Annotated in this window: 42 protein-coding genes and 1 riboswitch; of the genes, 40 read left to right on the top strand and 2 right to left on the bottom strand. The window is 43.4% G+C overall.

The window, feature by feature from the left end:
* Positions 1 to 288: 288 nt before the first annotated feature.
* The 10 genes from AB4Z17_RS06085 to AB4Z17_RS06130 all read left to right on the top strand — a co-directional run bounded on the left by AB4Z17_RS06085 (position 289) and on the right by AB4Z17_RS06130 (position 21627).
* The gene (locus tag AB4Z17_RS06085; RefSeq protein WP_441958764.1) at positions 289 to 4446 is read left to right on the top strand and encodes an S-layer homology domain-containing protein; all 4158 of its coding nucleotides are present in this window, start codon (positions 289 to 291) and stop codon (positions 4444 to 4446) included.
* Between the two features lie 516 nt (positions 4447 to 4962).
* Entirely contained in the window at positions 4963 to 7557 is a 2595-nt protein-coding gene (locus tag AB4Z17_RS06090; protein ID WP_441958766.1) for an S-layer homology domain-containing protein, read from the top strand.
* Positions 7558 to 7763: 206 nt separating this feature from the next.
* Complete coding sequence (locus tag AB4Z17_RS06095; protein WP_441958768.1) at positions 7764 to 9860, top strand: hypothetical protein; 2097 nt, start codon at positions 7764 to 7766, stop codon at positions 9858 to 9860.
* 79 nt (positions 9861 to 9939) lie between these two features.
* On the top strand, positions 9940 to 10431 hold the full coding sequence (locus AB4Z17_RS06100; protein ID WP_339205374.1) for a hypothetical protein: 492 nt from the start codon (positions 9940 to 9942) through the stop codon (positions 10429 to 10431).
* A gap of 112 nt (positions 10432 to 10543) precedes the next feature.
* Positions 10544 to 10819, top strand: a complete 276-nt coding sequence (locus tag AB4Z17_RS06105) for a small, acid-soluble spore protein, alpha/beta type (RefSeq protein WP_441958770.1) — start codon at positions 10544 to 10546, stop codon at positions 10817 to 10819.
* 158 nt (positions 10820 to 10977) lie between these two features.
* The gene (gene metK, locus AB4Z17_RS06110) at positions 10978 to 12192 is read left to right on the top strand and encodes a methionine adenosyltransferase (RefSeq protein WP_430056938.1); all 1215 of its coding nucleotides are present in this window, start codon (positions 10978 to 10980) and stop codon (positions 12190 to 12192) included.
* A gap of 182 nt (positions 12193 to 12374) precedes the next feature.
* Complete coding sequence (locus tag AB4Z17_RS06115) at positions 12375 to 16757, top strand: Ig-like domain-containing protein (protein WP_441958772.1); 4383 nt, start codon at positions 12375 to 12377, stop codon at positions 16755 to 16757.
* A 191-nt stretch (positions 16758 to 16948) separates the two neighbouring features.
* Positions 16949 to 19654, top strand: coding sequence for a stalk domain-containing protein (locus tag AB4Z17_RS06120; RefSeq protein ID WP_441958773.1), 2706 nt, complete (start codon positions 16949 to 16951; stop codon positions 19652 to 19654).
* A gap of 76 nt (positions 19655 to 19730) precedes the next feature.
* Positions 19731 to 20891, top strand: coding sequence for a sensor histidine kinase (locus AB4Z17_RS06125; protein ID WP_441958775.1), 1161 nt, complete (start codon positions 19731 to 19733; stop codon positions 20889 to 20891).
* 7 nt (positions 20892 to 20898) lie between these two features.
* Positions 20899 to 21627, top strand: a complete 729-nt coding sequence (locus tag AB4Z17_RS06130; RefSeq protein ID WP_076266609.1) for a response regulator — start codon at positions 20899 to 20901, stop codon at positions 21625 to 21627.
* Between the two features lie 165 nt (positions 21628 to 21792).
* On the opposite strand, the gene AB4Z17_RS06135 is transcribed toward AB4Z17_RS06130, so the two are convergent.
* Complete coding sequence (locus AB4Z17_RS06135; RefSeq protein ID WP_441958777.1) at positions 21793 to 23418, bottom strand: SpaA isopeptide-forming pilin-related protein; 1626 nt, start codon at positions 23416 to 23418, stop codon at positions 21793 to 21795.
* A 31-nt stretch (positions 23419 to 23449) separates the two neighbouring features.
* Positions 23450 to 23533, bottom strand: a riboswitch (cyclic di-GMP riboswitch).
* Between the two features lie 245 nt (positions 23534 to 23778).
* Between AB4Z17_RS06135 and AB4Z17_RS06140 the strand changes: the two genes are divergently transcribed.
* The 29 genes from AB4Z17_RS06140 to argH all read left to right on the top strand — a co-directional run bounded on the left by AB4Z17_RS06140 (position 23779) and on the right by argH (position 54350).
* Complete coding sequence (locus AB4Z17_RS06140) at positions 23779 to 24240, top strand: hypothetical protein (RefSeq protein WP_441958779.1); 462 nt, start codon at positions 23779 to 23781, stop codon at positions 24238 to 24240.
* A 194-nt stretch (positions 24241 to 24434) separates the two neighbouring features.
* Positions 24435 to 26678: a DEAD/DEAH box helicase gene (locus tag AB4Z17_RS06145; protein ID WP_441958780.1), complete on the top strand. Its 2244-nt coding sequence runs from the start codon at positions 24435 to 24437 to the stop codon at positions 26676 to 26678.
* On the top strand, positions 26675 to 27559 hold the full coding sequence (locus AB4Z17_RS06150; RefSeq protein ID WP_441910214.1) for a ComF family protein: 885 nt from the start codon (positions 26675 to 26677) through the stop codon (positions 27557 to 27559). Before AB4Z17_RS06145 ends, AB4Z17_RS06150 begins: the two co-directional genes overlap by 4 nt.
* 114 nt (positions 27560 to 27673) lie before the next feature.
* Positions 27674 to 28090 (top strand): TIGR03826 family flagellar region protein, encoded by a 417-nt coding sequence (locus AB4Z17_RS06155; RefSeq protein WP_441910215.1) that lies wholly within the window; start codon positions 27674 to 27676, stop codon positions 28088 to 28090.
* Positions 28091 to 28198: 108 nt separating this feature from the next.
* Entirely contained in the window at positions 28199 to 28465 is a 267-nt protein-coding gene (gene flgM, locus AB4Z17_RS06160; RefSeq protein WP_339205363.1) for a flagellar biosynthesis anti-sigma factor FlgM, read from the top strand.
* Between the two features lie 8 nt (positions 28466 to 28473).
* Positions 28474 to 28977 (top strand): flagellar protein FlgN, encoded by a 504-nt coding sequence (locus AB4Z17_RS06165; RefSeq protein ID WP_076266198.1) that lies wholly within the window; start codon positions 28474 to 28476, stop codon positions 28975 to 28977.
* Between the two features lie 19 nt (positions 28978 to 28996).
* Positions 28997 to 30556: a flagellar hook-associated protein FlgK gene (flgK, locus tag AB4Z17_RS06170; RefSeq protein ID WP_441910216.1), complete on the top strand. Its 1560-nt coding sequence runs from the start codon at positions 28997 to 28999 to the stop codon at positions 30554 to 30556.
* Positions 30557 to 30580: 24 nt separating this feature from the next.
* Positions 30581 to 31552 carry a flagellar hook-associated protein FlgL gene (gene flgL, locus AB4Z17_RS06175; protein ID WP_441910217.1) on the top strand — a complete coding sequence of 324 codons (972 nt, stop codon included), beginning with the start codon at positions 30581 to 30583 and terminating at the stop codon, positions 31550 to 31552.
* A gap of 12 nt (positions 31553 to 31564) precedes the next feature.
* Positions 31565 to 32131, top strand: a complete 567-nt coding sequence (locus tag AB4Z17_RS06180) for a DUF6470 family protein (protein WP_441958782.1) — start codon at positions 31565 to 31567, stop codon at positions 32129 to 32131.
* A gap of 100 nt (positions 32132 to 32231) precedes the next feature.
* Positions 32232 to 32624: a flagellar assembly protein FliW gene (locus AB4Z17_RS06185; RefSeq protein ID WP_441910219.1), complete on the top strand. Its 393-nt coding sequence runs from the start codon at positions 32232 to 32234 to the stop codon at positions 32622 to 32624.
* Positions 32625 to 32639: 15 nt separating this feature from the next.
* Positions 32640 to 32864, top strand: a complete 225-nt coding sequence (csrA, locus tag AB4Z17_RS06190; RefSeq protein ID WP_430056973.1) for a carbon storage regulator CsrA — start codon at positions 32640 to 32642, stop codon at positions 32862 to 32864.
* Between the two features lie 139 nt (positions 32865 to 33003).
* Positions 33004 to 34365 (top strand): flagellin N-terminal helical domain-containing protein, encoded by a 1362-nt coding sequence (locus AB4Z17_RS06195; protein ID WP_441958784.1) that lies wholly within the window; start codon positions 33004 to 33006, stop codon positions 34363 to 34365.
* A 92-nt stretch (positions 34366 to 34457) separates the two neighbouring features.
* Positions 34458 to 36578, top strand: a complete 2121-nt coding sequence (locus AB4Z17_RS06200; RefSeq protein WP_441958786.1) for a glycosyltransferase family 2 protein — start codon at positions 34458 to 34460, stop codon at positions 36576 to 36578.
* Positions 36579 to 36843: 265 nt separating this feature from the next.
* Complete coding sequence (gene fliD / locus AB4Z17_RS06205; protein WP_441958788.1) at positions 36844 to 38367, top strand: flagellar filament capping protein FliD; 1524 nt, start codon at positions 36844 to 36846, stop codon at positions 38365 to 38367.
* A gap of 63 nt (positions 38368 to 38430) precedes the next feature.
* Positions 38431 to 38799 carry a hypothetical protein gene (locus AB4Z17_RS06210; RefSeq protein WP_441958790.1) on the top strand — a complete coding sequence of 123 codons (369 nt, stop codon included), beginning with the start codon at positions 38431 to 38433 and terminating at the stop codon, positions 38797 to 38799.
* Positions 38800 to 38990: 191 nt separating this feature from the next.
* Positions 38991 to 39365 (top strand): flagellar protein FlaG, encoded by a 375-nt coding sequence (locus tag AB4Z17_RS06215; protein WP_441910224.1) that lies wholly within the window; start codon positions 38991 to 38993, stop codon positions 39363 to 39365.
* A 72-nt stretch (positions 39366 to 39437) separates the two neighbouring features.
* Positions 39438 to 39863 carry a flagellar export chaperone FliS gene (fliS, locus tag AB4Z17_RS06220; protein ID WP_430056987.1) on the top strand — a complete coding sequence of 142 codons (426 nt, stop codon included), beginning with the start codon at positions 39438 to 39440 and terminating at the stop codon, positions 39861 to 39863.
* A 240-nt stretch (positions 39864 to 40103) separates the two neighbouring features.
* Positions 40104 to 40301 carry a cold-shock protein gene (locus AB4Z17_RS06225; RefSeq protein WP_028608231.1) on the top strand — a complete coding sequence of 66 codons (198 nt, stop codon included), beginning with the start codon at positions 40104 to 40106 and terminating at the stop codon, positions 40299 to 40301.
* 240 nt (positions 40302 to 40541) lie between these two features.
* Positions 40542 to 41087: a ribosome hibernation-promoting factor, HPF/YfiA family gene (gene hpf / locus AB4Z17_RS06230; RefSeq protein WP_441874782.1), complete on the top strand. Its 546-nt coding sequence runs from the start codon at positions 40542 to 40544 to the stop codon at positions 41085 to 41087.
* Between the two features lie 140 nt (positions 41088 to 41227).
* On the top strand, positions 41228 to 43735 hold the full coding sequence (secA, locus tag AB4Z17_RS06235) for a preprotein translocase subunit SecA (protein ID WP_441958792.1): 2508 nt from the start codon (positions 41228 to 41230) through the stop codon (positions 43733 to 43735).
* 67 nt (positions 43736 to 43802) lie between these two features.
* Positions 43803 to 44910, top strand: a protein-coding gene (prfB, locus tag AB4Z17_RS06240; protein ID WP_144376680.1) for a peptide chain release factor 2 whose coding sequence is annotated in 2 segments (ribosomal slippage) — positions 43803 to 43874 and positions 43876 to 44910 — 1107 coding nt in all. Because the reading frame shifts where the segments join, the coding sequence is not laid out codon by codon here.
* 105 nt (positions 44911 to 45015) lie between these two features.
* Complete coding sequence (locus AB4Z17_RS06245; RefSeq protein WP_076266175.1) at positions 45016 to 45900, top strand: YitT family protein; 885 nt, start codon at positions 45016 to 45018, stop codon at positions 45898 to 45900.
* Positions 45901 to 46219: 319 nt separating this feature from the next.
* Entirely contained in the window at positions 46220 to 47269 is a 1050-nt protein-coding gene (gene argC, locus AB4Z17_RS06250; RefSeq protein WP_441958794.1) for an N-acetyl-gamma-glutamyl-phosphate reductase, read from the top strand.
* A gap of 69 nt (positions 47270 to 47338) precedes the next feature.
* Positions 47339 to 48577 (top strand): bifunctional ornithine acetyltransferase/N-acetylglutamate synthase, encoded by a 1239-nt coding sequence (gene argJ, locus AB4Z17_RS06255; protein WP_441910228.1) that lies wholly within the window; start codon positions 47339 to 47341, stop codon positions 48575 to 48577.
* A gap of 51 nt (positions 48578 to 48628) precedes the next feature.
* On the top strand, positions 48629 to 49414 hold the full coding sequence (gene argB, locus AB4Z17_RS06260; protein WP_441958804.1) for an acetylglutamate kinase: 786 nt from the start codon (positions 48629 to 48631) through the stop codon (positions 49412 to 49414).
* Positions 49415 to 49419: 5 nt separating this feature from the next.
* Positions 49420 to 50628 carry an acetylornithine transaminase gene (locus tag AB4Z17_RS06265; protein ID WP_441958796.1) on the top strand — a complete coding sequence of 403 codons (1209 nt, stop codon included), beginning with the start codon at positions 49420 to 49422 and terminating at the stop codon, positions 50626 to 50628.
* Between the two features lie 39 nt (positions 50629 to 50667).
* A complete protein-coding gene (gene argF, locus AB4Z17_RS06270) occupies positions 50668 to 51627 on the top strand; it encodes an ornithine carbamoyltransferase (protein WP_339205333.1) in 960 nt (319 codons plus the stop codon).
* Positions 51628 to 51678: 51 nt separating this feature from the next.
* A complete protein-coding gene (locus AB4Z17_RS06275; RefSeq protein WP_441958798.1) occupies positions 51679 to 52908 on the top strand; it encodes an argininosuccinate synthase in 1230 nt (409 codons plus the stop codon).
* A 26-nt stretch (positions 52909 to 52934) separates the two neighbouring features.
* Positions 52935 to 54350: an argininosuccinate lyase gene (gene argH / locus AB4Z17_RS06280; RefSeq protein ID WP_339205331.1), complete on the top strand. Its 1416-nt coding sequence runs from the start codon at positions 52935 to 52937 to the stop codon at positions 54348 to 54350.
* Between the two features lie 130 nt (positions 54351 to 54480).
* Here argH and AB4Z17_RS06285 read toward each other — a convergent pair whose 3' ends face one another.
* The gene (locus AB4Z17_RS06285; protein WP_441958800.1) at positions 54481 to 55935 is read right to left on the bottom strand and encodes a VanW family protein; all 1455 of its coding nucleotides are present in this window, start codon (positions 55933 to 55935) and stop codon (positions 54481 to 54483) included.
* Positions 55936 to 56235: 300 nt separating this feature from the next.
* Here AB4Z17_RS06285 and AB4Z17_RS06290 point away from each other — a divergent pair.
* On the top strand, positions 56236 to 56743 hold a 508-nt coding region (locus tag AB4Z17_RS06290; protein WP_441958802.1), incomplete at its 3' end, for a cell division ATP-binding protein FtsE.

A 56743-nucleotide genomic window follows, 5' to 3' on the forward strand; every position in this document is an offset into this window, starting at 1 on the left:
GCTGGATGCTGAATCCCGTTCCAAATAAATAAGAGCTCTGAATCCTTTAACGGAATCAGGGCTCTTTTTTTGTTGAAAATCGGCCAAATAGCTAAAAAATTGGGAGCCAAAAGCCGATAACAACTGTACAGAACTTTTCTGCGGTCAGATCTCCTAACTGCAATTGCATCAAAGCTGACTAAAGAGGAAAAGGGAGGAAGATTTATTCAAAGGTAAGCCGCATAGTCGTCAGGCCATTTCTCATTCAAATACCCATGCTCGCCATATACATAAAGGAGGAACATTGTTTTGAAAAGATTACTATCATTAGCGCTAACGCTGGCACTGTTGATTACATTGTTGCCGCCGTTCGGAGCTTCACAAACGGTAACAGCTGCAACAGGAAGCTTCAGCTTTCCGACGGAAAAGGAATTATCTACGGAAGCAAGGGTGACAACCGATCCGCGTTTTACATTGAATGGATCAATCACTGGAGTAGATCCTACTTCGGTTTCCTACAGTATTGTTCAAGTTATTAATAACAAAGGCACTGCTGACCCTACAGATGACGATCTTGGCTCCAAACGTGAGAACATAACGAGCAATATTTACATTAGCGGATTTAATATTCAGGTATATAACGTAGAATTATTTCCTGGCTTGAACCGCATTACGTTCAGAGGTATTCAAGGCGGCGGCGAAGTAACAAGCTCGATCTATATTGAGTATCACAACGGGCCTGTATTTTACGATTTAGTTGCCCAATTAGACGGTAACAAATTTGCAATTGAAGAAGTTGGAACAACGGTTGTGCATTCAACGACTTCCGCTGGCAGACAATCCGCTGATATCAGTATTACTGGTTTCGCTCCAAATGCGCAGCAGGTAACGGTGGATGTGAACGGGAGCAGCAAAACCTATTCGGTTAACAGCTCCAACAACTATCAGTTTGCCGCTTCTCCAATTACGGTGAACAAAGGAAAAAACTTGGTTACTATTAAAGTGAAAAACGCGAATCAGACGGTTGAGACAACACGCGAGATCGCTTTCTATAACGGTCAAGTGACCTTTTTAGATGTGAATCTTAATGGTAAAAATGGTGCGGTTGATACGGCGGAGCCTTTAGAGTACAACCCAAATCTACTAGTAACGGATTTGAATTCAGCAAGTGTCACAGGTAGAATTATCGTGCCTAACTTTTTAAAGGACGATAACGGTGACGGTAAGCTTGATCCTCATCCAGATCCAACGAAGAGCATACCTATCGAATATACGATTACGCAAAATGGAGACAGTTCTTTTAAATTGACACAACCAGCAGGTGCTACTGCTACACCAGCACCATTAGGTACTTATAYGGGTCAGGAAGCATTCTTTATTTATAATTTCACTCGACCAATCGGTACGGATCATACGGGTAAGCTGGATTATAATAAGGTCTATAATATTCAATTAACAGCAAAAAACGCAAAAACAGAGTCGCTTGGCCAAAATGGCAGTGAAGGTACAGGGTTAATGAGTTTCTCGCTTCGAAACGGAGCGGCTCAGTTCATCGATAATATTAATTATTTAAATGGTTATAAAACAGGTACAGGTGAATCACTCACAGGTACTCCGCTTGAAGGAGCCAATATCTATAGTGTTCCTTTCGCGATGGAAGTATTGGTTGGTAATGCTGACGTAACGAAGACTGCTGATCTAGTTTCAGTTACAGGAATCAAAAATGTTTCCAATGCGGCTGCACCAAGCAGCTATAAATTCGACGATGTAAGCAATATCAAAAATGTATCGAGTGATTTGATCAATAAATTTGTAAATATTAATGGAAAAGTATATAAGCGTGAAATTCTTGTGTTTCACAAACTCCCGTTTGAAGGTACTCAAACGGTAACGCTTAATGTTGGCGGCGTTAACGGTGTTGGTGGTGTGACGAAAGATGTTAAGTTTACAATGCTCTTCGGACCTTATGTAAGCTATACAAGTGTTTTTGATAACATGACTGTATATGATGACACGAACAAGCTGCAATCTGAACGGATTACAGCGGCTATTTCAGGCGCTTTGAGTGACTTTAAAGGTATAATGAACAATATTAATAATACTTCTGAGGTTCGTTACACTTTTAAAGCAAATGAAGCTCAAACAGTATTTTTCTATGTGAATAACACGCCGATTCAGCTGCAGCAGCAAGCGGGCAAGCCTGTAACTAATTTTGAAATTGTTCCAGGCCAGAGGACAAATGCATTCAATGCGTTGTTTAGCGGCGAGAATGAGATTAAATTCGTATTCCAAGGAAGCAAGAACTCTTACGAGAAAAAGATCAAATTGTATTTGATTCCAACAAACCTGCCGGTTATACCAGTAGAAGGAACAAGTATCTATCCTTACAGCAGCAAATATACGGAACCAGTTCCGAATGATCCAAACTTCGTGAAGCGCGGCGCAATTTTCACGACTAACGAAGCGAACATGAATATTTTTGGTACATTCGATTTTATCGATCTTATAGCCACTGGCAGCACGAACACGGATATTTTGGCTAATATTCAAGCTAATATTAAATTGATGAAAGATAGTACAGAACTTACAGATCCAGATAAATACATTTTGAAGATTGAGAGCAGCTCACTTAAAACGCCAATTCGTTGGAATTTGAGCAATGAGTTAGTCATTATGAAGGGCGCAACAGTTCTAGGTAAAGTTAATGAGAGTACTACCAATAATATTGCTAACCTAGCTGTACGTTATGATATAGACACCAAGACGTTCTCGTTTGTATTAAACTCGCAGGCTCTAAATCCTGACGGCAGTTCGAGTGTGTATACTTTCACTGCATACAACAATGGAGAGACTGGTCCTAAAGCTTCTTATCGACTTGAAGTGGATCCAACCTCGCTTCCTTATACGATTTTGCGTCCGATTTTGCCAAACAAAGCGATCGTGAACCAAAATTTCATTGAGGTTATTATTGATGCTCCAGGTGCAAGCACGGTGACCATCAACAAGCAAGTTGCTGAGAAAATTGATTATGATTCGGACAATAATCCAGCAACTATTGAAGAGCTTTATAAAAACACCTATCGTGTCTATGTAAATAAGCTAAAAGTCGGTAAAAACAAAATTGACTTTATTATTTCAAGTGCAAATGATAAGGTGCAAAGCAGCATTGAGATAACGTATGCTCCAACGAATATTCCGGGCGCTCAATTCATGGAGCCAATGGATAGCAGTCACAAAATTTTTGATGGAGCGCTTTCGTTAAAATTCGAAAAAGGTACAACGTTGATCCGTACAGATTTTAACGTGCCTGCAAATCTAAAGAACCAAGTATTTAGTGGTCATAATTTATTGTTTGCAATTGCCAATCCTGAGGATGGGGTTGTTGATCGCCGTGAATTAGAAGCGTGGCCGCCGAATTTTAATATTATTATGGAAAGCTTCGGGACAAGATTCAGATTGTCTTACCCGACAAGGTTTACAAAGGCAAGCCCTGTTTACTGGATTGATGCAGGTTTGGCAGATGATCCTGCTACGGGTGCATACGATCCTTTGAAAATGGGTGTAGACCCTTATCAATTCCCGAACGCTAAAGGCACGGGCGGAACAAAGATTCCTACTTATGATGATCGCCCTGACAATCGCGAGTTGGTAACATCTAAGACGGGAACCTTGACCCTAGGATTTGATCCGAACATGAAGGACAGCATTGGAACGATTATCACCGTTTATCGTTACGATGTTAAAGCAAAGTATTGGGAAAATATTGGCGGTAAAGTAGATGTGAAGAAAAACACAATTACGGTTCCGTTCAGTAAATTTGGTTATTATGTAGTTGGTAAAATGGTTTATTCCTATACAGATATGACGTCTCATCCGTATGCTAGAAACTTCCTTGAAGCGATTTACGCCAAAGGAATTATGAATGCAGCAGGTTTTGATGATTTTGGTTCCAATATTTATATTTCTCGGGGTGAATTTGCAAGAATGATGGTTAAGGCGCTAGATATTCCGCTAAACTATGAGCTTAGCAAGCCGCATTTTGATGATGTACCGGCTATCGTTAATCCAGATGCATTATGGGATTATAGATATGTAGAGACAGCAGCGAGAGAAGGTATCATACGAGGCACGGGTCCACGTACGTTCCAGCCGAGCGCTGCTCTGACTAGGGAAGAGGCATCTGTTATTATTGCAAGAGCACTGGACATGAAACTAGCTACTGATTCCTCGAAGATCGATAAAGATCTTGAGAAAACATTTAAAGATGCTGGCAACGTCAATTTCTATGCGAAAAGTTCTGTGCTTGCTATTGCAAAGAAAAAATATATTCTCGGATCTCCTGTAGATCCAAGCAATCCAAAAGGTGGTTCAGTGTTTGAACCGCGTTCGAATTTGTTGCGCTCTGATGCTGCGATTATCGTAGCTCGAATTTTGGCGGATTTAGGTAAGCTTCCTAAGATCGGTTAAAAGTATAAGTTAGAAAAATCTGGTCGCAGGATTTTTTCTGCGGCCAGTTTTTTTACGGCATTAAAGCATTTGCCTCGAGAGAGAAACTTTATCCATGGAAAATGTTTAGCATCGACGAGCTCTATGAAAACAAGCTATACTAACAAAGCAGGGAGTAGATTACAGTTAGATGTACATAATTAAGAAAAAACGAAAAAAGAAAAAACTTTTAAAGTTTTTTTAAGAACATCGCAACTTTTCATTGTCACGTGCGTTTAAATACATGACGTTGTAACAAACACATGATTTGATGCGCGAGACCTACTCATGCTGGAAACAAATTGGAATGAATTCTCAACTTCCTCTTTACGGTACGACCTGCCCATTGTATAATGTTAAAGTGGTGCCGTGACTCTAGCAATGTTCTCGCATTTTTTACAAGTTTCTACGACATGATTTTACAAATGGGTTTATCATGATTGTAGACATCATTTATATCAAATCTGTGCTCAACTCTGGAAAGGGGGTGAATCGGCTATGAGGGAAAAGAGCAATTCACTATTTAAACAAAACTCTCAACAACCGCACGTATTTAGAGGAGGAGAAATAAAGGTTATGAAGAAAAAAATAGCAGCATTTGTGCTAGCTACAGCGCTAGTACTACCAATTTCCGTTCCAGCTTTTGCTGCAACACCATCTGATGTTGTTGGCAAACCGGTACAATCAGCAGTTGAAGAACTAACTGCACTAGGAATCATTGCAGGTTATGAAGATGGTACATTCAAACCAGACAACACAATTACTCGCGCTGAACTTGCGAAAGTAATCGTTATCGGTTCCGGTAACGAAGGTGCAGCTAAATTGATGCAAAATGTTAAACCTACGTTCAAAGATGTTAAAGCGAACGTTTGGTACACAGGCTACATCAACGCAGCTGCAACTAAAGGTTTCATCTTGGGTGACGCTGGTACTAAGAACTTCCGTCCAAGTGATGCAGTTAAGTTTGAAGAAGTTGTTGCCGTATTGGTTCGTTCCCTTGGTTACCAAGAGAAAAAACTATCAGGCGTATGGCCTTATAACTACCTTTTGAAAGCAGAAGACATTGGCTTGTTCAACAACGTTGATCTTAACGTTGGCGCTAAAGCAGTTCGTGGCGTTGTAGCACAAATGACTTCTAACACTCTTAACGCTAAACTAGTTTCGTACAATGTTGATGGTAACGAAGTACTTTCGAACAGCGCATTGATTTCGAAACTTGGTAACACATCTTCAGCTGAGCTTCTTGCAGCTTCTGTTGTTGACGGCAAAGTTAAACTTCGCTGGACTCAGAAAAACACTGCAGGCAACGACGAGTTGAAAACTGATACTATCGCTACAGCTTCTAACTTTATCGTTACTGGCGGTAAATCACTAGTTGATTTGCTTGGTCACAACGTAACAGTTGTTAAAAACAAAGACGGTAAAATTGTTGCAATCACTGATGCACAAGACACTGCTGCTACTTTGACTGGTACTTTGGAAGCTGACCAAGTTGCTGGTTCCGTAAAAATCAAAGTAGGTTCAGATGTTAAAACGAAAGCTACTGTTGCTAGCACAGTTTACTTCGTAAACGGTCAAGAAACAGCACTTTCAACTGCAAGCACAGGCGACACTGTAACATTGTACTTGGTTAACGATCAAGTTCGTGTTGCAACTGCTGAAAAATGGTCAATCAAAGATGCTCTTGTAACTTCGGTTGAAGAGAAAACTGCTTACCGTGATGCTCGTGTTAACACGAACCAAACTAGCGCATTCATCAATGATTCCACATCTGTAACTATTGACGGTAAAGTAGCTAAAGTTACTGACCTGAAAAAAGACGATGTAATCAGCGTTGTTTCCAAATCCGGTAACGTTGCTATCAAAGTTGTTGTAGTTCGCAACACGGCTACAGGCAAACTTGAATTTGTAGGTTCTTCAAATGGTACTGCTAAATACACTGTTGCTGGTAAAGTGTATGAAAAAACAGCTAATGCTGTAAATGGTGATATTGCTACATTGATCGCTACAAACGTTGGTAAAGAGTTTACTCTTCTACTTAATGCAGATGGCAAAATCGTTAAAGCGACTGCTCCAGAAGCAGCGGTTAACAAACCATTCGTAGTGGTTCTTGAAGCTAAACCAGCTCAACAACTTGAGAATGAAGAATTTATCCAAAAAACAAAAGTAACTTACTTCGACGTGAAAGCTAACAAAAACGAAGTGAAGTACACTGATTTTGCTCTTCTTGCAAAATTCCAAGCAGTTCAGGATCAATTGGTTGAGTTGGTATTCAATGATTCCAAGCTTACTGACGTTACTGCTAAAACAAATGTAAAAGATGCTGGTTACAATGTATCTAAAGTGTCTGCTACTGAAATCGTACTTGATACTCCTAGTGCTGCGAATCCAACAAAATACATCATCAATGCAAACACTGTTGTAATCGATGCTACTAAGCTTGGTGCAACTGATCTTGCTGATCGTAAATTGGTTGTTGGCACACTTGCACAAGTTACAAGAGCTGATAAAGTTTATGTAAATGCTAGCGGTGCAACTGCTAACTACATCATTTTGAAAACTGATACAGATGCAAATGCAGAAGCAGGTCCAGCAATCTACGGCTTGTTCGTATCAGCTGACAAACAATCTTCTGCTACTACTTCTACGTACACTGTTACATTGAACGTAAATAATCAAAATGTTACAACTGAAGTAATTGGCGCAGCGTTCAATAACCTGAATGACAATAACATTAATGGCGCTCTTAAAAACAAAATCGTTAAATTGGTTGATCTTGAAAACACAAGCAAACTATATGACACTGCAACTGTTGTAGGAACTGCACTTGAAACAATTACTATTGCTAACAGCCAAAATGACAACACATTTGGAAGCGACAATGGTAACTACATCCTTACTCCTAACACTGTTGTATACGTAATATCTACAGATGGTACTGTCTACACAGGTACCTACACAGATGTTAAGGATCAAAAGGGTACAATTGGCAGCTCGACATCAACAGCTTCTAGCGTGACTGTTGCTACTACTGGTAGCAAATATGACGGAGATTTCAATGAAGCTGCTGTAATCGTAATTAAAAGAAAATAGTAATCATGTTCGCATGATGAAAGAAGGCTGAGAGCTCGTCTCTCAGCCTTTTTTTTGTTCATACATCGTTCATATTAAAAGGTTATATTTTAATTAGGTATATTCATTTTACTTACGAAAGGAGAATATGAAGGAATTTATATTTAAGCGAAACTTATTGGTAAATGTTTGCGTCTAGATATGTATACCAAAAGATACGGAGTGAAATGAAAATGCAGAAGAGTTTTAAAAGAATGTCTATGATACTATCGTTCTTTCTTGCATTAGTGGTACTGGCAAGCGCAGTACCTGTATCAAAGCCAGTTGAGGCAGCAACGGCTTCCAATGTTTTTAAGAAGGTAAGTATTACAAAGTCATCATATATTCAATTAACAGATGCGAATTTAATTCCAAGTGCAACCGGTGCAACTGCTAGCTTTACTTTTACCATTTATAATGGCGACAGCAGCGCAATTAACTTGGTCGATTATTGGGCCCGATTAAAGACAACGGGAGGAACAAAATATACGTTGACTTTACTTGAAGCCGACAAAAAAAAGAAGGCTTTGCCCAAAACAACAACAACTTTAACTTACTATAGTGAAGTTGGATCAAAAGTTACATTGGATCAACTCGTTGTAAATATTATAAAATTTGATTTTAGCGTTTCTRGATATGAAAAAACGATTGGGCAGTATACTTTTCCAAAAGGATACTCTAACTTTGTTAAAGCGGGTGGCTATCAGGGTGTGCTAGTTAATAACTCTTTAGTCAACTTGCGCATTGATCAAATTAATATAACAAAGTCTGCAAAAAACTATAATGTTAATTTGACTTATGTAGCAAGAAATACAGGGAAATTCGGTGTACCATTACCGCAATATAACTATTATGCCCAAACGCCTAAAGGCTTATATAAGCTGGCTTTAAGAAATAAAACAGATGAAACACTGACATTAGAACCATCCGTACTTAATGCAGTTCAGTTGACGGGATCCATCCCTTTGTCTGTTGCGACAACTGGCTGGAAACTTATTGTTACTAATAATGTTGGCGTTGAAACTAATAAAGTTGAAATACCAGTTGTCGTGTTTGATATTCCATTCAAAGTAACTACAACAACGTCTACTTCGACCAAAACAACATTTACGAATGATGATGGTACATATGAAGTAGAATTAAATGCCGTACAGAGATTTCCTTGGAACAATGATGACAATGTCATTGCTGATTTAATTGTGAGAAACAATGGATCTGTGTATTTACCATTACCTGAATTATCAGGTTTGCTCCTTGTTGATGACAATATTAAGCTGAATGGCAAAGCGATTAAGAAAGTCGGCGACATTGGACTAGCCCCAGGCGCATCGACAACGATTAGTTATGTTGGATCGATTCCCTACAACTATTCATGGAAGAAGTTTAAACTGAAACTATCACAGAAAACGGGAGAAACGGTTACGGAAATTGGAGAGCTTACAAAATCAACGATCGTACCCGTTATGCAAGTAGATTTAGGTTCTGTATTTGTTCAGCAAAATAATGGGGCTCCGTATAATGCTCTTGTTACTGATGTTAAAACATATAGTGGAGACAAAGCGGATATGTTCGCCGTATTCGTTGAGTTGACAAATAAACAAAAAAGAATTGGATCGCTTCCGTTGCTAGCAGGATACTTTAAAACAACAGATGGCAATCTTTATGAGGCCAAATTCACGAAAGCAACAAACACGATTAAATCAGAAAGTAAAGATCAGCTCATCGTATGGACAGAATTACCGCAAAATGTAGATCGCTCAGGTATTCAACTTTTGATGGGTGAAGCATTTGACGATAATGGTTTATTGCAAGGTACTGCAACCGCAAAAGGATTCTTGAGAGCTGCACAATTTACTTTGCCAGAAGAGAAGTCAACTAGTAGCAGCTTTACGGGGTTGAAGGTTGGACCGTATACCGTGGATTTGAATTTCTTTAATGTATGGATGAACGGTACGAGAATGGATATCAAGGTTGGAGGTAATGTTCAAAAGGATGTTAATTTTGATGGATACACACAATCACAATTGGTATTTGAAATTGAGCATGAGGAAACAAAACAAGTTCTTATTTCACAAGTGATAGATCTTGAAGGAAAAGCTGAAAAAAGCGTGAAGTGGAAAGTTGGAGCGAATTACAGTGATCCTGATAAAGAAATGGGAGACACATTGCTTTGGGAGAACTATCAATTGAATATCTATGAGACTTTTAACGGCAATAGAAAAAAATTAGCAACAATGCCTATTTCATTCTCATCATCAATTAACTGGCTAGACGGAAAGCACTAAACTTATAAAAAAACTGGTTTCTCCTACTTAAATCTAGTATCTTTATAGGAGATGAGAGATAGAGAGGAGACTTCCAAAAGTGAAGAAAAAGGTAATACGCGGTTTAGTTGCAGTTGTTTTAGTAGGAGCAGGTGTGTGGGTCGGCGTAAACTTTGCATCACCGCTTGAAGCGGAATCAAATGCGCTGACTCCGGGCTCTGTAGAAGACCCTGTTGTCACTAAAAGCTATGTGGATGAACAACTCGCCAAGCTAAGCGGAGGCACTCCTGGAGGCGGTACGACGACGCCTGTCGCGGACACCGCGCTAGAAGTTGTCACAGTGCCAGCTGGCAAGACGCTAATGGCTGGCCAAGGCACAGAGGTCATTGTACGTGTAGGCAAGGCAATTGCTTACAGCTCTGACGCAAGCGGTATAGCTGACCTAACTGGCGGTACGGATTTAACTAAAGGGAAAGCTGTTCCAACCAACCATTTATTGCTTTTCCCACGTGAGGGCCGCGGCATATTGCCAGATCCTAATCAAAAGAACGGCTTGACGGTATTGGTTAAAGGGAAATACAGCTTGCAATAATATGGATGGATGTTCAACATTTTACCCGAAATGACAATAGATTATACGCTTCAAAGAAGATGAAAGGATGCACAATACAATTGTGTTCCTATATTCTTTGGAGGTGCCATTTATGAGTCGTTCGAATAAAGTAGTAGTACCAACAAGTAAAGCAGCATTAAATCAACTGAAATATGAAATTGCTGCAGAATTTGGTTTAACCTCAGGCGGTTATGCAAGCGAAGGAGCGGACACTGAGTTTGCTGGCGAACTAGGGGCATCCTCTGGAACCGGAGGCCACAGCGTACACTGGTCAGCATTATCTACGAGGCAAGCTGGTTCAGTGGGCGGAGAGATTACCAAAAGGCTGATAGCTCAAGCAGAATCAGTGCTTGGCGGTTATCAATAATTATTGGAAATTCCGGCGTCCATTGACACAAAGCGACATTTTCGGTATCATACTGTTTTAGAAGAGTTGTAAAACAACCTTTTCCTACGGGAAAAGGTTCATTTTTTGTGTAGAATGTCCGCACTTATTAATATTAAGGTTGTAGGAGGTTGATACGGATGTCGGTTAAAGGACGCCATTTGTTTACATCAGAATCAGTTACTGAAGGCCATCCGGATAAGATTTGTGATCAAATATCCGATGCTGTCTTAGATGCATTTCTAGAAGCAGATCCATACGCGCGTGTTGCTTGTGAGGTTTCTGTAGCGACAGGCCTTGTACTTGTTATTGGTGAAATTAGCAGCCGTGCTGATTTTATTGATATTTCTTCAATTGCACGCCGTACGATTAAAGAAATCGGTTATACTCGTGCCAAATACGGCTTTGACTCCAGCACATGTGCAGTATTGACTTCGCTCAATGAGCAGTCCGCTGACATTGCGCAAGGCGTTAACGCTGCGCTTGAAACTCGTGATGGTAAAGATATGAAGCAAGAAAACGAAGATATCGGTGCAGGCGACCAAGGTCTAATGTTTGGTTTTGCTACAAACGAAACACCTGAGCTTATGCCGCTTCCAATTGCGCTATCTCACCGTATCGCTCGCCGCTTGTCGGAAGTACGTAAAAACGAGACGCTTGCTTACCTTCGTCCAGATGGTAAAACGCAAGTTACAATTGAATATGCAGATGGTAAACCCGTTCGCGTAGATACTATTGTCGTTTCTACACAACATGCGGAAGAAATCACGCTTGAGCAAATCCAAAAAGATATTCTTGAGCATGTTATTAAGCCGGTGGTTCCAGTGGAATGGCTTGATGCTGATACAAAATACTTCATTAACCCAACTGGCCGCTTCGTAATTGGCGGACCTCAAGGTGACGCTGGTCTAACTGGCCGTAAAATTATCGTTGACACGTATGGCGGCTACGCTCGTCATGGCGGCGGCGCATTCTCCGGCAAGGATCCTACAAAAGTTGACCGGTCAGCAGCTTATGCTGCCCGTTATGTAGCTAAGAACATCGTAGCTGCAGGACTTGCAGACAAATGCGAAATCCAACTGGCTTACGCAATTGGTGTTGCTCAACCGGTATCAATTAACGTAGATACGTATGGAACAGGCAAAATTGGTGAAGATAAACTTGTTGATATCATCACTAGCAACTTTGACCTTCGTCCTGCAGGCATTATCAAAATGCTTGATCTACGTCGCCCAATTTACAGACAAACAGCTGCATACGGTCACTTCGGCCGTACAGACGTTGATCTTCCTTGGGAACGCGTTGACAAAGCGGAGAAGCTTAAAGCAGACGCTGGCGTTCAAAGCGGAGTTTAAGATTCGATATACAATATAAGAGCCTTTATAGGCTGAAAAAGCTGTCCACAAAGTAGTATGACTACTTCATGGACGGCTTTTTTGTTATTCATTCGGTACAAAAAAGTAGTTTAACCTAAATTTTTCATGCTTAGAAACCGACAAATAAGGTACGAGTGTAATTTTTTGAGGAGTGAATTGAAATGAATCGAACGAGCAAGCTATCTTCGTTTATCGCTGTTATGCTGTTGCTCCAATTAAGCTTGGCAGGCTGGTCATCGGCTCCGCAGCAAGCGGCGGCAGCGGCTTCCGGTCCCGTCGTACTTAGTTTGAGCCCAGCCGACGATCTAATTAACGTATCGATCTCCGCTGATTTAAAGATGACCTTTGATGAAAATGTAAGCAAAGGCTCTAGTTCAACGTCTATTAATATTTATGACTATGCAACAAGCAATTTGGTAGAGAGTATACCTCTATCGTCTAATCGAATTACTATTGATTCATCACAACGTGTMGTGACAATAGATCCGTCTAATCATTTTGCTTTAAACACGAATTATTACATATTGGTAGATGCCGGTGCTTTTGTTAATCAATCCAATGGTGTTGGTTATGCCGGTATAAAAAGTGCCAGCAGCTGGAATTTTCGTACCGTTGCTGAAGTTGATGTAACCAGGCCTTCTCATACGGGCTTGGCGCCAACTGTCGCTCCAATTGCGGTGACTACACCGATTACCATTTCATTTAATGAGCCTGTTTATGTTGCAAGTGGCAACATTCAAATTAGCTCGGTTGAGGACAGCCGTACTATTGCTGTTACATCCAATGCGGTAAGAGGCAGCGGGACGAACCTAATCGTCATTCAACCTCCTGCAGCGCTGCAGCCTAATACAACATACACCGTTACAATTCCAGATACTGCATTTCAAGATGCGGCGGGGAACCTATATTACGGCACATCATGGGTTTTTACAACGGATGCAGCACCGGTGAACGTAGCTGCACCATTTGTTCCGGCAGATAATGCTACTTCCGTACCAGTAAACTCAGAGCTGTTTATCACTTTTGATAAAGCTATACAAGCACGTGCGGACAAATATATTGAAATACGCAGAATTAGCAATAATACTACTTTTGAGCGTTTTAGTGCTCTTTCTTCGAGAATTACAGTAACCAAAAATCAAGTAAAAATAACGCCAAGCTCTAACTTTGAACCGAATACAGCTTATTATGTATTAATTGATGCTGGAGCCTTTACCCAGACAGATCCGAATGGATCTCAATGGTATCACGGTATTGCTGGAGCATCCGTTTGGAATTTTAGTACAGACCCAGGCTATGAAACCACTCCGCCTCTTGCAACAGAATTATTGCCGGTAGCGAATGGATCCATCACCAGCTTAAATTCTGTACTCAAAATTAATTTTAATGAACCGGTCTTCCCAAGCAGCGGAGTCATTGAAATAAGAGAGTCTGCAACAGGATCATTATTTCGTTCCATTCCTATTACTTCGGAACGCGTGACTGGCGGCGGTACCTATCAAATAACGATAGACCCCAATAAAGCGATAAACGGAGAGTCTGAGAAGGCTTTCGTAAACAATACGAAATACTATATAACGATTGGCAATCGCGCTATTCGTGATGCAGCAGGTAATCATTTTGCCGGAATATCCTCATCGACGTATTGGTCTTTTACGGTTTCTCAAGACACGGTAAGACCAACGCTTTCTTTATTGAACCCGCTTAACAATGCGGTTTCAGTAGGGCTAAATCAAGCCTTTACAGCGACGTTTAGCGAACCGATAAAAAAAGGGGCAACGGGTTCGATCCTATTTAACCCAATTGGGGACAAATCACTGCAGCCGATCCCAGCAAACTATTATGTAGATGGCAACAATAATAATATGTTAGTCATAGCGCCAACACAGCCTTTTACTGCAAAAACTTCTTATTATGTAACGATTGATGCGAGTGCAGTAACCGATTTGGCTGGCAATAGTTTTGCTGGAATATTAAATGAATATCAATGGACTTTTCAATCATTTGGTTCTGATACGACAGCTCCTACATTAAGCAAGCTCGAGTGGAGCGGATCAACGATTACAATGACCTATAATGAAGATCTGAATGTGCACGCGGTACCTTCTACAGGAAGTTTTTATGCGACAGTTAATGGGGCGCCTCGTTCTGTTGTCGGTGTTCAAGTTCGCGGAGAAACAGTCATTCTAACGTTAGCTAGCCCTATTGTAGCGGGACAAGTGGTGAAGCTCTCTTATTCCAAAGCAGCAGTTAGCCCAATTCAAGATACTTCAGGAAATGAAGCAATAAGTATTGCAAATCAGGACGTATCAGGTGCTAAGGATGTTTCTGCACCAACCATTGTAAGCGGGAATGCTTCGGGTACAGCGATTACTTTATCTTTTAACAAGGATATAGCGACTGTGAACAGCTACGCCTATTTGCAATTTACAGTTAACGCAGGCGGAGTGAATTACAGTACAACCTCGATCTCAAGCACAGGCGGCAATATTTTGTTAACGATTAATGGCTCGATACAAAATTACCAGAACGTCTATGTGACCTATGCTCCGGGCACGTATCCCATCCGTGATACGGTAGGCAATTATTTGGCAGCGTTTAATAACTACAGCCTCTATAGTACGCCAGACACAGGTACGCCTAATCTTCAGTCCATTAGCGTGAGCAGTAATATCGTTACGCTGAGCTATAATAAAAGTTTAAATCCACAAAGCGTTCCATCAGTGGGGCAATTTTATGTTTTGGTAGATAATATTGCACGCTCTGTTATTCAGGTTCGGATTTCTGGAAGTTCAGTTTTATTGACTCTTTCATCAGCTGTAACAGGGAGCCAGATTACGGCAGTTTCCTATTTGGCATCCGTAACGTTAATAACAGATCTTGCCGGCAATGCAGCACCTTCGTTTAACAATGTAACCACAGGTGGTGGAGGCAGCGGAGGGCAAAATGGCAACATTTATGGCGTCATTGCAAAAGGCTCTACGCTTACGATTAATTTTGCAGAATCATTAAATCCAAGCTACGTGCCGTCTACCGTTCAGTTTGCTGTTAACGCAAGTAATTCTGTTAAATCGATATCAAGGGTAGATGTTAGCGGATCGTCCGTTATACTAACGTTAACCTCTCCTTTTGCCATAGGAGAGACGGTTTCAGTAACTTACTATTCAACTGCGTCAGGACTTCGAACAAACAGCGGTTCAACGATCAATAGCTTTACGAACATAAACGCTGCGAACCAAACGACGATACTTGATGGGTTATCAGGTGACTTTGAAACGTCTGATGGCGGCGGCATCGGCTTGAAAACAACGGCAGCAACGACAATGTTCGACGTATCGCCTGCTGGTGTTCAAGCCAACCGATATACCTTATCGAATGAAAAGCTCCTTACAGCTTTCCAGACGGCACGCTCTGCTGGCTTAACAAGTCCGCGTGTAGCCTTTAAAGTGCCAGCATCAGAGAGAGCTGCTATTGTAGCTGTTCCAATCAATGCGCTTGACGCTGCGTATCGCTTGAATTCGAACTCGATATTTGCTGTTCAATATGGAGATGTTACGTATGAGCTGCAATTAAATGCAGCAGATTATATGAAAATCAATACGTTACTAAACGGTAATAGCGCGACTGGTCAATTAATCATTCGGATTGACCAAGGGTTATCAACGCTAACTGGTAGTATCAGTACAAAAATTAATAGCTCAAATACGAGCTTGCTTGCAGGTCCTTATCATTTTGATATTAATGCTGTGAGTGGGTCGATTCAAAAGCCATTCAATGATTTTAACGGTTATGTTTCAAGAACAATCCAGACGTATCAAAATGCAGATTTTAAAAACACTGCCGTAGTATGGTTCGATCCAACAACCGGAGGGCTCTCCTATGTTCCGACCGAGCTTACGACAAGCGGCGGGAAGACGACAGCAACTTTTAAAAGAAAAGGAAACAGCGCTTATGCGCTTGTTAGCAATTCATCCAGCTTCTCCGATCTATCGAAGCATTGGGCAGCTTCTGCTATCCATATCATGTCGCGCAAATTTATCGTGGAAGGGCGCTCGGCAACGAAGTTTGAACCAGAGAAGGCAATTACACGCGGTGAGTTTGCGACCTATATCGCTAAAGGGCTTGGCCTCAGCAGCGACAGGAGTGCAGCAGCTAAGTTCAAGGATGTAAATGCAAACACAGCGATGGGGGCGTATATTGGAGCCGCCTCAGCGGCTGGTATCGTCGCTGGCAATACGGACGGCACCTTCAAGCCAAACAACCCGATTACACGTCAGGAAATGGCCGTTATGATGATTAGAGCAGCGAAGGTGGCTGGTCTAACGGTGCAGCTGCCAGAATCGGCCGCATCTTATCTCAAGAAGTATACGGATCGAGGCAAGGTTGGCGCTTGGGCGCAGACAGACATGGCGAAATCAGTGTACATTGGTGTGATTAGCGGTAAAACAGCAACAACATTGAGCCCGCAAACCAATGCAACTCGCGCAGAAGGAACGGTTATGCTTCTTCGTTTACTGCAGAAGGTGAAATTCCTTTCGTCATAATAAATGAACCAAAGCAGAGCAGCTCGCCCAAACGGCGAGCTGCTCTTTTTATGTCATTCATTTCCACGATGTACATAGCTGATATCTATCACCCTATAGAAAGCGATAGCAGTCTTCTATCATGCGTAACTTTTCTACTACTCTTGTAGTCTATAACTAATAGATTAATGGATGGGAGAGTTGTAAATCTAATGAGTAAGTTTCAAAAAATCATAGATCGGCAGTCAGAAGGCTTAGGAAAACGGGTTATAATTGTCGTATTAGGTGGAGCACTGCTAGTACAGCCTTTAGCTTCAATCTTGCCTAGCAGCTGGCAGACGGCAGTCATTCAATCAGCAGAGGCTGCTGCCGACCCTACGCTTAAGCTGTCGCAGCAATCATTTATAACAGCAGGCGCTAAGCGCCTTGACTATGTATTCCAAACGACGCGCGGCAGCTCCAAGGTGCAAACCGATGTGCATGTCATTGAAATCGATCTTACAAATCCCTACGTATCCATAAATGCGATGAGTGGAAAAAATAATAGCATAGGTCAATTAAATACAATACTTAATATGACAAAAGAAAACGGAGCCGTAGCTGGCATTAATGCAGACGTATTCGTAATGGGCAATGAGGGCGCCCCGCTTGGCGGGCAAATCGCAAGCGGCATGTTTATGTCGAGTCCTGCGAAGCTGAAGGGGATGTATGCATTCTCGGTTTCTAAGGACCGCAAACCTATGATTGACAACTATAGCTTCAATGGCCAGGTAACGGCAGCAGACGGCTCTACCTTCCCGCTGGAAGGGCTTAACCAATCTGCTTATATTCCGGAGACAACGGGCTCTAATTATAGCCATGTCAATATGATGTATATTTATACAAGTGCTTGGGGCGGTACAGAACGCCCGAAAAACTCAGGCTCCACGCCTACCGAAGTATTAGTTCGCAATGGCGTAATTGAGGAGATTTCAATCGATAAAGCAATCGCAGGTCAAGCACCTGCTGATGGATACATACTCCGGTCGCATGGCCTTGCTGCTAATTATGTGAAGGAGCATTTACAGGTTGGGCAAACGATCAATGCGGATTATGCGCTCGTTTCGCAAACGACGGGAGCGAAGGTTGATCCGAACTCTTTTGAAATGATGGCTGGCGGTCATACATTGTTAGTCAATGCGGGTGCAGTAGCTCCATTCTCACGCGATATTACAGGCGTAAGCGGCTCTTCCTATACATCTCGTTCAGCGGTTGGCTATTCACAGGATGGCACTAAAGTATATCTCATCACGAGTGAGCGCAGCGGCGGGAATACGGGTGTAAACTTGAAGGAGCTTCAGCAAATTATGCTGCAGCTAGGCGTATATAAAGGCGTCAATCTGGATGGCGGCGGTTCTACAACGATGATCGAGCGTCCACTGGGAACAAATGATTTGAAGCTGTCGCATCCTACGCAATACGGCACCACCCAAAGAAGTGTTGCAAACGGCATAGGCGTATTCACAACTGCTCCAGCAGGTTCGTTGAAAGGCATTTCTGTGAGCGGCGCTAATGTTATGTTTATCGGTCAAAAATCGTCGTATTCATTAAAAGGCTATGACACGTACTATAACCCGTTTGAAGTAGACAATTCATCTGCCGTATGGAGTACCGAGAACGCTATTGGCACGTTCAAAGGCAATGAATTCACTGCCACAAAGGCGGGTAAAACGAATCTCACTGTGAAATCAGGAGCGATCTCTACCAAACAAGAAATTGAAGTGATTGGACAGGATCAAATTGCATCGCTCTCCATTGATACGAGTGCAGGTGTGCTGGCAAAAGGAGCAACGATTTCTGTTCCGCTTACTGTAAAGCTGAAAAACGGTAATTCATATAAGCTTAGCGCTGACTCCGTGAAGTGGGAGTTTGTTGGATTTACCGCATCTAGAAACGGCGATAACCTAACTGTGCAGTCGGTTAACGCAGGTACAAGCACCGGGTATGCCATTGCTCGTTATGATGGTTTTCCGACAATGATTCCATTCACACAAGGGGAAGCAGTGAGCACCTTTGAGGATTTTGAAAAATCGACCTATCCCATTACATCACAGGTCACGCCTGCGACAACGACAGGAAGCGTAAGCTTGGTATCCGATTTCCAAGGACAAGCTTCTTCGAAAGCATTAAAGCTGGATTATGATTTCACAAACGGCACTGGAACTAAAGCATCGTATGTAGTATTTAATACAAACGGTCGCGCGATTGAAGGTTCACCTACTTCCATGACTGTAGATCTTTATGGCGATAACAGCCTGAACTGGGTGCGCGCAGAGTTCATTGATGCAGATGGCAAAGCACATCTTATCGACCTTGCCAAACAGCTTGATTGGAGCGGCTGGAAGAATGTGAAGATGAATTTATCCTCTGCAGGGATGAAATTCCCTGTTAAACTAAAAAGAATTTACGTTGTGACGATCGCCGAAGGGCAGGATGAGCGTTCTGCAACAGGTTCTATTGGACTAGATAATATGAAGCTGCAATATCCGCCTTCCGTAACGGTTGATTCACAAACTAAGGTCGTAATGACTGTAGGCAAATCTGCTGCGACGGTTAATGGAAAAGCGATTACGCTTGATTCAGCACCCATCGTTTTGAATGGAACGACATTTGTACCTGTCCGGTTTGTATCCGATGCCATGGGAGCGAAGCTGTTATTTGACGGAAAAACGGGACAAGTTACCGTTCTTCGCGGCAATAAGCTGATGGAAATGACACTCGGAAAAAAGGATCTTATTTTAAATGGCGCACTCCAATCGTCAGATATTACGCCTATCGTTCGTAACAATCGGACGCTCATTCCGGTCCGTTTATTTTCAGAGAAACTAGGCCTAAAGGTCGGGTATGACGGGAAAGCGAAAAAGATTACCATCGATTAACGATGGACGAAATATATCCAATCTGTGGTATGATAGAGTAGATTAACCTTTAATATAGAAAGGTTGCCGATCTACAGTGGACCACCTTACAGTCGATATAAATCGAGTCATTAAAAACGCAATCGAAGTGATGGAAGACAGCAAATACCAGATTTATGAAATATGTGAATCCGCGCGCACGGAGCTAGAATCACTCGAGCAGGAGCTTGAAATTGTCCTTCAAGAAACGGTGAAGACAATTGACAAGGTTGACCAGCTGGAGCAAGACTATCGCCGTGCGCGTATAAGGCTGACAGAAGTGAGCCGGGATTTCGTACGCTACAAGGAAGATGACATTAAGTCTGCCTATGAGAAGGCTACACAAATCCAGCTGGATTTGATGGTCTACCGCGAGAAGGAATCCTACTTGAAAGCGCGTCGAGATGATTTGCAAAAACGTGTTCGGAATGTAGAAAATTCCATCGAGCGTGCTGAAACGATTGCTTCGCAAATAAATGTCGTACTTGAATATTTATCGGGTGATCTTAATCAGGTTACTCGTATTCTTGAGTCTGCCAAAACCAGGCAGCTGCTGGGATTGAAAATTATTTTGGCGCAAGAGGAAGAGCGTAAACGGATCGCCAGAGAAATCCATGATGGTCCCGCGCAATCACTCGCAAATATCGTTCTTCGAACAGAAATTGCAGAACGTATGCTAATCAAGCAGGAATTTGTGATGGTGCAGGAAGAATTAGTAGATTTAAAAGGACAAGTGCGCTCCGGCCTTGAGGAAATTCGCAAAATTATATTTAATTTGCGCCCGATGGCGTTGGATGATTTGGGACTTGTGCCGACTCTTCGTAAATTCACACAGGATTTTGAAGAGAAAACAAAAATACATACCATATTCGAGCTTATAGGTAAAGAAACTCGGATGCCCTCTGCAATGGAAGCGGCGATATACCGCTTAGTTCAGGAAGCTYTTACCAATGCACTAAAACATGCGAGCGCTTCACATGTAATGCTCGAGATTAACTATCAGCCACAGCATATTTCACTCGTAATTCAAGACAACGGCGTTGGATTTAACAGCGATTTAATCGAGCAGGATGCTACTCGAAACGCACATTTTGGATTGGTAGGGATGAGAGAACGCATTGAGCTAATAGAGGGAAGGATGGATATAGACTCAAATCCCGGTAGAGGGACGAAAATTATAATAGATATACCTACTACTGCCGAATCTAGAAAGGAGTAAGATGATGATGATCCAAAGAGCTGCAAGCAATGTGAATACAATCAAAATTTTACTTGCGGATGACCACCAGCTGTTTCGTGAAGGACTTAAGCGGATTCTAAATATGGAAGACGACCTTGAAGTTATCGGCGAATGCGGAGACGGCATTCAAGTTTTAGAGTTTTGCAATCATACCATACCTGAGATTGTCCTGATGGATATTAATATGCCTATAGAGAACGGTGTCGTGACGACTGAACGATTAAAAAGTATGTTTCCTGATGTTAAGGTTATCATTTTATCTATCCACGACGATGAGAGCTATGTATTCGAAACCCTTCGTAAAGGGGCTACGGGTTATCTTCTGAAGGATATGGAGGCAGAATCGCTAATTAACGCCATTCGTTCCGTTGTCCAAGGCCATGCCTATATCCATCCTAAAGTGACAGGCAAGCTCATTAACCAGCTTCGCCGTATGACGTATTTGGATGAGATGGGAATTGTCTCAGGTGCTGCAGCTGCTCAGGAACCGGGAGTTAAGTTCGTTGCTGGCGATGAAAGCCCATTAACACGCCGTGAGGCAGAGGTGTTAAGGCTTATGGCAGAGGGCAAGAGCAATAAGCTCATTGGAGAGTTTTTATTCATTAGCGAAAAAACGGTTAAAAACCATGTGAGCAGCATTTTGCAAAAGATGGAAGTTGATGATCGTACGCAAGCTGTTATCCAATCGATCAAATATGGATGGGTTACACTGTAGTAGCCTTTTTGATCATTACTTACATATCGAGCAAAACCCCGTATCGGTTGATGCGGGGTTTTTTGTTTGCATATAAGGTTGCCTTGCAATGGTTGTGTAAAAGAAAAACACTCCTAAGCTGTATAAAACCAGCCTAAGAGTGAGTGGTAAAACCTATAATCTTAACTATTTTCTTTGTTTTTGTCTGCGAAGAGAAATGAATCCCGCTGAAAGGGCAAATGCCCCGATGAGATAGTAAGGAACCGGACTGCTTTCGCCTGTTTTTGGCAGAGTAGCAAGCGGGACTTGATCTTCATCTACAGCAACAACAGGATCGATTGGCGGCTCGCCTTCTCCACCTTCAGTAACTCCTCCAACAGGTGGATCTTCATCATCAATTTCGACGATTGGTGTTGCTTCAGGTGACGATGTAGGTGTTGTCGTTACCGTAGTTGTTGCAGTAGGCGTGTTGTTAGGCGTGCTCACAGGTGTGGAAGGTGGTGTATTGTTAGGTGTGCTCTCAGGTGTTGGAGTTGGTGTAGCTGTAGGCGTGCTCTCAGGTGTAGCAGTTGGTGTAGCTGTAGGTGTGCTCTCAGGTGTAGGAGATGGTGTAGTTGTAGGAGTGCTCTCAGGTGTAGAAGATGGTGTAGTTGTAGGAGTGCTCTCAGGTGTAGAAGATGGTGTAGTTGTAGGTGTGCTCTCCGGTGTAGAAGTTGGAGTAGCAGTAGGTGTCGCTGACGGTGTTGGAGTAGGCGTAGAGCAGGTTTCGCCTGCGTTCACAAGTGAAAGCTCTTTCTCCTTGCCCCAATGGATCTTCAGCGTATTAGGTACAGCTTGTGGATCAGTTGGGTTGACGAGCTCCGTATTCGTTGAAAAGCTTACGGATCCTTTTCCAGGTATTACACCATTTCCTGTTTGAGTGGAATTTGGAATTTCCCATGAATAAGAAACCTCAATGTTACTCTCATTGGTTACTTTCCAAGCTCTTGTTTTATTCGGGTCGGCGGAGCAGGCCGTTTCAAGTTTGAGCTTAGCCGTATTGATAACTGCTTTTCGCACAGAGTTATCTGTGGTTACTACGATCTGCTGGGTAGCCACTAAATCGGTGGTAAAGCCATCTAAGGTTAATTCTTTTAATGTGTAGGTGCCGATAGGCAATTCGTTGAATTGCAGAATACCGTTACTATTGGTAACGCCGCTTTTGACTAATTTACCGTCTTTCCAAAGCTCGAAGGTAATGCCAACATGAGGAGCCCCTTCGACATTATTTAAAAATTTGTTGATGATGATACTGCCCGTACAGCTGTTCGAAAGCTTTAGATTCCATGCTAAAATTTTGTCACCATGAGCGCCGGGACCTAATGTCTTAATTAAATCTCCGCTATAGATATCTAATTGATAAGGCAAGCATCTTGGAATGTTAATCGTAACGGAGTAAGTACCTGCTTTTGGATATATAATAGACTGTCCCTCAAAAAATGTTTGCTTGTTGTATGGAATGGTTGTATCGCCGGGTCCAGGTGCCCAGTCAGCAGGGCCTTCATAGCCGGAGAAGCTGACTCTAACACAATCTTTTAACGTCTGGAACGTAGCGGTAGCTGTTCCGTTATTATTGACTACGATGTTGGAATGCGTGGCAATGACATCCTTGCGATCCGATGAATACTGTGGACAGCTATTCTCATCTACGAGTGCCGCAGCATTTGTACCTTGATTGCTATCACCTTCCGCCATGGCAAGGGAACTAAGCGACAACGAAAAAATTAATAACAGAGCCAGGGCTAAACTGATTTTTTTCCTAAAATAACGCATCTTTCACTCTCCTCTTAGATACGTAGTGGGGTTCCAAGAGGGCCGGTTACACTACTAGCTCCATATAATCCAAGTGTCCAATTGTAGATTATACTTCATCGCTTCCCTAGTTATTTTGATTGTGAAAATCCACTCTCCCTTTCTATATGCGTGCACCGGTTAGATATGCATGCTTTCATATTAAAATGATAACATGTATTGGAAATTGCTCAAGGGTGTTTCTTTGTCAGAAAATGACTAATAATCATCATAAAGCAGGATATATTTTTGGCATAACACACATTTTGTCACCTTGTCCCTTGATTGCGGAACCAGTGGGCTCTTCATGGCATATAGTGTCACAAAGAGGAGGTGGCCGCCATGTTTGAACTTCTACTTCTTGTTATTGGCTGTTATGCTTTGGCTGCATTGTCGGTGCATCTGGCGTATCGAATTTGGCGAGGGCGCCAGCAATCCAGCAAGCATTATGTGCTCGTAGCTGACGTTCAGCAAAACAATATGGAATGGTATGTACGTTCGCTGTTTTCTTTCTCTCGGCGAATGGGAAAAAACGTTCGTTTGACGATCGTAGATCAAGGGGTTACAGAGGAGACACTGGCTATTGTTGAACGATTAGCTAGAAAGGGCGATGAGGTCAGGATTCACTCTAATGGATCTAATCCGCTGTCTGGAAGCGAAGACGGTAAGCGCTCTCAAACAGAGGGTGTGGATGGAACTCAGCTGCTATGGCTGCTCCAGGCAGAAGGAGTTGTGTCGCTTTCCGATCATGCGGTGCTAATTGATTTGCAAAATCCGACAGATTTGTCGAAAATGCCATTTTAGTATATACTCTACGGTAATGAAATAGTCGGAGTGAAGCACACTCAATAACGCAATTGCGTTGTTGGGTGTGCTTTTTTTTGTTTACAGTGCTTGCCAACATCATTCTCCTTTTGTCTGGGAAGGGAGAGGCCATAGTTAACTTCACAGATGAATAAAGAAGTCAGTTCTATAAAGTGTCAAGGGAGCGAATAGAGATGAAGGCTCAATTGTATGTTGTTAAAGTGAAAGGCTGCTGGCAGGCTCGACTGACTATCAAGGCAATGGTAGATAAATACTTCTGGATGCATGGAGCGTTTGGTGAAGCGGGATTCTTGAACTACGAGATCGCAGAGGAGGGATGGCTTCTAAAAGAAGAGCTGCCGCTCGGGGAGGCCTGCATTGCAGTGGAGCTTTGGGATGCGGCTATTAAACGTGGCAGCGGCGGCAGAAACGGTGCGAGTAAAAGCTTAAATGAAGGAGGACGAAATGCTGATCATGAGGCGATTGAGCTGTTGACGGCATGTGCGGAGGAAGCAAAAGCTAATGGGGCGGGTGGAGATGCAGTAACTGGCGGGTTGAATAGTAGTAATCAGAAATCTAGCGAGCTGGAGAGAAATTATCGGAAATACAGTGGAGAAGTAGAGCAAGCAGGTGAAAATAGCAAGATTAGTTTGGGGAGTCGTTGGCGCTTTTTGAGTAGTCGAGGGAAGCGGAAAGGAGCGTTGGCGATAGAGAAGCTTTTTAGTTTAGTGGAGAGGTGGGAGAAGGTAAGGGGCGCTGTGGTTGGGGAAATAGGAGGAGCAGTGCTTGCGAATAATGGTGAAAAGCTTAGCAGCGCTAAGCGTGTGGGTGGCGAGGAAGCGGGAGTTTATAGCGCTGAAGAGCTGGGAGAGATCGCGGTAGGAGCGAAGCTTGCCGCGGGTATGCTGCAGGGACGTGCGCTTTTGCGAAGCGAGGCGCACGCCCTGTTGTCTAGCGCAAGCTGTCCCGGTGCGACGTCAAGCTGGAGAGAATTGCTCCAGCTTGCTTCGCTGCTCGGGCAGGTGCGCCTGAGCGGATCAATCGCCACCGTGTGTGGCGGGCGATTGGACGCTTTAGGGCGCCGAAGGCGGGAGCGCAGCTGTTTGCGCTGTGGGAGCGGCGAGGCGCAAATGCACCGCACGGCATGTGCAGCGTGCGGGAGGCACTGCGCCTATTGCATGGCGTGCATTGGGATGGGGCGAAGCCGGGAATGTGAGCTGCTTATTACGGGGCAGCGCGCGGGGTTGAATTGGGCAGAGACGACGGTTCGCGGCTCTGGTAAGGGGTTGAGGCCGCTGACTTATGAACAGCGGCTTGATAAATGGGGGCTTAGCCCTGCGCAGACAGCTGCAGCAGCCAAGGCGCTGCAGTTTGTGGAAGAGCCGCCGATAGACGCGGCATTGTCAAAGCTGGACAAGCAGCGCCAGATGAGAGAGTTTCTTCTTTGGGCTGTAACAGGAGCGGGCAAAACGGAGATGATTTTTCCGCTTGTGGAGTCTGTCCTGCTGCGCGGCGGGAAGGCGCTTATTGCCACACCGCGCCGTGATGTGGTGATCGAGCTTGACCCGCGTATTCGGAAAGCTTTTCCTAAGGCGTCAGTCGTAACATTATACGGTGGTAGTGAGCACCGCTGGGAAAGCGGAGATATTACGCTTGCGACTACGCATCAGCTGATGCGGTTTTATCAAGGCTTTGATCTCGTTGTAGTGGATGAGCTGGATGCGTTTCCTTTTGCGGGCGATCCGCTGCTGCATTTTGCAGCAGACAAAAGCTGTGCGCCAGGCGCTGCTCGTTTGCTGCTGTCTGCTACGCCGCCAAGTGAGCTGCAAAGAGCAGCAAAACGCGGGAAGCTGCCTCATGCAAGAGTACCTGTTCGTTATCATCGTCATCCGCTTCCTGTGCCCAAGCTTCTTCAAACGCCGACAGTAAAGCAGATGCTTCAGCACCGCAAGCTGTCGTCAAAGCTGCTAGCAGCCATGGTATCATCCCTTGATCGAGGCGCTCAGCTGTTTGTATTCGTGCAGCAAATTGCTCAAACCGAGCCTATGGCGGCTTTATTGCGTGCTGCTCTTTCACATGCTGCTGTTGCGGCAACCTCTTCACAGGATGAAGAACGAACGGAGAAGGTGCAGCGTTTTCGCTCGCGGGATATACGAGTACTAGTCACAACTACTATTCTAGAGAGGGGCGTAACGATTCCTAAAAGCGATGTTTACATCCTTGATGCGGACGGAAGGTTATTTGACGAGGCTTCACTGGTTCAAATGGCTGGAAGAGCAGGCCGCTCTGCGGATGATCCATTCGGTCGTGTGTACTTTTGCAGCCATGATCGCAATCGACCACAGCTGCAGGCTGTACGCCATATTCAAACGATGAACCGCATGGCTCGCAAGCAAGGCTACTTGCTCCCCACAGCCAAAGGAGGCTCGCCGAAATGAACGTCTCGCCAAGAGCATGGCTGCAGCGTCTGCAATCCGCTTTCACCACATCCGCGCAGCTGCTCGCTCCAACGTCTGCCGCATGTCTCCTATGCGGCAAACCGCAAAGCGAGGCTCGCAGCGCGAGCAGCTACAACCACGCGAAGCTGACGACCCAGCTTCGCAAATCCCTTTGCGGAGCGTGCCTCTCCGCAATACCATGGCTGACCCGCATCGCCTGCCGTAGATGCGGGCGCGGCATCCCATGCGAAGACTGCATACGTCGTCCGCATGGCGCATTCATATGCAACCGCAGCGCGGTTCATTATAATCAAGCCATGCGAGCGATGCTCGCTTTGTACAAATATAGGGGCAATGAGCAGCTTGCTCCTTTGCTCGGGGATATGCTTCTGCCTGCTTTCGAGGCGATGACCTTTGAAATTATTCAACAGTCTATCGTGGCAAGCAGCAGCAGCCGCAAACCAAAAATATCGATAGCAGACTGCTGGGATGCTGTTACCTACGTTCCTGTAAGTGAAGAACGAGCAGCTGATCGGGGGTTCAACCAAGCGGAGCAGCTAGCCAGCCATATCGCGAGGCGTTTTCAGCTTCCGATTATGGAATTGCTCATTCGTTCGCGGCATTCAGAGAAGCAAAGCTTCAAAACGCGCTCCGAAAGAATGCGCGATACGCAATCTCTCTTTGAAGTGAATACGAACAATTTGAGCTTATTAGCCTCTGAATCCCATAGCAAGAAGCATCTAAACGATAAAGCTATTCGTATACTTTTAATCGATGATATCTACACAACTGGAAGCACAGCAGAAGCCTGCTCTAAGGCTCTGCACCATTATATGGAGCTTTCGCTCGATATCTATATTTTGACATGGGCTCGTTCATAATCCAGCTAGGCTGATAGATCTAATAATTAGATTCATAGTGAAAAAGTTAGTGCTATCGATTAGAATGTAACTAATAGCTAGTATGGTTTTACAAAAAAAGGAGGGCTCAGAGCGATGAACCTAGATAATTGTCCTCGCTGCGGTAAGCTTTTTGCAAAAAACTTTAGAGACGTATGCCCGGCATGCATGCGAGATATTGATAAAGAGTATGAGCTTTGCGCAAACTATTTGCGTGAATTTAGAGGCTCAATTATTACTGAGGTATCTGATGCTACGGGTGTTTCGATTAAACAAATTACGAAGTTCATACGCGAGGGACGCATCTCCATTATGAATGCACCTAATATGTCATACCCTTGTGAATCTTGCGGAACTCTGATTCGTGATAATCATCTTTGCGACACTTGTCGCAATAGAATTGAGAAGGACAAGAAGCAGATGTTCCAAGACATATCGCGAAAAGAAGATTTAAAAAGTGCTTACAAGCAAACGGGTGTTTATAAAGGTTTAGAGAGATACAACGATAAATGATTTAAGTTAATATTTTGATGACTATAAAATTTCACTTGACTGAAGCCGATAATACTTGTAAAGGTAATCGGCTTTTTTAGTTCCTGTAAATAATGAGGTGGGTAAACAATGAAAATAAATGAGACGAATCGTATCGGAGCACTTAATCCATACCAGAAGCATTCGGAGTCCAGAGTAGGCGGGACTGACAAGGCAAAGCAGAAGGACGAGGTTCAAATCTCTGCTGCAGCTAAGGAATTGCTATCGACAAGCAAAGCAAGCGGAGCGGACAGAACAGAGCATATTGAGCAGCTGAAGCGTTCGGTAGCAACAGGCAACTATCATGTGGAAGCTGGCAAGATTGCCGAGAAGCTGCTTCCCTTCCTGAAGGAGTAATCCTCTAAATGAATGAGTACATCCAGCAAATCATCGTGATTTTGCAAGAGCTTTTAGACGAGCACCTGCAGCTTATTGAATACGGCAACGCGAAGACGTCGGCTATTACAGTGAACCAAGTAGAGACGCTCTCGTATATTTCCAGCAAAGAGAAGAAGAGTCTTCAGCGGATCATGGATCTGGAGCAGCAGCGTATCTTTTTGATTGGTAAATATATGCTTGATCAGAAGCTGACTGCCCATCGTTCGTTCAAAATGGAGAAGCTCATACAAGCTGTATACCAAGCGAATGAGAAGCAGCAGCTTCAGGCGATATGGAATGAGCTGTCGGCAGCACTTAAGAAACTTCAAGATATTAACGAATTCAATCAACAGCTCGTAAGGATGACTCTGGAGCATTTGCATTTTACGCAAGATTTGCTGCTTGGTCCGACTGAGGAAGAAGCGACCTATCATCGTGCTGTTCAAGGCATGGCCTTAAATCGTAATGGCCGCTTTAATATGAAAACGTAACAAGAGAGGACAATATACGATGGCATCCACTTTTCATGGCTTAGAAACGGCAAGGCGCAGCTTATTTACTACTCAGTCTGCTCTGAATACAACTGGGCACAACATTTCAAACGCGAATACGGCAGGCTACTCACGTCAAGTGGTGAACATGACTGCATCAAGACCGATTGACGCGGTTGGTTTCTCCAAATCAACAGCAGCTGGTCAGCTTGGTACAGGTGTTGAGGCGTCTTCCATCACTCGGATTAGAGAGAAGTTTCTGGATAATCAGTATCGCAACGAATATAAATCACTGGGTAATTTCTCAGTTCAGCTCGATACGCTCTCTAAATTAGAGGGTATCGTTAATGAACCAAGCGACACGGGCCTTAGAACGGTGATCTCGAATTTTTGGAATTCGTGGTCAGACCTCAGCAAAAACCCTGAGAATGCGGATGGCCGCAAAGTCGTTATGGAACAAACGATGGCACTTGTGGATTCTTTTAATTACACAGCTAAGCAGCTCAGCGATTTAAAAGCTGATTTGACGGAAAATGTAGAGATTAACTTAAATACGGTTAATTCGATTACAACAAGCATCGCCCAGTTAAATGGCGAGATTAGACGGGTTGAAAGCTTAGGCGATAATGCAAATGATTTGCGGGATCAGCGTGACCTGATTACAGATCAGCTTTCGGGATTAATCAATATTCGCGTAGAAGACCAAGAGAGCGGCTATCGCATTACGATGGGCGGTACGGAGCTGGTGCAAGGAACAGCTACTGCTTCTCTAGATTCAGCAGCAGTTACTACAGCGGTTGCTAATGGTGATTTAAATAGCGGTGCTATTTATGGAACGATATATGCAAGAGATCATTACGTCGAGGGGTACATCGGAGAACTCAATAATCTCGTTCAAACGATGGCGAATGGCGAGTTTGAGGTTACGCTGCCTAAAGGATCTGTTTTGCCAGAAGGAACAGTATTGAATAACGTAACCTATACAGGCACAAATCGTACACTGAACGAAGATACAAAGGTTACGGTAAAAGGGTTGAATGGTTTGCATCAGCTTGGCTATTCGTTGGCTGGACAAGAAGCGGGTTTGCCTTTCTTTACAGATGCAAACGGCAGTACTGCTGGATTGAATGCCGGCAACATCACGCTTAATCCTGCAATTGTTGCAAATTCAAATTTGATTGCGACATCTATGCGAGTAGCTACGAATGCAGATGGTTCAGAGTCAGTTATAAGCGGTAACAACTCTTTGGCTGTCCTTTTCTCACAAATGAGAGATACTCGTTTCGACTTCGACGCGGGGACAGGTGAAAATAAAAACACGGTTGATGCTTATTTCCGTTCTGTTGTCGGTCAGCTAGGTGTACAAGCTGCGGAAGCAACTCGTATGCAAGCGAATCAACAAATTATCGTCGACCAAGTTGAATCCCGCAGACAATCGGTTAGCGGAGTTTCGCTAGATGAAGAAATGTCCAACATGATTAAGTTCCAGCATGCATACAATGCAGCTGCTCGAAATATGACGATGATTGATGAAATTTTAGATAGAGTTATTAATGGGATGGGCCGAGTAGGACTATAATTTTTAAAGCGGAGGTGAGACATTATGTCGTTTCGTGTAACGCAATCAATGATGAATACGCAGTTGCTTCGTAACATTACAAGCAATATGGGACGTATGAATAATTTGCAAAACCAGCTGTCTACGGGTATGAAGATTAATAAACCATCAGATGATCCAGTTGGTATCACTTTTGCACTGCGCTATCGCAGTGAACTTGATTCTAATGACCAATATTCCAAAAATGTAAGTTCTGCTTTATCTATGCTGGAATATACGGATACTTCTATTGGTCAAGCAGGAGATATTATGCAGCGCGTTAGGGAGCTGTTAGTCAAGGGTGCCAATGGAACTCTCGAACAAACAAGCCTTGATGCGATTAAAGTTGAAATGTCACAAATGTATAACCAAATGGTGGAAATCGGAAATAGTCAATTTAACGGAAAACAAGTATTTAATGGTGAAATGACAGGTGAGAAGCCTTATCCAACGATGGGTGTAGAAGGTACAACTGATTTGACAGTTGATCCGCCTTTGTTAAAAGCATACCAAGTCAGCTCGGATAACGGTTCAATTAAATATGAACTATCCGCAGGAATGAAGCTGGGAATTAACATTACAGGTAACGAAGTTTTTGGTGCGGGTATATCTCCTACGGCAACAAAAGCGGAAATAGAGAGCAGTGACAATGTCTTTTTACTGCTTCAACGAGCAAATGATATGCTTAGTTCCGGCGATCAAGATGGAATTTCTAAGTTGATAGGACAGGTAGAAAGCCGTATGAATACGATGCTTACGAAACGGGCTGAAGTAGGGGCAAAAGTAAATCGCATCGATATTGTTCAAAATCGGCTTTCGGATATTGAAATTAACTTAAAAACGGTACAGGCAAAAACGGAAGATGCAGATATGGCAGAAGTGATTACGAATATGAAGACAGAGGAAAATGTATATCAGGCTTCCCTATCTGTTGGAGCACAGCTTATACGTCCAAGCTTGGTTGATTTCTTGAGATAGGTGGAGATTAACATGCAAATTCCTCAGATTCAGATTCGTACGCAGGATGCCGCGCTCTCTATTGATGCCGATATGGGCAAACAGCGTCTTGAGCAGCCCGCTGCTACTGTAGATATGGAGCAAATCAGGCCAGAGCAACATTTTCAAACCACCAAAGGACGACTTGAAATTAATCAAGATCGATTATGGGATGCGTTAGCGCTTGGAAACAATTTGCAARCGATGAGCAAAATATATTCAATGGCTGCTGATATTGCATTGCAAGGCATTGCAAGGATTGTGGAGAAGGGCGATCAAATGGCCTCGATTCATTTAGGCGGAAATCCCATTGCAGAAATGGCAAGGGATTGGAAACGAACTTTTCCTGAATATGATTTCCGCGGGGAAGCCTCCTATGATAATATTGATATCGAGTATATTCCAGGTGAACTCACGATTGATACCACTCCAGGTCGAGTCGACCTTAATGTTCAAGTGAACAAGCCTATTCATGAATATGAGCGCGGCAAGCTGGACATTTATATGAGTCAATATCCTAAAGTGGAGATTATTCCACCACAGCTCGATCAGCTTATTTAGACGTTACTGTTTTTTTAGACTATAGATCATTTGCGCACGACGCATGAGATCTATAGTTTTTATTTTTAATAAATGAGGAATCCTAATAGGGGGTTATGAAGTGAATACAGAACAGCTAATTTATCAATTTGAACAAGGTATTCCAGGTTTCGAACATTTGAATGACTTTGTATTCGAAGAAGTAGGAAACGACCTTCCAATGAAGCTTATGAAGGCTTCTGAGGACGAAACGATATCGTTGCTGGTTGCGAGTCCATTTTTATTTTATCCAGATTATGAATGGGAACTCCCAGAAACCGTGAAACAAGAACTAAGTATTAACGGTGAAGAGGATGTCGAGGTTTGGTCTGTTATAACCATATCCACAGATTTTGCTAATGCAACAATTAATTTGCTTGCTCCGATCATTTTGAATAAAAGAACATTAGCAGGCAAACAGCTAATTCTTCACGATAATACATACAGTTCGCGCGCTCCACTCAATCGAACCTAAGGAGGATGAAAAGCCATGCTCGTTTTATCACGCAAAAGTAATGAGTCTATCATGATCGGTGCGAATGTTGAAATCATCGTACTCGGCGTAGAAGGCGATAATGTTAAACTAGGCATACGGGCACCGAAGGAAGTGGATATCTACCGCAAAGAAATATATATGGCGATACAAGCAGAAAATCGTGCGGCAGCAACTAGTGCGGTATCCATAGAGGATGTATCAAAATTTTTTAAAAAATAATTGTTTTTTTAAATATAAGCTATAAACAATTGATGGAGAAATCCGATAAATATAATAGCGCGATAATAGGACGGCCGAACTATTATCGTAAGCTTCCGCAAGGATGCGGAAATACGAAAATTTCAAGGAGGAAATACTAATGATTATTAACCACAATATCGCAGCTCTTAACACACACCGTCAGTTGTCTACTAACACTGCAGCAACTAGCAAATCCATCGAGAAATTGTCTTCTGGTCTTCGCATCAACCGTGCAGGTGACGATGCAGCTGGTCTAGCAATTTCCGAAAAAATGCGCGGTCAAATCCGTGGTTTGGACATGGCTTCGAAAAACGGACAAGATGGTATCTCTCTAATTCAAACTGCTGAAGGCGCTTTGAACGAAACTCACTCGATCTTGCAACGTATGCGTGAATTGGCAGTTCAATCTTCCAATGACACTAACACTGCTTCTGACCGTGGCGAGCTTCAAAAAGAGATCAACCAGCTTACAGCTGAAATCGATCGTATTGGTACTACTACTGAGTTCAATACTAAGAAACTTCTTAATGGTGGAGCTTCTGTAGCTGGTACGGTAGCTGGTGCAGGAACAGGTGCAGGCGCTATTAGCATTCTTGGCGGAACTGGAGATACCAAAGTTGGTGCATTGACGCAAATTACAGCTGCTACTGTAGCTACAGCTGATAACGTAGCAACGGATGCGACTTCGTTCACTACAAGTGGAACGCTTGGTAATGCAAGTGCAATGACAGTTAATGGGATTACATTCTCATTTGGAACAACTGACACTGGACAAAATGTACTTGATAAAATTAACGAAGCTAATATTGGTGTTAAAGCGACCATTAATGGCGCTGGTAAACTAGAGTTAACATCAACAACTGTGGGTAGCAAATCTAATATGACAGTTACTGGTGCAACGGGTGACTTCGCTATTACTGGCACCGTAAATCAAGGTGTAGATGCTACAATTACAGGTGGCGCATCTTACACAGCTGATGGTAACACAATCACTATTCAAAGTGGTGCTCAAGAGGGCCTACAATTACAAATAAACAGTGCATTTACAGGTACTGGTAATACAGTGGATGTATCAGTTACTGCTAATGGCGGTCTTAACTTCCAAATCGGTGCTAACGAAGGCCAAAACATGTATGTATCCGTTGGCGATATGCGTGCAACAGCTCTAGGTGTCAACCAAATTGATGTTAATAACGCTACATCCGCTAACACTGCAATTACAACAATTAACAATGCTATCGAGAAAGTTTCTGGCGAGCGTTCGAAACTTGGTGCTTACCAAAACCGTCTTGAGCACACAATTAACAACTTGAACACTTCTTCCGAGAACTTGACTGCCGCTGAGTCCCGTGTACGTGACGTAGACATGGCAAAAGAAATGATGAACCAAACGAAGAACAATATCCTTGCACAAGCTGCTCAAGCTATGCTTGCACAAGCTAACCAACAACCACAAGGCGTTCTTCAATTGCTTCGTTAATAATCAATTAAAGAGAGAGAGCAACTTGCTCTCTCTTTTTTTATTTATATATCTAATAATAGCGAGGTATTTTCGAAAAGGAATGACAGAATATGAATATAACAGGATGCGTTATAACAAAGGACGAGGAAACAAACATTGAAAAGTGTTTAAATAGTTTAAAGGAAACCACTTCAGAAATCATTGTAGTTGATACGGGGTCGACTGATAATACAGTTCAAATAGCAAGGGATTTAGGCGCCTCGATTTATCATTTTAAGTGGGAAAATGATTTCTCTAAAGCTAAAAACTACGCCTTATCAAAGGCAACAGGAGATTGGATTATTTTTCTCGATGCAGACGAGTATATTGAACAACATAGTTTAAAAGAAATAATGAATTGTGTAAGGATTGCCAAAACTAATGGATATGATGGAATCTTATCAACTCTAATTAATTACAATACAGAAACAACTGAAATTCAAAGTACAGTTCAAACTTTAAGGATATTTAGAAGAGATTCTAATTTAAAATATTTCGGAGCTATTCATGAAACCATTAAGCATGTCACTAAACAACTTAAATTACTTGATTTCAGTAAGGAAATTTCAATAATTCACACAGGGTACTCAAATAATGAAATTGAAAGGAAACAAAAAGGGCAGAGGAATTTATTATTATTGTTATCAGATGAAAAGAAGAACACGAATAATCATGATATAAATTTTTATCTTTCTGAGACATACAATCTTATTAAGGAATACGAACTAGCCCTGTTTTATGCTTTAAAAGCCCATGTTGAGAAGGAAACAGAGTTATTAGGGACTAAAGAAAAAAATTACTTAAATATCATAAGGTATCTAAGGAAATTAGAATATCCTAGTGAACAAGTGATAAGAATTATCAAAGAGGCAAGTTGTAAATACCCATCATATCCAGACTTTTTTGTATATATAGGTGATTTTAATAGATTTTATCAACAATTCTATGATGCAATATTTATGTATGAGAAAGCATTATTTTTAATAAATGATATTTCTCAGGTTGAAACCCAGACAACGGGATTATTAATTCCTATTTATCAACAGTTATCTAATTTGTATTATCATACCAACGACTATTCAAAGACTGTTCATGTTATTACCTCGATTTTAAATACGGATCGTTATGATTTTTCTCTATTAAATTATTTAATAAAAATACTATTAATTAATCGAGAAGACGAAATGAACATAATAAATTTTCTGGAGAAAATCTATAGGGTGGATGTACCAAAAGACCTGATATACTTATCGAAATCTGCCATTAATAATGGTTCTTATATATTAGCAAACTACTTTATGTCTTTGCTGCGCTCTTTTTCAAGTGAATTACAGGAGGAAGAATTAGAGCTCGCAATATTAAATGAAGATTATGTTATAGCCTCTCAGCAATTTTTAAGTCTATTTCATATGAAGGAGAGTGAACTCCAATATTTGAAAAAGGCAATTATATCTTCTCTTCTTTCTAAAGATGAAACTACGAGGAATAAGGTATTCCAAACGGCCTATAAGAATACTGGCATAGATCTTAAAGAACTCCTTGATGAACCGAAAAATAACCAGTACAGTCAAGAAGAGTTAGAATTAGTATTAGATATAATCAAGGAATTTTATCGTTTATCTAAATACGAGGAGATAGACAACGTACTGAAAAAAATTAAGAATGATGAAATATTACTAGCAACAGCAGAATTGTTTTATCAAAATAAAAACTTTGGTTTAGCTCTTCATTTCTTCGATGAATATTTGCACAATAAGACTGAAGTGGAAGATGAACTATATTTAAATATTTTGTGTAAATCAAGTGATAGTTTATATCAAATTGGTGAATTGGAAATTGCAGAGAAATATATAGAAAATGCATATTATATTAGCCAAAACGATTATTTTATTTATTCACTTTGGTTAAAAATTATAATGGGTTTAAAGGCTAATGAACGAATAATAGAAGTTGCGCAGAGAGCAGTTGATACGTTTCCTGATTCTAATTATTTTATTACTATATTGGAATCTCTGGGTATAACCACTCAGGTTAAAGAAGAGGAAGAAGATACTTTAAGGAGTATTCTCTATTCTGAAAGCTACCTACAAAGACTTGATGATTTAGCAGCTGATTTAATAAAAGTAGGAAAAGACCACGAAGCTATACCGATTATTAGATTTCTATCTGAAATGGGAACTATCGTTAAATAAAACAGGAGTCACATTTAAGATATGATGTTTACCGACATTGGGGATTTCTCTATAGAGAAACCCTCTTTTATTTCAATAATCTTGAAATAGTATTTATTAATTTAATTAGCTAATGGAACTCATTATCACAGAATTAACCCTAAACTATATGCTATTTCAATCCGATACTACTAGTAGCAGATTAAAATGGTGTAGTAGCAGTGGATGAAGTGAAGAACATCATATAAATAAATTATCTTAGATGCAAAGAAAAAGGAGGATTATCATGGTAAGCTCAATTCGTATGGGCGGCTTAGTCTCAGGTTTAAATACAGAATCTATAGTTAAAGATCTAATGAAGGCAGAGAGCGCTCCGTTAAATAAACTTCTTCAGAAGAAGCAAACTGAGGAATGGAGACGAGACCAATATAGAGAGATGAACGCTCTCTTATCAGACCTAAAGAACAAAACATTTGATATGAAACTACAAGGAACCTATCAAAAAAAGGTTCTGGCATCTGACAATGATACGATCGTATCAGCAAAACAAAAAGGTAACCCAACCGCTTCTGTATATAATGTTGAAGTAGATGTGCTTCCAACAGCAGCTAAGGCTGCGACTGTGAAATTTTCTGCAGATAAAAACTTGAAAGATGGAACTATTGCACTTAATGAAGAGTATTCCTTTTCTATTGGTTCAGATCCTAATGATATTATTAAAGTGGAAAAAGGGGATTCCATTAACAGTATATTGGCAAAAGTTAATGCTCTTTCTTCGAAAACAGGTGTGACTGCAAGTTATTTGCAGGATGATAAATCCATTACATTTACAACAAAGGCAACTGGGGCAACTGCGGCTATCACGATTAACAGTACTGATTTGCCAGCGGATAACAAACTCGGTTTATCAACAGGAACGGTAAATAGTAATGCTGCAATAACAGGATTTTCTACAAATCAAGGTTTCCAGTCATCAGCAGATGCTAAAGCACAAACCGTGAAGATTAACGGTATTCCTTATTCTGTTAATAGTACAACCTTCACATTTGATGGTGTGGAATTTAATATCAAAAGCAAAGGAACTACTAAGGTCGATTTGAAACCTGATGAAGATGCTATGTTCAAATCAATTAAGGATTATGTAGATAAGTATAATGAAATAATTGAGAAAATAAACAAAAAGGTCGATGAACGTACCTACAAAGATTTTAAACCTTTATTAGCAGAAGAGAAGCAATCCTTATCTGACAAGCAAGTTGAGCAATGGGAAGAGAAGGCTAAGAGTGGTTTATTACGTCAAGACACACTGCTCTCAACTGGACTATCTCAAATGCGTCAGGCTTTGATGTCTAATGTAAAAGGCAGCGGTATGGATACGAAGCTTGATAGTCTCACTGAAATTGGAATTACTACCGGAGCGTATAACGAGAATGGTAAACTATATATTAGTGAAACGAAGTTACGTGAAGCTATTTCGAAAAATGGAAATGCTGTAATGGACCTGTTTACGAAGACGAGCAGCTCCACAGATCCTGCTACAAAGTTTAATGAGAGCGGGCTAGCGGAGCGCTTATATAATCAACTTAATAGTACGATGACCAAGCTTACTGAAAAGGCGGGCAGTAATGCTTCGCTTGTAGATAAGAGTATCCTTGGTGAGGGCTTGAAAAGAATTAATTCGGATATAAGCAGATGGGAAAGTCGATTGCAGGATAAAGAAAGTAGATATTGGAAGAAGTTCACTGCGATGGAGACTGCAATGAATAAAGCAAATGCTCAAGGAAACTGGTTATCACAACAACAAGGTTGAGTTAACTAAGTAATAACGAAATATTCAGTTTATCGAAGCTTCAGAAAGAGAGGGTTAGTGCTTATGAATGCCCCTCTAGATTCTCTGCTCAACGATTTTTTAATATACACGCTTTCGTTAGAGAAGAGAGTATTAGACGAATATAGTGAACCCGAAGAGTGGCTTGAGCTTCTTAGTAAGAGACAAGAGCTTATAGATCATATTTCAGAATTGTTAGAGCAAGGTGTTTCTTTCACAGATACGCAAAAAAAGGTGTATCTTCAGCCAGCTTATGAAGCGGATAAGAAAATTGCTCCGCTCATGGATGTGAGGAAACGAGACCTTGAATCAGACATGGTCAATATGAAGAAAACACAAGCAGTAAATCAGCAGTATGGCGAATACGGCAGCTCCTATTCGGCATACGGTGCGTTTTTTGATAAAAAGAAATAAAGCAATAATGGGCTTCTCCTAGGAGAAGCCTGTTTTTATTTCATATATTTAGAAAAAATGACACTATCAAATCACAAGTTTTCTTCTAACACAAAAGTGAATAGTTGCCGATATATAAATTAGGACTATTGATGCGGAAGGAATGATAGGTAATGAACACTAATATACCGTCAACAGGGGCAATTAACTCGTTGAGTCGAAGTACTGCTAGTATTGAAAGTAGTAATTCTGTAGTAGAAAAAGTAAGTGTTAACGGGGCAAGCGACTCGCAAAATCTATCTAAATTTACTAGCTCAGCAGAATTGAAAAAAGCAGAGGCCCGCGGTGAGCATGTCGCCATTAGCGAAGAACAGCTGGTTAAGGCCATTGATAGAGCAATTAAGGCCATCGAAGGGAAAAGCACAAACCTAGAGTTTTCTGTGCATAAACAAACGAATATCATTTCAGTGAAAGTATTAGACAGTACATCGGGTGAAGTCATTCGTGAAATTCCTCCAGAGAAAACGTTGGATTTTGTCGCTAAAATGTGGGAAATGGCTGGTATACTTATCGATAAGAAAGGCTAATTCATTATTGTAAGATGATGAACTCACACAGCACATAAATGACATTTTAATTTAGTTCTAGGAGGATAAACAATGCAACTTCAACAACGTAATAAGTATCTTCAAAGTACGATTCAAACAGCTACCCCAGGACAACTACTTATTATGCTCTACGATGGCGCTATCCGTTTTTGCCGTCAAGGAATTGAAGCGATCAAGGAACAACGCTATGAAGACGCAAATATAAGCCTTTTAAAAGTACAGGACATTATAAGTGAGTTCATCATTACGATTGATCGCTCTAACCCTATTTCAGAAAACTTGCTTAAATTATACGAATATTTTAACACTCGCCTAATTGAAGCGAATATGAAGAAAGATATAGAGCCGGCAGAAGAAGTGCTTGCTCATCTGATTGATTTAAAAGAAACTTGGATGCAGGCTGCTAAACAATACAATCAATTAGCTGCTCAAGCGAATGGCAATACATTCAAACAAACACAATCAACAGTTGTTTAATTAAAATAACGCTTGAGAGCCGCCCAATGGGTGGCTTTATTTTTTTCTGCATTTCCCATGCCCAGGTAGTATAATCCAGCTTTCGACACGATCCGATAAACGGCATAAACAGCTCAAAACCAAAATGTATTCGCTTACAATAAATTGTTTGACAATTCAATAAAGTGGGTGTTATAGTCAAATTGTGGGTTATACAAAGCGATGCCTCACAGTATTTGAAGATGAAGGGAATGTTTGCACATGCAAGGTAAAGTTAAATGGTTTAACGCAGAAAAAGGTTATGGATTTATCGAGACTGAGCAAGGCGGCGACGTATTTGTTCATTTCTCCGCTATCCAAACTGAAGGTTTCAAAACTCTTGAAGAAGGCCAATCCGTCGAATTCGATATTGTTGAAGGCGCTCGTGGTCCACAAGCAGCTAACGTAGTTAAACTGTAATTATCCGGCTGATCCAGCCAACCTATAATTTGGATCATTAAACAAGTAACTTACACCAAGCTCCGGGAAACCGGGGCTTTTTTTTGTTGTCTGAAGTGAAATAGGTGTCCGTGACTAAGTTGTGACAAGTCTAGTAGTTCTATAGTTTTATTTATCTGAATATTCTAAATTGATAAAAAACTATTTTGATTTGAACGCCTACATATGCTATAATAAGACTATGTAAAGGAGGAGTTCCCCATGAACTACAACATTCGAGGTCAACACTTTCAAGTGACAGACGCATTGAGAGACTACGTCGAAAAGAAACTCAGCCGATTGGATAAATATTTTGAAGCACCAATCACCTCCGAAATTAACGTAACACTATCCGTCACCAAAGGGAAACATGCAGTTGAGGTGACCATACCGCTCACCGGTGTCATGCTAAGAGCCGAGGAGAAAAGCGAGGATATGTACGCATCGATTGATCTGGTTGCGGACAAACTCGAACGACAAATACGTAAACATAAAACTAAAGTAAATCGTAAGTTCCGTCAAAGCAGCGGTGTACGCGCTCTATTTAAAGAAGAAGGCTCCGCGGTGGGCGTTCTGGAAGAAGAGGATGATCTAGAGCTCGTTCGTACTAAGCGTTTTGCACTCAAGCCTATGGATGTGGAAGAAGCGATTTTGCAAATGAATATGGTCGGACATAATTTCTTCGTCTTCTCGAATGTGGACAACAAAGAGGTCAGTGTTGTGTACAAACGAAGTGACGGGAAATATGGTTTAATTGAGCAAGGCTAGCAATCATTATACACAACATTGAAGAGCCTTTTCTCCTTTATGGAGAGAGGCTTTTTCTTTTACAATCATCCTCGTTGCGGCGGTGTCGACAAACTGATACAATTTAATGCAAAGAGGCGTTACTACGAAAGGGGAATTCCATGCTCGGATTAGTGAAAAAGATATTTGGTGACCATAACGAGCGCGAGGTAAAGCGGATCCAACGGACGGTAGATGAAATAAATGCGATTGAGTCAAAATTCACTGCTTTATCTGACGATGCGCTTCGCGCGAAAACTGAGGAATTCAAAGCAAGAATTGAAAAAGGCGAGACATTAGATAAAATATTGCCTGAAGCTTTTGCAACAGTTAGAGAAGCATCCAAGCGTACGCTTGGCATGCGTCACTTTGATGTGCAGCTGCTCGGCGGTATCGTTCTTCATGAAGGTAAAATTGCGGAGATGAGAACGGGTGAAGGTAAAACGCTCGTTGCGACGCTTCCGGTTTATTTGAACGCATTGCTTGGCAAAGGCGTACATGTTATCACGGTCAATAATTATCTAGCGCAACGTGATAGCGAGCTTATGGGACAGCTGTATGGCTTCCTAGGCATGACTGTCGGATGTAACCTTCACGGCTTGTCGCATGACGAGAAGCAAGAAGCATATGCATGCGATATTACGTATGGTACAAATAATGAATTTGGTTTTGATTATCTGCGTGACAACATGGTGCTATACAAAGAACAAATGGTTCAGCGTCCTCTTTATTTCGCCATTATCGATGAAGTGGATTCCATTCTTGTCGATGAAGCGCGGACTCCGCTTATTATTTCTGGACAGGCTGCTAAATCAACAGAGCTCTACTTCGCCGCAGACCGCTTTATTGGCCGTTTGAAGCCTGAAGAGGATTTCACGATCGATATTAAGCTTCGCAGCGTTATGCTGACTGAGGCAGGCGTTGAGAAGACGGAGAAGGCATTCCAAATCGAGAACCTATTCGATCATGCGAATGTAACGCTCAACCACCACATACAGCAAGCGCTGAAAGCAAACTTCATTATGAAGCGCGATGTGGATTATGTTGTGGAAGAAGAAGAAGTTGTCATCGTTGATGAATTTACTGGTCGTCTAATGTCTGGACGTCGTTATAGCGATGGTCTTCACCAAGCGATTGAAGCGAAGGAAGATCTGAAGGTTCAGAACGAGAGCATGACCCTTGCGACAATTACATTCCAAAACTACTTCCGTATGTATCGCAAGCTTGCTGGTATGACGGGTACTGCAAAGACAGAGGAAGAAGAGTTCAAGCGTATTTATGGACTCGACGTTATTCAAGTGCCTACTAACCGTTCGATGATCCGTAAGGATATTGCCGATGTTGTCTACAAATCCGAACTCGGTAAATTCAAAGCGGTCGTGGAAGAAATCGTAGAACGCCACAGTAAAAATCAACCAGTGCTCGTAGGTACAATTTCTATCGAGAACTCGGAGAAATTATCAGATATGCTGAAGCGCAGAGGCGTTACGCACAAAGTGCTCAACGCGAAGTTCCATGCGGAAGAGGCAGAAATTATTTCGAGAGCTGGTCAAGCAGGCTCCGTAACGATCGCAACGAACATGGCTGGTCGTGGTACCGATATTTTGCTAGGTGATGAGGTTGCTGAACTAGGCGGTTTGCACATCATTGGTACAGAGCGCCATGAAAGCCGTCGGATCGATAACCAGCTGCGTGGTCGTGCTGGACGTCAAGGCGATCCAGGTTCATCACAGTTTTATCTATCGCTTGAGGATGAGCTGATGCGCCGCTTCGGTTCTGAGAATATTATGGGCATGATGGATAAGCTAGGACTGGATGAGGATCAACCGATTGAGAGCCGGATGATTTCTAGAGCGATTGAATCCGCGCAGAAACGCGTTGAGGGCAATAACTTTGACATTCGGAAAGTTGTCCTACAATATGATGATGTTATGAACCAACAGCGTGAGGTTATCTATAAGCAGCGCCGTGATATTCTTGGTTCGGAGAACATTCGCCAAGAAGTTATGGAAATGCTTAAGCCTGTCATCGAACGTATAGTTGAAGCTCACTGTTCGGAGGATATTCCGGAGGAGTGGGATCTTCAAGCCATCGTTGATTATGCGCAAGCGAACTTCCTGCAAGAAGGATCTTTGACCAAGGAAGAGATTTGGGGCAAAGAGAAGGAAGAAATCATCGATTACATTTATGCTGAAGTCGTTGCTTCCTATGATGAGCGTGAAGCAGAGCTTGGGGAAGAAACGATGCGCGAATTCGAGAAGGTGGTTGTGCTTCGTGCGGTAGATAGCAAATGGATGGATCACATTGATGCGATGGATCAGCTCCGTCAAGGTATCCACCTGCGTGCATACGGCGGTACGGATCCGCTTCGTGAATATCAATTTGAAGGCTTCGAGATGTTCAAGGAAATGATCGAGAGCATCCACGAGGAAGTTGCAAGATACATTATGAAGGCACGCGTAGAGAGCAACCTGGAGCGTCAAGAAGTAGCTCAAGGCCAAACGACTACAACAAGCGGCGGCGGAGAAGCTATGGAGAAACGCCCTGCTAAGCGTGAGGACCGTGTAGGTCGTAATGATGCATGTCCTTGCGGCAGCGGCAAGAAATACAAGCAGTGCCACGGCAAGTAAGGAACGGCATCAAACAGCATGGCATAAAATAAAGAATGAACCATTATTTTGAGGTGAAGCGGAAGCTATGATAGACATAACGGTTAAACAAGACCTGCGTGAAATGGCTAAGCGGCTCCAAGAGCTTAGGGGGTCCCTTTGACTTAGATCTTAAGCAAGAAATGATTGCTAATTTCGAGGAGAAGATGACTTTCCCTGATTTTTGGGATGATAATGACAAAGCGCAAAGCGTTATTTCTGAGCTTAATGCGGTGAAGTCAGTTGTGGATCATTACGACGGGTTGAACAGCGAGCAGGAAGATCTTCAGATGATGCTGGAGCTGGCGGAAGATGAAGGCGATGAGTCGCTTGCATCAGACGTCGTGAGCGGCGTGGAGAAGCTCATGCGCAAGATTAGCGAGTTCGAGCTTCAACTGCTGCTTAATCAGCCTTACGATAAGCTTAATGCGATTCTTGAGCTTCATCCTGGCGCTGGCGGTACGGAGTCTCAGGACTGGGGTTTAATGCTTTACAGGATGTACACGCGCTGGGCGGAGAAGAGCGGCTTCAAGGTTGAGCTTCTTGATTACTTGCCCGGTGATGAGGCCGGTATTAAAAGTGTCACCATTTTGGTGAAGGGCTTTAATGCTTACGGGTATTTGAAGGCAGAGAAAGGCGTACACCGTTTGGTTCGCATTTCTCCGTTTGATTCTGCGGGTCGTCGTCACACGTCGTTTGCTTCCTGTGATGTAGTCCCAGAAATCGATGACAGCATTGAGATCGAAATCCGAACTGAAGATCTGAAGGTAGATACGTACCGCGCGAGTGGAGCAGGCGGACAGCACGTCAATAAGACGGAGTCGGCTATACGTATTACCCACATCCCTTCAGGCATTGTGGTTGCTTGCCAGCAGGAGCGTTCACAAATTCAGAACCGGGAACGTGCGATGAAGATGCTTCGTTCTAAGCTGTATGATCGGAAGATCGAGGAGCAGATGAAGCATTTGGCGGAAATACGCGGCGATCAATCGGAAATCGCGTGGGGAAGCCAAATCCGTTCTTATGTTTTCCATCCCTATAGCATGGTGAAGGATCACCGCACTTCTGTAGAGACAGGTAATGTCGGCGCGGTTATGGATGGAGACATCGACCCTTTTATCGATGGATATTTGCGTCATCAGATTCGTCACGATTAATTTTCGACCATATACAAATGGATAGCTTCAGTGAAGAGTTCCAACACGGTAAACGTGTGGAACTCTTCTTTTTGCGATAATCGGCTTGCGAGGAGATAAAAAGGGATGAAAGAAAGCACGGCGAAGCGGAGAAAAGGTGGACGCAGTTATAGTCCGCGAACCCAATCCGTATGGAATATAGTTCAGCTTCTGATTGGTTCAGCTATCGTAGCGATTAGCTTCAATATGTTCATGGTACCCAATGGAATCGCTTCTGGGGGCGTATCGGGTATATCTATTCTCGTCCAAAGAGCAGCAGGCATTACTCCTGCTGTCACGCAATGGGCGATTAATATACCGCTGTTTATCGCGGGTTTGTGGCTGCTTGGCAAACGATTTGGCGCAAAAACAGCGCTAGGATCGATTATTTTGCCGCTATTTGTGCTGCTGTCAAATGGTTGGCCATCACCTACGGACAATCCGCTGCTTGCGGCTATTTATGGCGGTATCGGGGTTGGTCTAGGGCTCGGACTTGTTTTTCGAGGAGGGGCTTCAACAGGCGGCTTGGATTTAGCTGCGCAAATTTTACATCGCTACACAGGCCTTCCGCTTAGCTTGGCGATCGTTTGTTTCGACGGCTGCGTCATTATTGCGGCTGGAATAATCATTTCTCCTGAGGTTGCGCTATACGCTTTGATTGGTTTATTCGTGACAAGCAAGACGATTGATTTTGTACAAAGCGGATTGCAGCTATCTAAGGTAGCTTTTATAATCAGCGACCATTCGGATGATGTTGCCGAAGCGATTCTTAATGATTTGGATCGTGGTTTGACGCGGCTTGATGGTCATGGCGGATATACTGGCGTAGGGCGAACGGTATTGATGGTAGTAGTCGGCCAGAATGAGGTGCCGAAGCTAAAGCAAATTGTGAAGTCTATTGATCCTGGCAGCTTTGTAATAATTAGCAATACAGCAGAGGTAATTGGTCAGGGCTTTAAGCTGGACAGCTAACAAAATAATATCCAAACGATACCATTAACGAGTTTTTTGTGCTAAAATGAAAAGAGAACATTTGTTCTTGTTTTAATAAATCCATCTCTCAAACAATTCATAAATTGAGCAAAATTATCATCATTTGTTCGTTGTATTAATATGAATTCGAATGTATAATAATACGAAACAATGTGCGTATTTCCATCAACTTCCGAATGTTGTACAATTATAAGTTGTGGAAGAAAACATCCTTTCCGCGTGCGGAAAGAGCAATAGATGAAGCTGCATAGCAGGGGAAAAGATAGCTTGCAGCATCTAGTTTCGGGGAGAGATTAACATGAGCATAAAGGTGAAAATAGCGATTATCGGCTCAACTGGCTATGGCGGTGTAGAACTCATTCGATTGCTCGCATCCCATCCGCTGGCAGAGGTGGCATCGGTCATTTCGTCATCCAGCGCAGGTACGTCAATAACAGAAGGATATCCACACCTCATCGGCATTAGCGAAGAGCTTCTTGATGATGTCAATCCTGCTGCGATTAAAGCAAAGGCAGATGTTGTATTTCTAGCTACACCTGCTGGCGTGGCAGCTAAGCTGGTACCAGCTTTGCTTGAAGTTGGTTTGAAAATTATTGATCTATCAGGAGATTTCCGCTTGAAATCGCCAGCATTATATGAGCAGTGGTATAAGAAGCCTGCAGCGGATGAGGCTTACTTGAAGCAAGCCGTGTTTGGCCTTGCTGAAATATACGGCGACCAAGTGAAGGATGCTCCATTTATTTCTAATCCAGGTTGTTACCCAACTGCGACGCTGTTAGGGCTTCTCCCAGCTGTCAAAGAAGGCTGGATTGACCCAGCTACTATTATCATTGACGCCAAGTCAGGCGTTTCCGGTGCTGGCCGCGGTGCGTCGCTAGGCACTCATTATTCAGAACTTAATGAAAATTTAAGAGCATATAAGCTAAATCAGCATCAACATATTCCAGAAATTGAAATGGTTTTATCTCATACGGCTAATAAGCCAGTCGTGACTACTTTTACAACTCATCTCGTGCCAATGACGCGCGGCATTATGTCTACGATGTATGCTGTCGTACAAGGCGAGCGGAGCACTAGCGACTTTATTGATCTCTACCGTTCCTACTATGAAGGACGCAAGTTTGTACGTATTCGTCCAGAGGGACAATGGCCTTCTACTAAAGAAGTTTGGGGCTCCAACTATTGCGATATCGGCTTTGCCGTCGATGAGCGTACGAATCGTGTAACTATCGTTTCTGTTATCGACAACCTGGTTAAAGGCGCTGCGGGTCAAGCGATTCAAAACTTGAACCTGATGATGGGCTGGGACGAGACGCTCGGTTTGCAATTCGTTCCCGTTTATCCTTAATTAATAACGAAAACATTCCTACTGATCTTATAACCATACTCATACAGGTGAAGGAGATACGATTTTACGATGGGACAGGATAAAACAGCCTTGTTCTCGGTCGTCGCTGACGGCTCGATAACAACGCCTCAAGGCTTCAAAGCAGGTGGATTGCACTGTGGTCTCAAAAAAACGACGCGTCACGATCTTGGCGCAATCGTATGCGAGGTTCCAGCAGCAGCAGCGGGCGTATATACAACGAATGTATTTCAAGCTGCTCCGCTTCAAGTAACTCGTGAGAGTATCGGTGCTGGCGGCGTCCTGCGTGCTGTGCTTGTAAATAGCGGCAATGCGAATGCGTGCACAGGCAAGCAAGGCGAAGCGGACGCATACGAAATGCGCTCTAGATTTGCGGAATCAATCGGCGTATCTTCTGAACAGGTAGCCGTAGCATCTACAGGCGTTATTGGCGAGCTTTTGAAAATGGACAAAGTACGCGCAGGCATCGATGGCCTGCCTGCTAAGCTGGGCGGAGATCGCGCAGGCGCGGATGATTTTTGCCAAGCGATTTTAACGACAGATTTGGTTCAAAAGATGGTATGCGTCGAGCTTGAACTAGACGGCAAACGTGTATATGTCTCAGGTGCAGCCAAAGGATCCGGTATGATTCATCCGAATATGGCGACGATGCTTGGATTTGTAACGACAGATGCAGCCATTGGAAGCGAAGCGCTTCAGAAGGTGCTGCGCCTTGCGACGGATCTGACTTTCAATATGATTACCGTTGATGGAGATACAAGCACGAACGATATGCTGGTGGCTATGGCGAGTGGACTTGCTGGCAACTCGGAGCTGACAGAAGCCCACGAAGGCTGGGCAGCTTTTGTAGCGGCTATCCGTCATGTATGCGAGGTGCTTGCCAAAGCGATCGCCCGTGATGGCGAAGGCGCAACTAAGCTCGTTGAGGTGCAAGTGAACGGTGCAGTAAGTGACGATTCAGCACAAGCGATTGCAAAGACGGTTATTGGATCGTCACTTGTGAAGTCGGCCGTGTTTGGAGCGGACGCGAACTGGGGACGTATTATTGCGGCAGTAGGCCGTGCAGGCCAGCCGGTTAATCCGGAGACAGTGGACATTCGTCTTGGCGATATTTTGACGCTTGAGCAATCCCGTCCTGTTGTATTTGATGAAGAGGTTGCCTTGGAATATTTGAAAGGCGATACCGTTGTTATTCGCGTTGACTTACATAATGGCGAAGGAACGGCAACAGCATGGGGCTGCGATTTGACCTATGACTATGTTCGCATTAATGCGGCATATCGGACATAAGCAAAGTAGATGCTTGGAGGGTATGGAACAGTGACGGAGCAACGATTTGTAATGAAATGCGGAGGCAGTACGCTAGCGGCGCTTCCTAACAGCTTTTTTGACGAGTTGCGGGAGCTTCAGCTCTCTGGCGTTCTTCCGGTCATCGTACACGGCGGTGGCCCAGCAATATCGGAAACGCTTGGCAAGCTGGGGATCGAGACGGGATTTGTTAACGGTCTGCGTGTAACAAACGATGCTGTGCTTGACATCGTTGAGATGGTGCTAGCAGGACGTATCAATAAAGAAATTGTGCGTAAAATTCAAATCAACGGTGCGAAGGCACTCGGACTATCCGGGGTGGACGGCAAGCTCATTCAAGCGCAGCCAGTTGCGAATGCTGCCGAGATTGGTTTTGTTGGCGACGTAACCGATGTAAATGCTGAGATTATTGAAGGTGTCATGGGCATGGGTTACATTCCGGTTATTGCACCAATTGGTATTGATGATCAAGGGCAGCGCTACAACATTAATGCGGATACGGCTGCAGGCGCTGTTGCGTCCCATCTCGGAGTAGAGCGAATGATCGTTGTAACGGATGTGCCCGGCATTCTCAAAACAATAGATGGACAGAAGCAGGTGCTTCCCGTTGTCTCCGTTGCTGAGATCGAAGAGATGATAACGAGCGGTGAGATTTACGGCGGCATGATTCCAAAAGTTCGCGCAGCCATTCAGTGCATCCAAGGACGTGTGCGTGAAGTTGTGATCGTAAGCGGCGAGGAGCCGGGTGTGCTGACGAGAGCGGTACGCGAAGGCGGCGTCGGTACACGAATTGTTCAAATCTATGAAGGGCGGGTGTAAGGTCGATGAGTGAAACGAATGCAACAGCTGCAGCTGACCAATCTCTTTTTCCAACCTATGCAAGATATCCAATGGCATTGGTAAAAGGTGAAGGCAGCTGGTTATGGGATGATAAAGGAAATAAATATCTTGATTTTATGAGCGGTATTGCTGTTACAAATCTAGGTCATGCTCCTAAACAAATCAAAGCGGCGCTTGTTAAGCAGCTCGATGAATTGTGGCATGTATCAAATCTGTTCCATATTCCGAACCAAGCGGATGCAGGCAAGCTCATTACCGACAATAGCTGCGCGGATGCTGTATTTTTCTGCAACTCGGGCGCTGAAGCGAATGAAGCGGCTATCAAGCTTGCACGCCGTTACAATCAGATGGTACTGAACAATGGTCGGTTCGAAATTATTACTTTTGAGCAATCGTTTCATGGCCGTACGCTAGCTACGCTTACGGCAACTGGCCAGGATAAGGTGAAGGAAGGTTTTGCGCCGCTGCCGGCTGGCTTCAAAACCATCCCGCTGAACGATTTCGCTGCGCTTGAAGCGGCTGTATCTGATCAGACTGCAGCAGTCATGCTGGAAATGGTGCAAGCGGAGGGCGGTATTTATCCGGTTGATCCAGGTTATATGAAGGCGCTTGTTGCGTTATGCGAGAAGCAAGGCATCCTTCTTATTGTGGATGAGATTCAAACAGGAATGGGGCGTACAGGCAAGCTGTTCGCATATGAGCACTACGGCATTGAGCCTGATATTTTCACGATGGCGAAAGGTCTTGGAAGCGGCTTTCCTGTTGGCGCGATGGCAGCAAAGGAAAAGCTTCGTGAAGGCTTTACCGCAGGCAGCCATGGCTCAACTTTCGGCGGGACGCCGATTGCAACAGCAGTTGTAAAGGCAACTCTAGAGACAATTGTTGGTGACAATTTATCGGAGCGCGCAGCGCAAAAAGGCGAATATCTCATTTCGCAGCTTCGCGAGAAGCTTGCAGGAAATGAATTTGTTCATGAGGTTCGCGGGCTTGGCCTGCTAGTAGGCATTGCATGCGCAGAGCCGATTGCCGATATTTTGAACGAGGCTCAGACACGTGGTCTAATCGCCATTTCGGCAGGACCAAATGTCATCCGCCTATTGCCTAATTTACTCGTTACGGATGAAGAAATAGATATTGCTGTTGCGTTATTAGTCGAACTATTGGAAGCGAAGCGACCAGTCGTTAAATCATAAATGCTAGAACATTGTTTTAAGCTGAAGGAGGGCTCTACCATGCAAGGAATAGTAAACGAGGATTTGGCGCAAAGCTTGAAGGGGCGCGACTTTCTCATGCTGGTTGATTTTAAGCCGGAGGAAATTCGTTATTTGATCGACCTAGCGATTGATTTGAAGCAAAAACAAAAAGCAGGCGAAACTCACCATATTTTAAAAGGCAAGACGCTTGGCATGATCTTTGAAAAATCGTCTACACGTACGCGCGTTTCGTTCGAAGTTGGGATGTATCAGCTTGGCGGTCAAGGTCTATTCCTAAGTGGAAATGACCTGCAAATCGGTCGCGGCGAAACGATCTGGGATACAGCCCAAACGTTGTCCCGTTATCTAGATGGTATTATGATTCGTACATTTGCGCATCGCAAAGTGGTTGAGCTTGCTCGTGGAGCGACGATTCCGGTTATTAACGGTTTGACGGATCTTTCACATCCATGCCAAGCGCTTGCGGATTACCAAACCATTCTTGAGCAAAAGGGTCGTTTGGAAGGCTTGAAAATTGCCTATATCGGCGATGGCAACAATATGACTCATTCCCTGTTGATGGGCGCTGCGAAGCTTGGCCTTCATATGTCAGTTGCGACTCCTGAGGGTTACGAGCCTGATGCAGATATTATTCAGCAAACGAAGGATCATGCTGCTGAGACAGGCTCGCAAATTCATATTTGCCGCGATCCGAAGGAAGCTATTGCTGACGCTGATATCGTGTACACGGATGTGTGGGCGAGCATGGGTCAAGAAGCAGAGCAGAAGGAACGCGAGATTGCTTTTGCGGCCTATCAGGTTAATGAGGCGATTACAAAATATGCGAAGAAGGACTATCTCTTCATGCACTGCTTGCCTGCACACCGCGGCGAAGAAGTGAGCGAAGGCGTAATCGACGGCGATCGTTCGATTATTTTCGACCAGGCAGAGAACCGTCTTCATGCACAAAAAGCGATTATGGCAGCAATTATGTCCTAGCTTAAACGCTATAAATATATKAATTTATTCGAAGGGAAGTAAAACAATACTATGGCAAAAGAAAAAATCGTACTCGCCTACTCCGGAGGCTTGGATACTTCGGTTATCCTCAAATGGTTGAAAGAAACTTATGACGCAGAAATCATCGCATTTACAGCAGATATCGGTCAAAAGGATGAGCTGGACGGCTTGGAAGCAAAAGCACTCGCAACGGGCGCTTCTAAAGTGTACATCGACGATCTTCGCGATGAATTTGCCAAAGACTTCATCTACCCGATGTTCCAAGCGGGAACGCTTTATGAAGGCCAATATTTGCTCGGTACTTCCATTGCCCGTCCGCTTATCGCTAAGCGTATGGTTGATATTGCTCGCGCAGAAGGCGCAGCTTATATCGCACACGGCGCTACAGGCAAAGGCAACGATCAGGTTCGTTTTGAGCTGACTGCTGCTGCACTTGCTCCTGAGATCGGCGTTATCGCGCCATGGCGCCTTGAAGCATTCCGTGAAGAATTCCCGGGTCGTGCGGAAATGATCGCTTATGCAGAGAAACACAATATTCCAGTTACGGCGTCTGCTGCGAAGCCTTATTCGACAGACCGCAACCTGCTGCATATCAGCTTTGAGAGCGGTATGCTGGAAGATCCTTGGTTCGATCCTAGCTCTGAAGAAAACGAAAGCATGTATGTGCTAAGCGTATCTCCTGAGAATGCGCCGGATAAAGCAGAATATGTTGAGCTTACTTTTGCAGAGGGCAATTGCACAGCTATTAACGGCAAAGAGCTTAGCCCGCTAGAAGTTATGGATACGCTGAATGAGCTTGGCGGCAAGCACGGCATCGGACGCGTTGATATGGTTGAGAACCGTTTCGTCGGCATGAAGAGCCGCGGCGTGTACGAAACACCGGGCGGCACAATTTTGTTCACAGCTCACCGCAAAATGGAATCATTAACAATGGACCGCGAGGTTATGCATCYTCGTGATTCGTTGATTGCAAAATATAGCCAGCTCGTATACAACGGCTTCTGGTTCGCGCCTGAGCGTCTTGCTTTGCAAGCACTTGTGACGGAATCGCAAAAAAATGTGAGCGGCGTTGTTCGCTTGAAGCTGTATAAAGGAAATGTTATCGGAGCAGGCGTACAAAGCCCAGTGAGCTTGTACAACCCTGATATTGCAACGATGGAAGCTGATCCAACGCAAGCATACGATCAAGGGGATGCGACTGGCTTCATCCGTCTGAACGCATTGCGTCTAAAAGTATCGTCGGCAGTTAGCAATAAATAAGGTTTACAAGGGAGTGTTACGAACCAGTGAGTAAATTATGGGGCGGTCGTTTTACAAAAAAAACGGACCAATTGGTAGAGGAATACACAGCATCAATCATGTTCGACAAGGAACTCGCTGAAGAGGATATTCAAGGAAGTCTGGCTCATGTAACGATGCTGGGCAAGCAAGGTATTCTTCCGCTGGATGACGTTGAGAAGATTAAGGACGGGCTGCACCGCGTCCTTCAACGCATCAAACGTGATGATATCGAGTTCTCAATCGGAGACGAAGATATCCATATGAATATCGAAAAGACGCTAATCGACGATGTTGGTTCTGTAGGCGGCAAGCTGCATACAGGACGCAGCCGGAACGATCAAGTGGCGACGGATATGCATTTATGGCTTCGCAAGCGCGTTGTCGAGTTCGTAGATATGCTTTATAAGCTTCAATCTGCACTTATCGAGCAAGCAAAAGCTAACATTGATACCATTGTACCTGGTTACACGCATTTGCAGCGTGCGCAGCCGATCCTGTTTGCACATCATTTGATGGCTTACGTATCGATGTTTGGACGCGATATTGAGCGTTTGCAGGATAGCTACAAGCGCATCAATGTACTTCCACTTGGAGCAGGCGCTTTGGCAGGCACAACCTTCCCAATCGATCGCCATTATGTGGCGAGCCAGCTTAAGTTTGACCGTGTTTATGAGAACAGCTTGGATGCGGTAAGCGATCGTGACTTCATTGTTGAGTTTCTTGCGGACGCATCGATCATCATGATGCATCTTTCGCGCCTTAGCGAGGAGCTAATCCTTTGGTCGAGCACGGAATTCCACTTTGTTGAGCTGGACGATGCATTCTGCACAGGCAGCAGCATTATGCCGCAAAAGAAAAACCCAGACGTACCCGAGCTTGTTCGCGGTAAAACGGGACGCGTTTACGGAGACCTTGTTGGCTTGTTGACGGTTCTTAAGTCACTGCCTCTTGCTTACAACAAAGACATGCAGGAAGACAAAGAAGGCATGTTCGATACGGTGAAGACGCTGCAAGGCGCGCTTCAGCTGTTCGCTCCAATGATCGCAACGATGAAGGTGAACAAGGAACGGATGCGTCAAGCCGTTAATCAGGACTTCTCGAACGCAACAGATATTGCGGACTTCCTTGTTGGCAAAGGCTTGCCTTTCCGCCAAGCGCATGAGGTTATCGGCAAAACGGTATTGTATTGCATCGAGCAAAACAAATACTTGCTGGACCTGACGCTGGAAGAGTTCAAAAAGTTCTCATCGTTGTTCGATGATCGCATTTATGCCGTGCTTCAACCAGAACAGGTTGTTAATGCTCGTAACGTTTACGGCGGCACAGCAAAAACACAAGTGCAAGATGCGATTGGTCGCGCAGAGGTGGCTCTAGAGCAAACTGCAGCTTGGGTGACCGAGTATCTTGAACGCAGCAGATAATGGATATCGTTCTTTAGCGAAATAAAGTTTATAAAATAAAAAGCAGTTCAGCGTTGCCTTGGAGGCAGCGATCTGAACTGCTTTTTTTGCTATATTCGTTAGCAGCCCGCATTTTGCTTGCACCGTTCTCCTAAAAAACGCCGTCCTCAAGCAGCGGCTCTGTCGTTTGCTGTGGCGGAGTCGGCGTTGCCGACGGCCCTTTCCCGCCTTTCATTGGACCAACCTCGATGATGGTTGGCTGAGCCTTGTACGTATCGCGCGACAATCGGTCACGGGAGATAACCTTGCCGTCACGCGTAAATGTACGGTATGTTTCTACCACATAACCTTGTTTTCCTGATTCTACAGTAACCTTCTGGCCTGGCGATAGGCGAGAATTTGTTTTCTCCTGAATGGCTGGGGCAATCGTTTTGAGCGTTACCGATTCGATATCGTATTTTTCGTTTTCTTTCATCGTACCGAACAGCTTGATCGTCAGTTTGCGATCATCTACTGAGGTGCGAATGATGAGATATTTGCCCGTTGTATTTTTGAAACGAAAGTTAATCGCACCACCTGCATAAGTAGCATCTTGGCCAATAGGCAAATAAGCAACCGGCAAAGAGTGATTGCGCCGTTCAACAATTTCTAGCCCTGCTCGAAGAATAGCGTTATAAAGTGTGCTTGAGACTTGGCAAATACCGCCGCCGATACCTGGCACAAGCTTGCCGTTCAAAATAACGGGCGCCTCGCGATACTCATATAATTCCTCTGCTCTCGTAATGAGCTTGTCATAATCAAATATTTCATCTGGCGCAAGCACCCAATCATTGAGCGTTTCTGCCGTTACAGTCACGTTATGGGCGCGTCCTTCTGCGCTCGTCCTGAAATCAGTGGAAAATGATATGATTTTTCGCTCAATGCCTTCATCCCTCAATTTCTCAAGCGTCACTTCCGGATGAATGACGGTAATTGGCAGCTCAGCTTCAAAGGCCTTCTCAACAGGTGCTCCGAYATTCTCCCTTTTTATGATAACCCAATCATTTACCTGATCGGCAAGCTTCCCAGTATCCAAGCGAAAAGCATCGACATGCGGTTCGTAGATGACTTGGTCGGTATCTGTGATCCTTCGGACAGCATTTTTGGTAGCACTCTTTTCAATCCAGCTCCACTGCTTGCGAAGTGCGGCATCAAAGGCGTCTGAATTCCAAGCTTGCGAGAGCTCATATTGTTTGGGGAACTGATAGCGGTAAACGGCACGATCCCATATTTCACCTTCGTCCAGCTTCAATAATGCCTCGCGAATGGTTTTGAATTCCGCTTTATACCCAAGCTCGTTTACGGTCCACTGCTTGCTGTCGCCGGCATTAGCAGCTGCATGAATGGTAATGGTGCGCTGCTGCAGCGAGCTCTCATATTCCTCAAGCAGCTTAAGGGCATCTGTTACTTTCATGCCGCCAACAGCGATGCCGCCGGCATCAACCCCATCAGGAACTGTTTTTTGCTGTGCATAATTCCAAATAAAGCCCCAACCTACTGCTGCAATAAGAAGCAGCGATGCTGCGATGATAATGCCAATATGGATACGTTTTATGATATGAATCACTCCTTTCTGCATGTCAAGCAAAAACGCCTTCGGCGACCTCAGGACGCTGAAGCGGTTTTTGACGGAGAAATATAAGCCCTTTATAAGCTAACAAACTTATAAATGCTTATATGTTAAAAAAGCAGTCTTATATGTATATGCAGCTTACTCTGCAATTTTGTCTAATACGTAATAGGAGGTTGATTCGACAATTGCTTCGATTATGAGATTTGTGAAAAATGAGGAAAGCGAGCTCCTTATGAAGGAATTCAGCACAAACTGTCGAAATAGTAGTACTGACTATAAACAGGATGTGATAATGTGATTGAGATGCAAGACATATGGAAAACGTACACCGACGGAACGCATGCGTTAAAAGGCGTCTCTGTTCGTATAGATCGCAACGAGTTTGTTTATCTAGTAGGACCATCAGGTGCAGGTAAGTCAACATTTATGAAATTGATTTATCGCGAGGAAGTACCGACAAAAGGACAGATTTCTGTTAATGGATTTAATATAGGAAAGTTGAAGCCGCGAAAAATTCCATTTGTTCGACGAAATATTGGCGTTATTTTTCAGGACTTTAGACTATTACCCAAGTTAACCGTATTTGAAAACGTTGCATTTGCCATGGAGGTTATAGAAGCCCCAACCCGCGTCATTAAGAGGCGAACGATGGAGGTGCTTGAGCTCGTAGGACTGAAGCATAAGCATGCAAGCCTGCCGGCACAGTTGTCGGGCGGTGAGCAGCAGCGTGTATCGATTGCACGAGCGATTGTAAATAACCCATCTGTTATCGTAGCGGACGAGCCCACAGGCAACTTGGACC

It is taken from the genome of Paenibacillus sp. TAF43_2, from assembly GCF_052113545.1.
GTDB lineage: Bacteria > Bacillota > Bacilli > Paenibacillales > Paenibacillaceae > Pristimantibacillus.

Bases quoted from the DNA above. Each gene is read 5' to 3' on its own strand.
- AB4Z17_RS06090 (WP_441958766.1), top strand. From the start codon at position 4,963: ATGAGGGAAAAGAGCAATTCACTATTTAAACAAAACTCTCAACAACCG.
- AB4Z17_RS06105 (WP_441958770.1), top strand. From the start codon at position 10,544: ATGAGTCGTTCGAATAAAGTAGTAGTACCAACAAGTAAAGCAGCATTA.
- metK (WP_430056938.1), top strand. From the start codon at position 10,978: ATGTCGGTTAAAGGACGCCATTTGTTTACATCAGAATCAGTTACTGAA.
- AB4Z17_RS06120 (WP_441958773.1), top strand. From the start codon at position 16,949: ATGAGTAAGTTTCAAAAAATCATAGATCGGCAGTCAGAAGGCTTAGGA.
- AB4Z17_RS06130 (WP_076266609.1), top strand. From the start codon at position 20,899: ATGATCCAAAGAGCTGCAAGCAATGTGAATACAATCAAAATTTTACTT.
- AB4Z17_RS06135 (WP_441958777.1), bottom strand. From the start codon at position 23,418: ATGCGTTATTTTAGGAAAAAAATCAGTTTAGCCCTGGCTCTGTTATTA.
- AB4Z17_RS06140 (WP_441958779.1), top strand. From the start codon at position 23,779: ATGTTTGAACTTCTACTTCTTGTTATTGGCTGTTATGCTTTGGCTGCA.
- AB4Z17_RS06145 (WP_441958780.1), top strand. From the start codon at position 24,435: ATGAAGGCTCAATTGTATGTTGTTAAAGTGAAAGGCTGCTGGCAGGCT.
- AB4Z17_RS06150 (WP_441910214.1), top strand. From the start codon at position 26,675: ATGAACGTCTCGCCAAGAGCATGGCTGCAGCGTCTGCAATCCGCTTTC.
- AB4Z17_RS06155 (WP_441910215.1), top strand. From the start codon at position 27,674: ATGAACCTAGATAATTGTCCTCGCTGCGGTAAGCTTTTTGCAAAAAAC.
- flgM (WP_339205363.1), top strand. From the start codon at position 28,199: ATGAAAATAAATGAGACGAATCGTATCGGAGCACTTAATCCATACCAG.
- AB4Z17_RS06165 (WP_076266198.1), top strand. From the start codon at position 28,474: ATGAATGAGTACATCCAGCAAATCATCGTGATTTTGCAAGAGCTTTTA.
- flgK (WP_441910216.1), top strand. From the start codon at position 28,997: ATGGCATCCACTTTTCATGGCTTAGAAACGGCAAGGCGCAGCTTATTT.
- flgL (WP_441910217.1), top strand. From the start codon at position 30,581: ATGTCGTTTCGTGTAACGCAATCAATGATGAATACGCAGTTGCTTCGT.
- csrA (WP_430056973.1), top strand. From the start codon at position 32,640: ATGCTCGTTTTATCACGCAAAAGTAATGAGTCTATCATGATCGGTGCG.
- AB4Z17_RS06195 (WP_441958784.1), top strand. From the start codon at position 33,004: ATGATTATTAACCACAATATCGCAGCTCTTAACACACACCGTCAGTTG.
- AB4Z17_RS06200 (WP_441958786.1), top strand. From the start codon at position 34,458: ATGAATATAACAGGATGCGTTATAACAAAGGACGAGGAAACAAACATT.
- fliD (WP_441958788.1), top strand. From the start codon at position 36,844: ATGGTAAGCTCAATTCGTATGGGCGGCTTAGTCTCAGGTTTAAATACA.
- AB4Z17_RS06210 (WP_441958790.1), top strand. From the start codon at position 38,431: ATGAATGCCCCTCTAGATTCTCTGCTCAACGATTTTTTAATATACACG.
- fliS (WP_430056987.1), top strand. From the start codon at position 39,438: ATGCAACTTCAACAACGTAATAAGTATCTTCAAAGTACGATTCAAACA.
- AB4Z17_RS06225 (WP_028608231.1), top strand. From the start codon at position 40,104: ATGCAAGGTAAAGTTAAATGGTTTAACGCAGAAAAAGGTTATGGATTT.
- hpf (WP_441874782.1), top strand. From the start codon at position 40,542: ATGAACTACAACATTCGAGGTCAACACTTTCAAGTGACAGACGCATTG.
- secA (WP_441958792.1), top strand. From the start codon at position 41,228: ATGCTCGGATTAGTGAAAAAGATATTTGGTGACCATAACGAGCGCGAG.
- AB4Z17_RS06245 (WP_076266175.1), top strand. From the start codon at position 45,016: ATGAAAGAAAGCACGGCGAAGCGGAGAAAAGGTGGACGCAGTTATAGT.
- argC (WP_441958794.1), top strand. From the start codon at position 46,220: ATGAGCATAAAGGTGAAAATAGCGATTATCGGCTCAACTGGCTATGGC.
- argJ (WP_441910228.1), top strand. From the start codon at position 47,339: ATGGGACAGGATAAAACAGCCTTGTTCTCGGTCGTCGCTGACGGCTCG.
- argB (WP_441958804.1), top strand. From the start codon at position 48,629: ATGAAATGCGGAGGCAGTACGCTAGCGGCGCTTCCTAACAGCTTTTTT.
- AB4Z17_RS06265 (WP_441958796.1), top strand. From the start codon at position 49,420: ATGAGTGAAACGAATGCAACAGCTGCAGCTGACCAATCTCTTTTTCCA.
- argF (WP_339205333.1), top strand. From the start codon at position 50,668: ATGCAAGGAATAGTAAACGAGGATTTGGCGCAAAGCTTGAAGGGGCGC.